Below are 54,704 nucleotides of genomic sequence, written 5' to 3'. Positions count from 1 at the left end.
CTCGCCGCGCGCCTGGTCAACGAACTGGTCGAGGCCGCGGACGACAAGCAGCTGACCAGGACCATCGCCCGCTACGGCCGCGTCGATCTCCTCTGCATCGACGAACACGGCTACCTCGACCTGGACCGCCGCGGGGCCGAGATGCGCTTCCAGGTTCTGACCGAGCGCGAGGAAAAGAACAGTGTCGCCATTGCCTCAAACGAATCGTTTGGAGGCTGGACCAAGACCTTCACCGGCCCCCGGCTCTGCGCGGCCGTCGTCGACCGCCTCACCTTCAACGGCACCGTCATCGAGACCGGCGCTGAGTCCTACCGCCTCGCCCAGACCAAAGCCAGGCAGCAGGCCAACCGCTGACCGAGCGACCACGGAAACTCACTGACCTGGAAGATTTCTGATCACTGCATCTCGCGGAGCTCCGGCATCGGCAGCCGCCAATCGCCCACGAGCACCACGAGAGCTCGGCGGGCCAAATCTCTTGCCTCGGACCATCTCGGGTCGGACGCCACAGCCTTCCCGGTCCAGCAGTCCGCATGATCCTGGCCGCTCATGCCATCGAAGATCGCATCGATCGCTTTCAGATCAGCAAGGACTTCCCGATCAAGTTCAGCGTCGGCAGCGCCGGACGCGACTCGGAAAGCGTGCTCGAAGTCCAACGCGATCTCGTCGGTCGACATCCAGTATCGGTCGACCCACGCCAACTGTTCCGATGCATCGGCGGCCACAACCGTGAGCGATACAACGAGCAGGGAGCGACGAGCGCCAGAAGCAAGGCCATCCACCCGAGGATCGTCGCACAGGTCGAACATCCGGCGGAGCCACTCCTGACCGGAAGCCGGGACCACTCCAGACCGGAACCCGGCTTGGCCCGAAACCCAGATAGGGCCACTCCAGACCGGAAAAGTGCGGCCAACCAAAACCGTTAACGCCAGCCGCGCACCGCCCAGTCAGGCGGTGTCGTCTGGTTGGGGCGCAACGAGACCGGCGACGTACCCGCGATCGTCGTCACCAGTGGTATGGCCGGTGCCGAAGCGTGACGGGATGGACGCGCCCGGGCCTGTGGCGGTCTCGGCACCCCCCCGGGTTCCCGAACTCCAGGGGCCGCCCGGCCTCAGGCCGGTGACGCCGGGACCTTCTGGCCAGCTCCGCGCCACGTCATCAGCCCGCGGCATCCCCGGCTTCCCAGCGCAGCAGGTCACCCGGCTGGCATTCGAGTACCTCACACAGCGCGGCGAGCGTCGCAAAGCGCACCGCCTTGGCCCGGCCGTTCTTGAGTACCGCCAGGTTGGCGGGTGTGATCCCTACGCGGTCCGCGAGGTCCCCCACGGACATCTTCCGCTTGGCCAGCATCACGTCGATGTCGACGACGATCGCCATCAGATCACCGTGTCCAACTCGGCCTGCATCTGCGCGGCTTCGACATCGCGCGCGACGGCCTGCGCGAGCAGCATCCGCAGCACGTACACGATGAGCGCGACCCCGAGGATAGCCAGGCCGACCCCGCCCATGATGACGGTGACGCCCGGGTCTTCCCGCTGGCCCGGCGCGTTGAGGGCCGTGACAGCGAACCACAGCAGGGAGGCCGCCACGATCGCACCGATCACGGTGTCCACGTGACGGAAGGCGGCACGGGAGAACACAGTTCCGCGTCGCACCATCGTCACCAGCCGCCACACACTGACCAGGACGACCTGCCCCGACACCATGCCCAGAATCACGATCACCCGCAGCGGGGTCAGCGGGAGCGACCCGTCCTCCGGATCGCTCCCGCTGACCAACACCCACACCATCCCCGCCTGCACGAAAACAGTGCCGGCGAGCACCATCACGAGCACCGTGCGAAGCACACGCACTGCCAACTGCCCCATGATCCACCTTCCATCGACCTACGATGGAAATCTATCGATTCTCGATAGAAGAAGCAAGGTGCTCAGCCCTTTCACTGCAGCACTCAGCGTTCGGCGACGCGCAAAAGGAGCCTGCGGAGGAAGCGGCGCAGTCAGAGGTGATCTGGCATCCACCTTCCGTCGCGGCACCCGAGGCGCTGCAGTCCCCTGCTCAGCCAAGACCGCGCTTCTCGCGTTCGGCTTCGATCAACTCCTCCATCAGTTCCTCCGGGTCAACCGTGTACTCGGTGTCATCGAGGGCGGTGTACTCCCGGGTGCTGGGTGGCAGCCCAAGCTCGGCGAGCGCGGCGGCCAGTTGCGTGAACGCGATCCGCTCGTCGGGCTCGTCCTGGTAGCTTGCCTGCGCGGCGGCGGCCCCCTCGGTCAGGGTGAGTCCGGCCAGACCCCAGAAACTGAACTCCGTGTCCACCTCTATGAGATGCCAGGCACGGTCCGCGGGTTCGTCGGGGTGCAGCCAGTAGCCCATCCACCCCTTTCCGCCCTTCGCCACGAGCTTGACGTACCTGGCCATCTCCGCTACTCCGGCGTCGACGGCCTGCGACTCCAAGTCAGCGAGTTCCTTTTCGCTCCGATAGCTGGTGTCCAGGAGCGGATGGACCTCCCCCGTCGCGAAGAACTCGAGGTCGAGAAGGTGGGTGAAGTCGGTGCGGCCTTCCCACTGCGCAACCAACAGCACGCGCAGATCGTCGGGTATCGGACGGCCGTCCAGTCGCTCGCGGGAGAACTCGGCGAGCCGTTCGTCGCACATGCGCCCTATCCAGACGTCGAAGCAAGATCCACGCGCCAACGTAACAGCGGTGACTGACAAGAGGTTGAGTCACCTCGCCGGTCCTCGGCGACGGCGCGTTCACGGCGGCCGACGACGTCCTCCGCCAGTTCGTCCGGGCGGCGCAGCGTCTTCGGGTTGATGTTCAGCATTGGACAACGGATGCAGGCTTCTCTGAACCTGGCCCTGACCAGGCCCTGTTCGGCTGCCTCGGGACTTGGAGCGTCTCAGATCCGCTCGTGGATCAGACGGCAGCGTGGGCCGAGGCGATCGCCGAGCGCGAGGATGAAGGCGTCGCTGAGCGGTGGCCAGTTATGGAACCGCACAGCGAGGTTGGCGACGTGAATGGCCCATGGGCCGGTCCAGTCGCCCAGGAGCGCGGCGGTCGCGCAGTTCTCGCAGGGCACGAGGGGCTCGGTCCGGTCGAGCCAGGACTTGATCAGCGTGAGGTGGGCGTCCTCGTTGAGCGCGGCGATGCAGTTCGGGCAGGTCGGCGGGGTGTAGTTGCCGCCGGCGTCGTGGACTTGACGGTGGTGGAGGATGTCGATGCCGTCGCCGACGGGGCTGGTGCCGGGACGCAGGTCGCGAACCGCTGCCGCGGCAGCGGGGCCGGGGATGTACCGACTTGGCCGCCAGAGCGGGTCAGGCAAGTCATTGGGTTGAATGATCCGCTGGTCGGCAAGCCAGTCGGCGACGGCCGCTGCCCGCGCGGGAGCTTCCTCGGCCGAGGCGCTCAGCTCCGCGACGATGATCGCACTGCCGCTCATGGCCGTGATCGTACCGACGGGATGCCCGGGTCAGTCGTCGGGTGGGGCTGCGACCGCCGGTCGATTCGAGCGAATTTCTCCGCGGCACCACCAGCGAGGCTGGCCTTGAGTCCTTCGACGTCGCCGAGCCGGCCTTCCCGCTCGGCTTCGGCGATGCAGGCGACGGCTCGTAGTAGAGGTGGTACCGCTTGGTATAGCCCTGGGCCGGGCCGCTGCGGATGGTGACCCCGGTGCAAGATCGTGCACGGTCCGCGCCTGCTTGGCGATGTTCTTGGAGCAGCCGCTGCTGTCCACGGCCGACGCCGTGGGCGCGGTCGCGAGAGTCGTGCCGAGTACGGCAACCACAACTGCCGCCGACGTGGCGGCAGTACGGCCCAGTGCGGGGTCGACGCTGTGCCGTGCCCTGGCAATACCGCCGGCACCGGCAGCGTGTTCCTCCCGCCCTGACCCGCGTAACCTCGAAACGAGATCACCGAGCCGCCGTCGATACACCATTCCAGCGGACGTGACCCGGATCCTTCTGCGGGGTCCTCGTCGTGGGGCCCCAGGGCGGCTGTGTCACCCTGGGCCGGGAGGCATTGTTGCTGTCCCGGGAGTCGCACATCGCTGGTGTAGCGACCACTTGTGTCCGCCCAGAGTCCCGCGGCACCCGTGTCGCCGCCCCAGTTCGGAGTTCCGGCAGTGCTTTTCGACGTTACCCGCGGCGCCCTCGTCGACATCTTCGGCGAAAACCGGCTCGTGACCCTGCCCGCCGCCGCCTTTCCGGCCTCAGCAGCAAAGACGGAGGGCGCCCGTCTCCTGCAAACCGTCGGCATGCCCGCCGGCACGTTCTACCTGCGTAATCCCGACGAAGTCACCGGTCTGCTGCCCCTCGTCGACGACGTCCTGGAGGTTCAGGACTTCGAGGACGTTTCCAGCGACGCGGGCGGATGGCCCGTCATCGGCTGGCTGCTCAACGCCCACATAGCTTTCGACCCGGGATCGGGCAAGGTGCATGCCTTCGACATCGACGAGGAGACCGCGCGGGGACTCCACACGGACGTCTCCTCCCTCATCCATGTCACCCTCCGCTTCCAGCGCCTGCTGGACGAGTTCACCGTCGGAGACGACGAGGAAGCCGCCTTCGAACACCTGGACCACGCGGTCCAGAGCGCCCGTCGGGAGACGGCCAGCATCGACCCGCTGCCCTTCCAGGACGACGAGACCATCTGGTCACTGGTCGGCGATGAGATCGCCACAGGCCTGCGCTTCTAGCGCAACAGCCCAAGAACCCTGCTCGCTCCACGGGTGAACGACGGCCGACGTCACCCACACGCCGCGGACCCGCGCCGTGCGCGGGCAGAGGACTGTTTCGTCCCGGCAGCTCCTGTCTTCTCCCAACTGGGCCCGGCCCACTGCTCTTTGTCTGCTGGCCAGGCCGCCCGCCGCGCGGTGCATCCAACACATGACCCCGCACACCGGGTATCCCAGCGGCCCGTCCGACGAACGCTGGGAGCTGACTGAACCCGTACTCGCCGCCTGGCGGGCCTGGCGCCGCCGCGACGCCCTGGATATTGGCCGGGCGCCCGGGCACGACCTGCGACAGAGCATGAGTGCTTGGGGCATCAGCGGACGCTACGCCTACGGCATGTGCGGCTGGGCCGACCCGTGGGGCGAGGGGACAGCAAGAGCTGCTGGCCGCTGACGAGGACCCGGGCTGGCCCGGACCCGGGCCCGGTACCTGGACGAACCCTCTCCGGCCCTGTCACTCGGTGACGGCCGGTCAGCCGCCCGTGTGCAGCTGTCCTCATCGAGTCGGCGGGGCGTGCATCGGGGCGCCTGCCCCGGGCTGGAGGTGAGCGAGGAGGTCGGCGAGGCCACCGGGGGCCCGGCCGTGCAGCCGGGCTGAGGTGTGCACGGGGTGCTGGTCGGTGCGGGCGATGCGATGGCCCGTCGCAAAGAGCCGGGCCGCGAGGTCGCGGTCTTCACCGGCGGGCAGAGGGGCGAAGCCGCCTATGCGGCAGTAGGCCGCAGCCGACACCCCCAGGTTCGCACCATGCACGTGCGGGTGCTCCCAGCCTCGGCCCGCCCGGCCGTGCCGGCGGGTGCGGAAGTACTCGGCGTCGTGCCGGGCCACGAGCGAGGCGTTGGCTGTGTCGGGGGCGAGGCGGATGGTGCCCAGGACGGCGTCGTACTTTTGCCGTGCCCAGGCGGCCTGGTGGGTGAGCCAGTCGGCCGGCACGGTGGTGTCGGCGTCGGTCATGGCCAGCCATGCCTCAGGGCCTGCATCTGCCAGCAGTTCCAGTGCGCGGTTGATGCCGGCCGCCCGCGCGGCGCCGACATTGCGGCCGTGGGTCTCCACCACGTGGGCTCCTGCGCGGGCGGCCAGGATCGCCGTGGCGTCCGTGCACGCGTCCGCCGCCACCACCAACACCACGCGCAGCGGCGCCGCCTGCGCCGCGGCCACGCGCAGGCTGCGCAGGCAGGCGGTGATACGGCGTGCCTCGTCGTGCGCGGGGACGATGACGGCCAGGGCTGAAGGCGTCATATGAGCCCTTCCGCGCGGGCCGGAGAAAGCGCCGGGCCCCGGTCCGGACGGCGTTCGTGGACGGTGAGGGTGAAGTCGGGGTCGTCGTAGCGGGCCAGGCCGCTGAGTCCGTCCAGGGCGTCCAGGTGGGCGGCGATGTCGCGGCCCGTGCAGGTGTGCTCCGCCACCGGGTGGTTCCAGTGCACCGTGACCAGATGGCCGCCCGTGTTCAGGCCCTCCACGGCCCGGTGCAGGAGCGCCGTGCGGGTGGCGGTGTCGAAGTAGTAGAGGAGCTCCGAGAGCACCACGAGATCGAAGGGGTCGCGGGGCCACTGCTCGGGGACCGTCATCTGCCGCACGGTGACGTGTTGCAGGCCTGCGGTTCGCCGGGCGGCGGTTTCGGCGGCCGACGCGATGCGGTCGGTGGACAGCAGACGCTCGCAGCGGCCGGCCAGGAACTCGGTCAGTACGCCCACCGAGCAGCCGGGTTCGAAGGCGCGGGCGTAGCGGGAGCGGGGCAGGGCCGCCACCGTCAGGGCGTACTTGCGGCGGTCGTACCACCGCTCGCCGAGATGCCAGGGGTCGCCGGCGTGCGCGTACTGGCCCTCGAAGTAGGCCGCGGGGGTGTTCACCGCAGCACCGTCTCGAAGGGGCGGGTGTGGTGGGCGATCTCCTGCGGCGGCAGTACCGGTTCCTGACGGCTGCCGCGCGGTTCCAGTTGGCTGGTGAACCGGGCCAGGGCAGCCTTCTTGCGGTCGACCGCTGCCGGGGCCAGCGGGAGGACAGAGGCCCGGTGCCACGGAACGCGCGGGTCGTGCGGGCGGGCCCAGTGCCACATCCACACCGGGTAGGACCACACCGGCGTGGCGGTGGCACGGCCGGCGCGGCGCGCGGCTCGGCCTGCGGCCTCGTGGTCGCTGTGCAGGTCGCTCTCCCAGGGCGCCACGCACAGGGCGGCCCCGGTGGCGTCCAAAAGCTCGCCGATCACGGCTTGGGCCTGTTCCTCGTGCTCGTCGAGGGCGGTGTCGGGCAGACCGGCATGCACGGGGGCGGGCAGCGTGCCGAGTTCGCCCAGCGCCGCGGCCAGTTCGCCTCGCCGCCGGGCGGCCAGCTCGCTTCGCGCGGCCGGTGTCGCGGGGCCGTGGGAGGCTTCCCCGTCGGTCAGGCACAGGGTGTGTACGAGGTTTCCGGCCGCGAGCAGGGTGGCGATGGCGCCACCGAAGCCCAGGACTTCGTCATCGGGATGCGCGGCCACCACGACCACGGCGCCCGCGGGAAGGTCCAGGCGGGGCAGGTGCTCCGGCAGTCGTGCCGCCCGCCATTCGGCCTCGTCGGTGCCCCGCGCGTCGATCGCCGCGGCGGCGGCCTGCCTGGCCGCGGTGCGGACCCCGGGCGTGCTCATGGTGCCGCCTGCGCGCGGGCGGTGGCGGCCTGGCGGCCGAGTTCGGCCTGGGCCGCCTCGGCGTGGTGCTGGCGCACGTAGACCGTCAGATCCGCCACCGCGCGGGCGTGCCGTGCGTCCTGGCACAACGGCCCCGCCCCGGTGGCGCGCCCGACGTGGTCCATCACCTCGGTGCACACCTTCTCGACCAGGGAGCGCACCCGCAGACTCCGCACCCGCGCTTGCGCGCGTTCGTCGAGCGGGTCGGCGTCGATGTCCTCACCCGCCTGCCGCACCACGGTGTCGGCCGCGTACAACAGCGCGTCGACAGCTCCGAGGTGCGCGGCGGCGTGGTCGTTCAACGTCCCCGCTGCGGCTCTCTCGTACAGCGGCGCGGCGACCGCGTGCGCGCCGCCGAGCCAGCAGGCGGCCACGCCGATCCCGCCGTGCTGGAAACCGGGGCGCGCCAGATATGCCTCTGGGCCTCCGACGGCCCGGGCCGGGACGCCCGAGAAGGACATGTCCAGGCTGTCGCTGCCCGCCATGCCGATCGCGGGCCAGGTCCCGGTCACCGGCTGGGCGCCGGGGTGGGCCAGCGCGACGGCGAAGAGCCGGTAGCCGTCGTCGGCGTCCGCGGTGACCAGGGCGTGGGTGCAGCTGCGGGCGCCGGAACAGTAGGGTTTGACGCCGCTGATCGTCCACTCCTGGCCGGCGGGTGCGGCACGTACGCCGGGGCCCGGCGGGCGCGCTGCCCATACTCCCCAGCGCTCCCCCGCGGCGGGCGGGGGCTGGTCCAGTTCGTCCAGGATCGCCGCGGCGTCCAGATGGCCCTCTGCGAGCCGGGCCAGCGACAGATCCCGCCGCCCCAGAGCGGCGAGGGCGGCAAAACGGCGTGCCGTCGCCCTGCCCGGCAGCGGCACGTCAGAGGCCTCCCGCTCGACGAAGTCGGCGAACAGAAGCGCCGTATGCCGCTCCGGGGTGCGGAGGTGGCCGGACAGCTCGGGGGAGGTGAGGGTCACGCGGGCCTCCTGCGTACGCGGCCGAGAGCGCCAGCCGACGTCTCAGGACCGCTGTGATCAGGCACGGGCAGACGATCTGCACAGCCCAGCATCCGGCAGCACTCGGGCCACCGCCACTTCACGAACGCCGCCCCCGGAACTGACCGACCTGTAACTGAGCGCGGATTCCTGCAGCGCGGATTCCTGGAGCACGGCACGGAGCTGGACCTCGCTTCGGCAGACGGGCAAGCACCGAACAACCCCGCAGCGTGCGCACGCTCATGTCGGCAAGGCCGGCCACGCGTCCCACGGTCCAGTGGTCTTCAACGGCGCCGGCCATGCGGCCTCACGCCCCGGCAGGGTCAACAGCCACTCCCCCGGCAACAGGCGCCGAGCACCGCCCGGCACACCCTCGACACCCACCCGGACCTGCTGCGGTACTGGACCGGCAGCTGCACCACCTGCGGTCGGCCGCTCTCCGCCAGCAGACCCACAACCCAACGAAGCACTACTGGGGGTGAGCGTTCTGCTGGTCCGGCTCACCGGTCGTGGTGTTCGGCCGGGTGACGACACCCTCGCTGTATGGTTTGTGACGGTTTAGCCCCTCTGGGCGCCATGGCTCGTGCGCGAGGCGGGAGCGGGTGGCGCCGCCCCGTCAGCCGTGGGCCCTGCTCGGTTGTATCCGTTGACCCGCCTGGGCAGCGCGGCGGCGGTAGGTGCATCCGTCGGGCGGGTTCGGCGGGAAAAGGCATCGACCCGCACCGATCGCGCGCCACGAGAGGAAACGCGATGCGCCGCATCCAGCCGGAGGCACCGCACGTCACCGGCGGCCAGACTCAGCCCGGAGCGCAGCAGGCCGATGCCTCTTCACCCGGCGGGCGGCGGCCCACCAGGCCCGCTGCCCGGCCAGGCCATGGCTGCTGGGACCCATCCGCGGTCGACGCCGATGTGGGCGCCGCGGTAGGCCGCATCCTCGACGATGTTCTGCAGGAGCGCCTGGGTGCAGCGGTCTTGCTCGACCCCGCCTTCGCCCGGGGTGTGGCGGAACGGGTGGCCCGCTTCACCCTGGGCGGCGGCAAGCGCATGCGCTCGCGTTTCCTGTGGTGGGGGCTGCGGGCATGCGGGGGCCCGGGCGTTGACGGCGGTGTCCGGGCGGCCCTGCACCTGGCGGCGGGGCTCGAACTGATCCAGACGTGCGCGCTGGTCCACGACGATGTGATGGACGGTTCACCGGTGCGCCGCGGCCGGGTCGCCGTGCATGTGGACCTTGCGGCCCAGCACGGTGCGCCCGCCGCCGGGTCGGGTGCATCATTCGGCACGGCCGCCGCCATCCTCGTCGGCGATCTGGCCCTGGCCTGGGCCGATGATGTCGTGACGGCCACCGAGCTGCCTGCGGACACGGCCAGGGACGTGCGCGCCTTGTGGCAGGCGATGCGGTCGGAGATGGTGGCCGGGCAATACCTCGACCTCTACGGCCAGGCGGCGGGGTCCCGCTCGGTGCCCCTGGCCATCAAGACGGCGTCCCTCAAGAGCGGCCTGTACTCGGTGGAACGGCCGCTGGCCTTCGGCGCGGCGCTTGCCAGGGCGGATCCGCGTACGACGCAGGCGTTGTGCGCGGCCGGCCGCTGCGCGGGCATCGCCTTCCAGCTGCGGGACGATCTGCTGGGGGTGTTCGGCGACTCCCAGCACACCGGAAAGCCCTGCGGCGACGACATCCGGGAAGGCAAGGCCACGTATCTCCTGGCCGTGGCCAGGGCACGCGCCGAAGCCACCGGCAACCGTGGCCTGCTCCACGTCCTGGACACCCGCGTGGGAGGCGGCAGCGCACTCACGGAAGAGGACCTGGAGCGCGTGCGCGGCGCCCTGGTGGAATGCGGCGCCCGCGACCTGGTCGAGACCAGGATTCGTCGGCTGCTGGCCCAGAGCGTGCGCCACCTGGACCGCGTAGCCCTGGTGCATGCGGGGGCCGCACAGTTGCGGGAGATGTTCTGCACGGCTGCGGGTGTCTTCTCCGCCACCGCCCCGCGGGCCGCGGCGAACTCACCGGGTGCGCTCGAGGCCAGGGAGCCCTTGGCCGAAGCGAGGCATCGATGAGGACGCTGCAGGGGCCGACCGATCATGTCGTGGTGGTCGGAGCGGGTCTGTCCGGGCTGTCGGCCGCCTTGCACCTGCTGGGGGCCGGACGGCGGGTGACGGTCGTCGAGCGCGCCGCGGTGCCCGGCGGACGTGCGGGTCTGCGGGAGCAGGGCGGGTATCGGTTCGACACCGGGCCGACCGTGCTGACCATGCCGGACATCGCGGAGGAAGCCTTCGCCGCGGTCGGCGAACGCCTGGCCGACCGCGTGGACTTGGTCGAACTGCATCCGGCCTACCGCGCCTGTTTCGCAGACGGCAGCATGCTGGACGTACACACCGGCGCGCAGGCGATGGAAGCCGAGATCGCCCGCTTCGCCGGAGCACGCGACGCGCTGGGCTACCGGCGGCTGCGGCGGTGGCTCGAGCGCCTCTACCGGGTGCAGATGCGCCGGTTCATCGACACCAACTTCGACTCTCCCCTGAGTCTGCTGACCCCCGACCTCGCCCGCCTTGCGGTATTGGGTGGCTTCGGCCGCCTGGACGCCCGCGTGGGGCGATTTCTCGCCGACGAGCGGCTGCGGCGCGTGTTCACCTTCCAGGCGCTGTACGCGGGAGTCCCGCCGGCCCGCGCCCTGGCCGCCTATGCCGTCATCGCCTACATGGATACCGTCGCCGGGGTCTACTTCCCCCGGGGCGGCATGCACGCCCTGCCCCGGGCCATGGCGCAGGCGGCCGCCGACGCGGGCGGCGACCTGCGCTTCGAGCACGACGTAACCCGCCTGGAACGCTCCGGCGAGCGGATCACCGCGGTCATCACGGACCGCGGACGGATCCCCTGTGACGCGGTAGTACTCACCCCGGATCTGCCGGTCGCCTACCGGCTGCTCGCCCACCGCCCGCGGCGCCCCCTCGCCCTGCGGCACGCCCCGTCCGCAGTGGTCCTGCACGCGGGAACCGACCGCACCTGGCCCCAACTGTCCCATCACACGCTGTCCTTCGGCGCCGCGTGGAAAGACACCTTCACGGAGCTGACCCGCACCGGGCGTCTGATGAGCGATCCCTCACTGCTCATCACCCGGCCCACGGCCAGTGACCCCAGCCTGGCACCGCCCGGCCGCCATCTGCACTACGTCCTTGCGCCCTGCCCCAACACGGACATCGGCGCGGGAGCGCGCGAGTGGCGTGACCTCGCGCCGCGCTATCGCGACAGCCTGCTGCGGCAGCTCGAGCGGCGCGGTCTGGAGGGATTCGGCGCCGCCGTCCAGGAAGAGTGCCTGGTGACGCCCGCCGACTGGACCGCGCAGGGACACGCCGCCGGTTCGCCGTTCTCCGCCGCCCACACGTTCGCGCAGACCGGCCCCTTCCGGCCCGCCAATCTGGTGCGCGGCACCGCCAATGCCGTCCTGGCCGGATGCGGCACCACGCCGGGCGTCGGCGTGCCGACCGTGCTGCTCTCGGGGAAGCTGGCCGCAGCCCGCGTGACCGGGGCGGGCCGCGCCTCGCGGGGACGCTCCCGGGCGGCGGGCCCGGCCACGGCCACGAAAGGACCCGTTGAATGACCAAGCGTGAGCTGGACGCCGCGGGCATCCACGACCCTGCCCTGCGCGCGGCCTATGCCCACTGCCGGAGCCTGAACGCACATCACGGCAAGACCTACTTCCTGGCCACCCGGCTGCTGCCGGTTGCCGACCGCTCGGCAGTGCATGCCCTCTACGGGTTCGCCCGCTGGGCCGATGACATCGTCGACGACCTGGATTCCACGGCCACCACCGCCGAGCGCACCGCGGCCCTCAACCGTCTCGAGGCGTATCTGGACACCTCGCTGCGGCGCGGGAGCAGTGCCGAGCCGGTGGTGGCGGCGCTGGCCGACACCGCCGCCCGCTACGCGATCGAGGCGCGCCACTTCACCGACTTCATGACCTCCATGCGCAGCGACCTGGAGGTGAGCGAATACGCCAGCTACGCGGCGCTGCGCGGCTACATGCACGGATCCGCCGCGGTGATCGGACTGCAGATGCTGCCCGTGCTGGGCACGGTGGTCCCGCGCGCGGAGGCCGAACCGCACGCCGCCGCCCTCGGGGTGGCCTTCCAGTTGACCAACTTCCTCAGGGATGTCGGCGAGGATCTCGACCGCGGCCGCCTCTACCTGCCGCTGGACCTGCTGGCCGCCCACGGCGTGGACCGCGGCCGGTTGCAGTGGAGCCGCGACACCGGAGGCCGCGACCGGCGCATCACCTCCCTGCTCGAGACCGCCGCACACCTGACGCGTGACGTCTACCGCCAGGCGGCACCGGGCATCGCCATGCTCGCCCCTGTCTCCCGGCCCTGCATCCGCACCGCCTTCGTGCTGTACGGCGGCATCCTGGACGCCATCGCCGCCGACGGGTACGCGGTGCTGCACCGCCGGGTCGCCGTTTCCCGCCGGCGCCGAGCAGCGGTGGCCTGCGACGGTCTGGTGCGCCTCGCGGCAGCACGCACCCGCGCCGCGTGGGCAGCGAGCGCCGGGTCGCCGTCGCCCGGCGCGCTCGCCCGGCAGCACGCGAACCGTCGGCGGATTTCGTGCAAGGAGACCGTGTGAAAGACGGCCGTGGCCCGGGCGCCGGACGTATCCCCCTGCGGCTGCGCCGCCGTCCCACGCCCTGGGAGCGCCAGCAGCCCACCTGGAGTGAGGCAAAACCGGGTCTCATCGCCGCGGCGCTGCAACGGGCGCACGCCCGGCCATCGGGCAACTGGTATGTCCTGGGCGGCTCGGCGGCCGTGACTGCGCACCGGCCGCTGGGCCGGAGTATCGGCGGTGTCGAGGTCGTGGCCTGGCGCGACGCGCAGGGAGTGCTGCGGGCGGGACCGGGCAGCTGCCCCCACCTGGGGGCTCCGCTCAAGGACAGCCCGGTGCACTGCGGCACGCTGATCTGCCACTGGCACGGCATGGCCTTCGACGGACGGGCCACCGCGGGCTGGCAGCCCTACCCGGCGTACGACGACGGCACCCTGCTGTGGGTCAGGCTCGATCAGCTCGGGGGCGAACAACCCTTGGAGCGGCCGGTAGTGCCGGCCCGTCCGGACCCGGCACGGGCCGTCGCGGCCGTCTATGAGGCGACCGGGATCTGCGAACCCGAGGACATCATCGCCAACCGCATCGATCCCTGGCACGGCGCGTGGTTCCACCCCTATTCGTTCGTCGACCTCACCGTGGTGGGCCGGCCCGGCGAGCCGGGCAGCGCAGGCGAGCAGGCCCGGGACGCGTTCGCCGTCGACGTCTCCTTCAAGGTGGCCGGCCGGGCGGTCGTCCCGGTGCGTGCGGTGTTCACCGCGCCCGAACCGCGCACCGTGGTCATGCACATCACCGAAGGGGAAGGGCACGGTTCGGTCGTCGAGACACATGCCACGCCGTTGGCCCCCGACGCCCGGGGCAGACCGCGCACCGCCGTCATCGAGGCGGTTGTCGCCGCCTCGCACCGCCGCGGCTTCGCCCTGGCCCGGGCGGCGGCGCCCGCGCTGCGTCCCCTGATGCGGGCCGCCGCGGCACGTCTGTGGCGCGACGACCTCGCCTACGCCGAGCGGCGCTGGACCCTGCGCAGCACCGGCCGGTTTCCGGGCTGAGCACGCCCGGCCGCCGCCGCGTGCGGCTGCACCGGCCGGTTGGTCGTCAGCCAAGCAGGCGGTTGAGGGCGCGCAGCAGGCCCGTTCGGCCCTTGTCCGGCACCGTCCACAGCGTCTGGCCGCGCAGGCCCCACTGCGCAAGGAGCGCGTTGGCGGCGAGGAAGCCCGTGGTGGCCGCCCGTTCCATCAGCGCGACCGGCAAGTCGGTGCGCACCAGGTCGCCCGCCATGGTGACGGTCGGATCCGGGGTGCGCACGCCGGGCCTGTCGGCGTACCCGCCGACGGGAAACAGCGGGCAGTCGGCGTTCCATTCGTGGCGCGCATCGAGGATCTTCGCCTCGCGTGTCTCGGGGTAGACACGGTGCAACTCGGCCAGCAGGTGCTCCTGTTGGGCCGGGCGCTCCGTCCGCGGGTCGGTGGCGTAGGCGTGCAGTTCGACGACGGATCCGCCGCTGCGGGCGGACCAGCGTGCGGCCTCGCCCTCCCAGCGTTCCAGCACGCTCACGTTGTCCAGGGGGCCATATCCGCTGGTCCCCAGGAAGCCGGGCCGGTCGGCGGAGACCGGGCGATCGAGCCAGAGCCGGGAGACCAAGAACGCGGGCGCGGTGCGCAGTTGCCCGACCTTGTCCCGCCACTCCTGGTCGCCGAGGTGCGGGGATCGGGTGACCAGGTGTTGCAGACCGGGGGTGTCGAGCGCCAGGACCACGGCGTCGTAATGGCTCTCGGTGTCGCGGGTCGTGACGTGTGAACCGCCCTGGCGGCCCGGTCGGATGCTCTCGACGCTCTCGCCGGTGCGCACGTCGGCCCCGTGTCCGGCCAGGTAGCGGGCCAGCGGTTCCCACAGCGCGGCAGGGAAGGGCTCGTTGGGGACGTCGAACAGCAGGCCTTCGCTGGAGCCGAGGAAGTAGATGTGGAACATCAGGGCCAGTTCGGCCGCGGAGAGTTCTCCGGGGTCGGCGAAGAAGCTGCGGGAGAAGACCTCGAAGGCCAAGTGGTGGGCGGCCTGCGGGAAACGGATGCGCTCCAGCAGGTCACGGGCGCTGATTCCGTCAAAGCGCTCATAGACGTCGGGCACCCGGATGTCCAGGAGGGGCAGGGCCGCCCGCGCGTTCATCCGGGCGAGGTCGCGCAGGCCGAAGGTGGGGCTCTGGGCGACGAAGCCCAGCGCGCTCCACGGGGGTGTGCGCGGGACATGGGCGAAGCTGTCCCTGAGCCCGGCGCTGTGTTGCAGGGGGTAGTCGGGCAGAGCCGTGAGCATGCCCAGTCCCGGGTCCGCGCGCCGCAGCAGGCCACGGAGATTGTAGTACTGCCGGAAGAAGGCATGAAAGCCGCGGCTCATCGTCGCGCCGGAGCCGTCGGCGAGTTCCACCGGCCAGCCCGCCAGGCGGCCGCCGAGCTGGGGCCGTCGTTCGTACAGGGTCACCTTGACTCCCCGTTCCGCCAGCGCCGTTGCCGCGGCAAGCCCGGCGATCCCGCCGCCGATGACCGCGGCCCGGGGCGCCTGTCCCCGCACCCGCGCGAGCCCGGCGGGCCCGATCACGGTACGGGCGTGCCGATCACGTCCCCGCCGCACCGCGTCGTGCGGGCGGCTCCGGAGCGGGGTGCGGCGTGTGGGGGGATCGTGTTGCGGCACAGGCATATCTGCCTTCTCTCTGTGCTGGCCGGCCGCCGGCCGGGGGTGCGCTTGGGGTCAGCCGGGCTGCCGCAGGGTACTCCCGGGCACGCTGCGGGGCAGCCAGGGCAGTTCGGCCGCGGTGCGGAGCATGGGGCCCATCGGGGTGTGCAGTCCGATGCGCATGTCCTCGTCCCAGCGGGTGGCGCCGTCCAGGAAGCGCAGCAGCCGCTCCATCGGCACGTGGTCGAACAGGCCGGTGAAGAAGGCGGCTCCGTCGACTCTGCCCGTGTCCAGGGCACGCAGCAGGACGGCGTCCATGGCCAGCGAGCGGCGCGAGTGGACGGGCGGCGGCAGCGGGTGGCCGCGCGCGTGCCAGGCGGCGGCCACCGCCCGCGTCTGGCGCTGGATGCCGGCGAAGGTGTAGCCGGTGGACGGGCGGGTCGCGCCGCCGGCCGTGCCGATGCGGAACACCGACCGTCCGGGCCGCTGCCGGAACCGTGCGTCGGTCATGGGGATGACGCCCTGCTCCGTGCGGCGGATGTCGAAGTGGCCTGCTTCCACACCCAGTTGGTTCGCCAGGTACATCCCCAGCGCCCGGTCGTAGGCCCGCTCGTCGAGGACGGAGGCCGAGAACTGGGTGTATTCCACCAGGGCCTCGTAGGGGCTGGTGGGCAGGACGTAGCCGAAGGCGAGACCGTGATCGGGCTGCGGCGTGCGGAAGTCCATGAGGTCGGCCACCCCCGGCTCGAAGACCGGCCGGTCGGCGCGCAGGAACCAGCCCCGGAAGTGTTGCAGCAGGGTGGTCCTGGCCGGCGGCAGCCGGGGCAGCGGGCGGGAGTCGAAAACCCACCGGGCGCGCAGCGACAGCGCCTGGCCGTGGCGGCCGGTGCCCCGTACCTCGGCGCCCTGCGCCAGGTCGCGCACGTCATCGACCACTGCCGTCCGGCGCGTGAGGTGTGGGATGGCATCCAGCCGTGCGGCCACGAACTCCTCGAAGGAGCGCGAGCGCAGCATCTTGTAGCGCAGCGGGGCGGGCGAGCGGGTCACGGGGGTGCCGTCCGGCCCGTGCACCCGCAGCGTGTCCCAGCTTGCCGCGGTGACGGCGTCGAATGGTCCATCGCCCTCCTCCCAGAAGCACCAGGTGCGCTCGGCCGGCCGCAGAGGCCCCTGCGGCGCGTCGATCAGCACGAGGGAGGGCGGGGGGCGGGACGCGGTGGCTGCGCTCAGGTGGTAGGCCAGGGACAGGCCGGCCGCGCCGGCGCCGATGATGGCGATCTGCGTGTCGTGCATGCCTCCCCTGTTCACGGTCGTGGCCGGCTCGCCGGTGTACCGCCCGCAGGCGGGGTGCCGGCTTGCCGTCCGTGCCCGCGCGGCGTGCGGCGGGCTCTCAGGATTCCGTATGAAGGTGCCGGTTGGATGCACGGCCGGATGATTGAGCGGAGTGTGTCGCGGCCGCGGGCCCGTCAGGCGGTACCAACGCCGGCCGTGCGAAGAAGCGGGGCTCTGGGCGGGGAAGATGGCCAGGGTGATGCAGCAGCATCCCGGGGAGGGATCTCAGGTACGGCCTTGGCGCGTGAGACGGGCCTGACGCCACGCCATCTGAGCTCGGGGCCGGCCGCGTGGCAGGGCGAGTCACAGGTCCGGCCGACGGACGCCCGGCAGCGCGGCAGCGCGGCAGCGCGGCAGCGCGGCAGCGCGGCAGCCAATTCGCGCGCCGCGTGGATTTCTGCCGGTGCCGGACCGTGCGGCGCGGGGTCCTGGAATGCCGACGGGGCCCGGTGCCACGGTCGGCTCGGGCAGGATCGCTGCAAGGATCATTTGTCTGCCCCTCCCCGGCGCGGCGGTGACGGACAGGCGGTGTGGTCGGCGTGCCCCCGGGTACGGCGGGCCTCCTTCAATTCCGCCTCGTACAGATGTGACCGTCCCCCGGCGAGCTCGCGGCACACCCGCTTTTCGACGTCGGTGAAGGGCCGGTAGTACGTGGCGTCGTAGGCCTCGATGATCTGGAACGTCCAGTGGCCGGGAATGACGTTGCGCCCCACGATCTCCCGCTCCACCAGGTCCGCCTGCATCGCGTGGCCGGCAGCCCGTAGCTCCTCGACTGCCGCGCCCAGCGTCAGGTCCGCGCCCCCGGTCAGCTGGTGGAAAGCAAACAGATGTCCGCGGGCCCGCTCGACGGTCTCCAATGCCTGCGACAGCGTCCCCAGAGCCTTGACCGTCGCGTCGCTGACGCCCTCGGGCCGCGTGTGGGCGGCATCAGGCAAGTTCTCATCTCTCATGGCATCGCTCACGGCGACCACTCTGCCCGGTGGTCCGCGGCCGCGGCGGTCGGCACGACCAAACAGAGTCGGCGGATCAACACACTTCGCACAGGCGGCCGCGGGGGAATCCCTCCCCCGGCTACGAGCGGGCGGGCCCTGTCGGGTAGCGGGGCGCCAGGCGGCATAGGATGCGCCGAATGGCGCACTCCAACTACCTCCTGCGAGGACCCCGCGTGGCCATACGCCGCATCGCGCGGCACGACTACGCCGAGATCACCACGCTGGCCGCAGCCAGCGCGGAGACACACCGCCGCTGGCTCGGCACGCACGAGCACACGCCGGAAGCCTTCGAAAGACGCCTCCAGCGCTTCGAACAACCCACCCATGACGGCTTCGTCATCTGCCTGCACAGCACCGGCGAGATCGTCGGCGGCGTCAACATCAACAACATCGTCCGAGGCGCCCTCCAGAGCGGGACCCTGGGCTATACCGCCTACGCCTCGACCACCGGCCGCGGCTATATGACCGAAGGACTGGGCCTCGTTGTCCGGCTCGCCTTCGACCAGCTGGAACTGCACCGGCTGGAAGCGAACATCCAACCGGCCAACACGTCCTCGCTGAACCTCGTCAAACGCCTGGGCTTCCGACAGGAGGGCTACTCAACCGCCTTCCAGCTCATCAACGGCGAGTGGCGGGATCACGAACGCTGGGCCATCACAGCTGAGACCGCCTGAGCACGAAGGTGCACCTTGTCAGCGATAGCCGTGCACGGCCGCTGGCCCTTGTCATCACCCCCGGGCAAGCGGGCGACGCACCGGCCTTCGGGGCCATGATGGCAGGCACCCGTGTCCCGCGAGGCGGGCCGGGAAGGCCACGGACTCGGCCCGATGCTGTTCCGGGCTGACCGCGCGTATTCATCCCACGCGATCCGGAATCATCTCCGCCAGCGTGGGATCCGCGCCGTCATCCCTCAGCCCTCCGATCAGGTTGGCCACCGGCCGCGGCGAGGCCGCGCTGGCGGCCGCCCGCCGGCCTTCAACACCGAGGCATACAAGCAGCGCAACGCAGTCGAGCGATGCATTGACCGGCTCAAGCAGTGGTGCGGGCTCGCCATGCGTACCGACAAACTCGCCATTGCCTGCCAGGCCGCACTCCACCTTGCCTCCATCCTCATCTGGGCACGGTGCTAACAACCGCCGGACCAATTTCTGGTACGCCCGGATATCGTGCACCAGCGCGAAACGGCAGGAGGACAGGTGGCGGGACGAACCGGCGTAGAGGCTTTGCAGCAGACTCTGCCCAGCGATTGGGGTGCGGACGAGCAGGTGGATTGGGCCGCCGCTGAAGCCCAATTGGGCGCTTCGCTTCCCAGCGACTACCGCGACTTCATGGCTATCTACGGTGGTGGCTGCATCGACGACCTGATCGTCCTCCCGCCCCTGCCCACCGGGAACGGCTGGGGCGCATCGATCGCCGGTCACGCTGTGGGATTCCACGAGCTGTGGGCCACGGAGGGCGGGGCACCGGGGGTTGAACTGGGGGCGGACCGGGTCCTGCCTTGGGGCAGTGGAGGCAACGCGAACGAACTGGGCTGGCTAATGGCTGGCCCGAACCCGGACCAATGGCCTGTGATCGTCTGGAGGAGGCATGACGATCCTCGTTGGGCGCTGATCGACTGCGGTATGGCCGAGTTCCTCCGGCGACTCATGGCTGCTGAATTCGACGAATGTCCCCTCAGCGACCTCTCGTTGTGGGGACGAGTGGGCACCTTCGTTCACCACGAGGAGCAGGAACGACGGTTCCACGCGGGCCTGGATCCGATGGCTGGCGAACCAAACCCCTACGCGGACATGTTCGACTGACGGACAGCGACATCTGCACTCAAAGAGGCAGGCCCTAGTTGACCATGTGGCTTCGTTAACTTGTAAGGACAGCGTTTGTCGACGAGTTTCAACGGCGATCAGTGGCCAGGGAGCCCGCGAGTGTTCACGGGAAATGACGGCACTTCGGGAGATCTAGTGCGGTCCCTGTCGGGACACTGACGGCGCGGTTCGGTTCAACGGGAGGAGGCAACCGCTTGTGTCTCCAGTAGGGGGAGACAGCAGGGTGGAGCACATGAACGGCGACGCGCTCTACGCGATTGGTGACCTTGCCCGGCGAACCGGGCTGACGGTGAAGACCATTCGGTTTTACTCCGACGCGGGGATCGTGCCGCCGACCGACCGAAGCCCGGCCGGTTACCGCCTCTACGACATTGACGCCGTCACACGTCTCGACCTCGTGCGCACCCTGCGCGAACTCGGGCTGGACCTTCCCGCGATCAGGAAGGTGCTCGACCGGGAAGCCTCGGTATCCGAGGTGACGGCGGCACACGCCGACGCCCTGGATGTGCAGATCCGCACGCTCCTGCTGCGTCGGTCAGTCCTGAGGGCGGTGGCCAAGCGGGGCCCTACACCTGAGGAACTGGATCTCATGCACAGACTCGCCAAGCTCTCCGACGAAGAGCGACAGCGGCTGGTGACCGACTTCATCGACGACACCTTCGGCGGCCTCGACGCCAACCCCGAGTTCGTGGCGATGATGCGTTCGGCCATGCCACAACTCCCGGACGATCCGGCTCCCGAGCAGGTCGAGGCGTGGATCGAACTCGCCGAACTCTGCCAGGACACGGACTTCCGGGCCTCGGTCCGGAAGATGGCCGAACACCAGGCGGCGGAGCGCGCGCAGGGCGACACGACCGGCCTGCACCACGACCTCACCACGGCGGTACGTGAACAGGTCGGCGAAGCTCTCGCGGCGGGAATCGAGCCGACGTCCGCGGAGGCGGCGCCGGCCGTCGACTCCCTCTCCGCGCTCTACGCCGAGTCGTTCGAGCGTGCCGACGACGCGGAGCTGCGACGTTGGCTCGTCCGCCGTCTGGAGGCCGGTGCAGACCCGCGGGCGGAGCGCTACTGGCAGCTTTTGTCGACCGTCAACGGCTGGCCGGTACCGCCTACTCTCGCGCCGGTCTTCAGTTGGTTCATCACCGCTCTGCGCGCGCAGCTGAGCCGATAGCACGCCGCGCAGCCCGGGCATATCTGCCGCAGGGATGGCGGACCGCAGAGCAAGTGGAGAGGGTGTCAGTTGGCCCTTGCCTGCTCTTCGGCGCGGGCGCGGGTGGTGGCGAGGCGATAGGAGTCCGTGCCGGTCTCGATGATCGCGCCGTTGAAGGTGAGTCGGTCGACGATGGCCGCGCAGAGGCGGGGATCGGTGAAGGTCTTGGTCCAGCCGGAAAGAAGGCAGCCGTAGCAGGCGGCAGGCGCTGTCGATAGCGGCGTCGGCGGCCTGCTCGGTCAAGCCTCGCTGGCGGGGCAGGGTCACGGTGCTTCTCCCTCAGGGTGGCCGCCGCCGGTGCGGCGGCGTCGGAGCAGTTGGTCATAGGGGGTCACCGACGGCAGCGGCCTGGTGTCCGGGGGAAGGTGAGCGAGTCGCCATTCGTGCAGGGACGTCACCGTCGCCGACTGATTGCCGGAAGCCAGCCGGTCGGCCGCTGGGGTGGGTTCGGTCTCGGCGTGGGCGGCTTTGCGGGCCTCCAGCGCGACCGCGTCCGCAGTCATGGCCCCAGCCCGCAGGGCTGCGGCCAGGCCGGCGACGCCATGCTCGTGAGGCAAGTGACGCCCCAACAGGGGGTCTGGTCCACTTGGTGTGGCCGCGTACGCAGTGTGACTGTCGATCTTCTCGTGAGGGTGGCTGAGATAGCCCGAAAGTCGCCCGCCTGGTGGGCGGCGTGGTCGACTGTGCTGCACCGTGAAGGCAGTATGGCCGCAACTCAAGGAGTTGCTGTTCTCCTCGTTGGAGAACGTGTTGGTGGAGTCGGTCAGGACGACCGGCATGGTTGTCCGGGTGGAGGCTCGGAGCGCTGCCCGGCAGGCGAACTGCCCGGGCTGCGGGCGCCTGTCGGGGCGAATACATGGTTCCTATCTGAGATTTCCGCACGATCTGCCGACGGCGGGCAAGTCCGTCGTGGTGGCACTGCGGGTGCGCCGGTTCGTCTGCGCGGAGAGCTCTTGCCCACGCAAGACTTTCGTCGAGCAGGTGCCAGGGCTCACCCGCCGGTTCGGCGGGCGAACGGAACGGCTGCGATCCACGCTCATCTCGGTCGGCCTCGCGCTCGCGGGCCGGGCCGGGGCTCGCATGACGGATGCCTTCGGGACTCCGGTCAGCCGCAACACCCTGCTGAGACTGGTCACGTCGCTCCCGGATCCGCCTATCGCCGCGCTCCGTGCGGTCGGCGTGGACGAATACGCCCAGCGCAGGGGACAGATCTACGGAACGGTGCTCGTCGACGTCGAGACACGTCGACCGATCGATCTCCTGCCCGACCCGGGAGGCCGACACGCTGGCGGCCTGGCTCGCCGAGCGACCCGGTATCGAAATCATCTGTCGCGACCGCGCTCCCTTCTTCGCCGACGGCGCTACCCGTGGTGCCCCGCAGGCTCTCCAAGTCGCCGACCGGTGGCACCTTTGGCACAACCTAGGCGGAGCCGCCGAGAAATGCGTCTACCGGCATGGCGGCTGCCTACGGCCCATGCCAGAACTACTGGAGGAGCCCCAGGAGGAGCCGGAGCCGGCAGCGTCATCGCGCTGGCCGACAGGGCACCGCTTCGCTGAACGCACCCGCGCCAAGCACGCCACCATCCACGCTCTCCTCGCTGCCGGTCACAGCAAGCGGTCCGTCGCCCGGCAACTCGGCATGACACTCAACACGATCCTGCGCTTCTCCCGCGCCACCACTCCGGAGGAGATGTTCACCGGCCAGTGGCAGAACCGCCCGACCAGGCTCGACGCCTACAAGCCCTACCTCGATCAGCGTTGGCAACAAGGCTGCACCAACGCCTGGAAACTATGGGAAGAGATCAAGGAACAGGGCTATCCCCGTGGCTACGCCGGCGTCCGCGCCTACGTCAGCAGGAACCTGCGCGGCAAGCCCCAGCCGGTCGGACCCCGCCCGCCATCGGTCCGCGCCGTCACGCGCTGGATCCTCACCCACCCCGACGCCTTGCCCGAAGGCGACCGGATCCAGCTCAAGGCCGTCCTGGCCCACTGCCCCGAACTGACAGCACTCGCCGAGCACGTGCGCTCCTTCGGTGACATGGTCGCTCGTCTCCAGGGCGACCAGTTGCCGACCTGGATCGAAGTGGCCTCTTCCGCTGCCGACTTGCCCAGCCTCCGGCACTTTGCCCAGCACCTGGAACGCGACCTCGACGCAGTCATCGCGGGCCTCACACTGCCCTGGAACTCCGGCGTCGTCGAAGGCCACGTCAACCGGATCACGATGCTCAAACGCCAGATGTTCGGCCGGGCCGGCTTCGCTCTCCTGAGGAAGAGGGTTCTTCTGGCCAGCTGACCACAGCCACCCATAGTGTGACGGGGACGAGAGAAGATGCACCATGGATCCCCGCATACCCCGCCTGCGTCGCAAGCTGGCCGCGATCCCGTTCCAACCACTGCGCAGCCACTCCTTCGGAGAAGAGCAACACAAGTTCCGCCTCGGTCCGAAGCTGGCAGAAGCACGCCTCGCTGCGTTCGAGGCCGAGCACGACATCGCCCTGCCCGACGCCTACCGGCACTTCCTCACACACATCGGCGGCTCAGGCGCGGCACCGTTCTACGGCCTCATGCCGCTGAAGCGGTGTTCCCTGCTCGTCATGAACCCGCGCGCGGAACCGGGGACACCCCGTGGATTCGATGACGCAGAACCCGGGGGGGGCACGGACGCGACCTCTTCCTCCACGTCATCGAAATGGGCTGCTCCGACGTATGCGTCATCGCGGTGACCGGTCCCCTCACCGGCCGCGTTCTCATTGGCAACAGCGACGGGTTCTGGGGCCCAAACGTCTCCTCCGCCACCGACTTCCTCGACTGGTACGAACGCTGGCTCAACCACATGAGCGCCGGACGCGACAACCGGGCCCTGGAACTCACCTCACCCCAGCTTCGTGCCCATCCTGACAGGCATCGCCTGGCACCGAAGATTTGACTCTACGTAACCACTCCACGGAGACCAGACCCACCACTGCTCGATAAAGCCAACCATGCCTATTCCAGCATCAACAGGAAACGCAGCGTCGAGATATCCCACCGGCTCTGAACAGCCGGGAATCGATCGCCCCTACAACGGGCAACGACCTCCACACCCCACCCTCAGGTACTGATCAAAGCCACTCAAGGTGCGGCGGGGCGTCTCTTCCAGCGGCGCCCCATTACCGAGATCGCACCATCTACCGGCACCGCTTCGTGTCCTTCGCTCTGACAGACAAGAGCCCCGGCGAGGCCAGGAGCAAGTTCACGCACGAGACACAACCCAAGCAGACGTGTACACCTTGCTGAGAACAACAGCGCCCGTGGCAGGAATGCTGACCACCTGTGCCCGTAGCACGCGTCTGATGATTTCCCGGGTGGTGCCGGTCTGTCGGCGAGCGGAGGACACACGTGTCGGTGGATGAGTCGAGGCGAGATCGCGCTCTGCACGCCTCCCTGCCCTGGCGCGACCAGAACGCCGGCACCCAAACGTCCTGGCCGCGCAACGCCGCGAACGCACCCGCGTTCGGAGGCAGAAAGGCATCCGCGAGGGAGGCCGCACCGCCGCTGCAGCGGCCTGAGCAGCACCGGATCGTTAGGAGGGCTCCTTGTGGACGGCTTCGATGTTGTTGCCGTCCGGGTCACTTACGAACGCACAGTAGGCGCGGTACTCGCTCCACGCGCGGGGCCCGTGCCGGGCGGCGCCCCCGGCCGCTACAGCAGCCGCGTGACAGGCGTCCACCGCATCACGGCTGGCCGCTGTGAACGCGATGTGCACCCCCCTGGTGACGGCGCCCTCCCCGCGTTCTAGGGACAACGACGGCGTGTCCCGCTCCGGACTCCAGTACTCGGCGATGCCGTCGGCCCGGTAGCCGACTCCGATCCCCAGAGCTTCCAGCGCAGAGGTATAAAATCGTTCGCTGGCCTCGAAATCCGAGGCGAACACCCCGAGGTGATGAACGAAGGACGTCGTTGTTCCCATGGGGAGCGAGCCTACGGAACAACAAACGAGCGGCATGCTCCGACGCTCGACCTTTGCCGCTGCCAGAGGTCGCCCCGGGCCAGCTCCGGCGCGCCCGGTCCGTCTGCCCGTTCACCACGGTGCTGCTACCTGGGTCAGAGCTTGTAGCCGCCGCTTGCTTCGATGACCTGGGCGGTCACCCAGCGGCTTTCGTCGGAGGCAAGGAAGGCCACGACTGAGGCGATGTCGGCGACTTCACCGAAACGTCCCAGGGCAGTGTCGGCCTCGATCGCCGCCGTCACCTCGGTGTTCTCGCGGACGGCCGCGTTCATGTCGGTACGCACCCAGCCCGGGGCGACGGCGTTCACCGTGATGCCGCGGGGCCCCAGCTCCATCGCGAGGGCATGGGTCAGGTTGTTGATGCTGGCTTTGGCCATGGAGTAGACGGGGACCGCCTGCATCGGCCGCGAGGCGGCGCCGGAGGAGACGTTGATGATCCGTCCTCCGTCCGCGAGGCGGCTCAGCGCTGACTGGACTATGAAGAAGGGCGCGCGAGCGTGGACTGCGAACATCGTGTCCCAGCTGTCGGGCGTGGTGTCCGCGAGGCCGCCCCAGCCCGAGTTTCCTGCGTTGTTGATCAGCAGGTCGAGCGTTCGGGTCCCCGTACGCTGTAGGAATTCGTCGTCGAGTCGCGTGAACAGGTGCGGAATGGACTCTGCGTCGACGAGGTCCGCGTGGAGGGCGAAAGCGCTCCCGCCTGCCTTCTCGATCGTTGCGACCGTCTCTTCGGCGCCCTGCTTGCTGGCGTTGTAGGTGAGTGCGACGAGGGCGCCTTCCTGCGCGAGGCGCTCGGCTATCGAGCGCCCGATACCGCGCGAACCTCCGGTGACGAGGGCGGTCTTTCCGGCGAGCGACTTTGACACGGGTAATTCCTTACTGAGAAGAGGATTTGTCTGATGGTGGAGCGTTACTGCGCCCTGCTTCGGCCGATCTGGGCGGCGAGCACTGCAGGCAGGCGGGCTTTTGTTGATGTCCGTCGGGTCGGTTCATGCCGTCCGGGCGGCCCGTGTGCCTCACTGTGAGGGATATGGCTGAACGCATTCCTTAACGTGAAGTCCGAGAGACGTTACTGATCGTCCAGGAAGGGGAGCGGCGGCAAGAGCCGCTCCCCTGCGGGCAACCGCTGCGTGGACAGGGCGGACTTGCGGGGCAGGTCGTCCGGGGCCCGGTCTCGCGAACGGGCTCAGGACGTGTCGGTCGGCGTCAGTTGCCGCGACGCTCGCTCTGGCGGTCGCCGAGCCATTTGATGACCTCGCGGTTGAACACATCGGGGGCGTTGCGGGCGATGAAGTGCCCGGCGCCTCCAATGCGCTTGAGGGTGAAGGGGCCCTTGATGAACTCGCGGCCGGTGATCAGCTGCTCGGGGCCGATGTAGGGGTCGTTCATCGAGTAGAGCTGCAGGACGGGCACCGTCACGTCGGGCAGGGGCTCGGCCTTGGGAGCGGCGTCGGGGTTGACCGTGGCGTGGTACCAGTTGAGCCAGCTGGCCTGCAGGCCGTTGGGCCGTTCCCAGTCGGCGATGATGTGCTCCATGTCCGGGTGCCAGTCGAAGAACTCCCTCGCCAGAGCCCAGTCGTCCGCGCGGAGCGCCTCTTCCGCGGCCTCGAACTGGAAGTAGGACATGTACCAGGACCGCTTGCGCTGATCGAGGGCGGGATCGATGAAGAAGCCGTTGAGGTGGCTGACGTTCTCCGAGATGAGCCCGAGGACTCGCTCGGGATTCAGGGCGGCGAGCATCCACAGCGGGAGGCTCCCGCGGTCGCCGCCCTCGACATAGAACTTGTCGATTCCCAGGGCGTCCACGACCGCCAGGGCACGCGCGTAGTCGTGGTGGCCCGCGTAGAGTTCCGTGTTCTCTGGACGGTCGGATCCACCGGCACCCAGGTGCTCCGGGATGACCACGCGGTATCCGGCCCGGACGAGCGCGGGGACGTTGAACCGGAATTCGAGCGAGTTGTGCGGGGCGCCGTGGAACATGACCAGGGTCGGCGCGTCGGCCGGTCCCTCGTCGTACACCCGCAGCTGATGGCCGAGGGCATCGATCATCTTGTAGTTCTTGCTGGACAGTCCGTCTGGGGGGTGGGTGCCGGTTGCGGGCACCGTCTGTGCGTTGCTCATGGGCTTAACCGTAGGAGCGCACGAACGTATGATGAATAACGTGGCTTCCAAGAAACTTTACGCATCGTCCAGACGGGACGGGGCTGTCGGATCAGGCGACCCGATCGTCGACGTGCTGCGCCTGCTGCGCACGCAGGCGGTCGTCCCGGCACGGGTGCACGCCGCCTCGCCCTGGGCCGTGCGCTTCGATCCCTATACGCATGTGAAGCTGGGCGTCGTCCTCGAGGGCGAGAGCTGGATGGCCCTCGACGGCTGCGAGCCGGTACTGCTGCGCAAGGGCGACTTCTTCCTGCTCAACAACCCGCCCTCTTACACACTGGCCAGCACCCTCGATGCGGAGCCAGGCCGGATCACTGCTTTTCACGAGAGCGAGAACGACGGCGAGGTGCGCATCGGCGCCCGGGCCGATGAGGACACCTACGTCTGCTGCATCGACTTCGTCTTCGAGCAGGCCAACGCCTCCGTGCTCTTCGACGTGCTGCCGCCCATCGTTCTCGTCCGGGCCGGCGACCCCCGCGGAGCACTCCTGGCCAATCTCTCCGCCCTCACGGTCGCGGAGATGGAATCCGCCGGCGTCGGCCGATCCCTGGTCCTGGAGCACCTCGCATAACTCATTCTCGTCCACATGCTGCGCGTCCACGCCGATCAGACCGATCATCCCGTCGGCTGGCTCGGGGCACTGGTCGAGGACGGCATCGGGGCAGCCCTGCGCGCCATGCATGCGGACGTGGGCCGGCGCTGGACGCTCGACGAGCTCGCCGCGATCAGCCACATGTCACGTTCCGCGTTCGCCGCGGCGTTCAAAGCCAAGGTCGGCACAGCTCCCCTGACCTACCTCATCGAATGGCGCATGAGCCTGGCCCGTGACGCGCTGCGCAGTGACACCCGCTCCATCTCCGAGCTTGCCGCCGCAACGGGCTACGAATCCGAGAGCGCCTTCAGTACGGCATTCCGGCGCGTAGTCGGGGCTTCTCCCCGATACTTCCGCGACGAGGCACGCCAACAGGCAGGGGCGGTGGGATAGCCGGCACTCGGCTCGCACCGCAGCCCTGTACATCGAGGTGTGGTGTCGTGCGGCCGGCGAGCGCGGGTAGTCCTCCGCGGTGAGTCCCTGTCCGAGGGGCAGGGACTCACCGCATGCCGATCCGGCGTTGGTGGGAAGGACTGCGGAATCAGCGCAGGAGTGCCGCAGGACGGCACTCGGCGCGCCCGGATCTTACTTGTTTACGGTGTTGGCGCTCGCCTGGTCCATGAAGATGGCGACGTGGGCGGGAGGCATCCCTGCCAGCGTGCCACCGACGGGTGACGGTCGTTCCGCGCCGGCGATCATCGTGCGGGCGGCTTCGGGCGAGACGGGCGGGACCGGGTGCTCGAGGTAGAAGCGCTTCTCCTCATCCCCGGTGATCCCGTCGGGGATGGCAGGGGCGTAGGGCCAGAAGTAGATGGGTGTCTCGGGCTCGATCCGCCAGCTCTCCGCGAGCGAGCCGGCATCGACCACGTCGTAGCCGACCGCTTCCAAGAACCGCGTCACCGCCTTCTTGGCAGCAGGATCGTCGCCCGCGATCGGCAGGGTCGTCCGTTCGGCGTCGCCCTTCGGACGGGCGTTGGAGTACATGTGGTTCCAGTCGAGATTGTGCAGGCCCTTCACGACCAGGGAGTCCTGGAGATGCCGCTGCACGAGCTCACTTGAGGTGAGCTTCCCGGCATCGAGCTCGGCGTGACGCCAGAACTGCGGGTAGTAGTTCGTCTGGTCCAGGACGACCTTCCCGGCCAGCTTGTCGGCCGGCAGCGCCTCGAAACTCGCGAGCGGGACAGGAAGGGCAATGATGTCGCCGGCCTCGATCGCTTCATCGACCGTTGCGGCGCGCGCCAGCGGACCGAGCTCCCGCACGAGTTCCGCGATCGACTCCGGGCCGCGTGAGTTGCTGAGCACAACGCTGTGGCCAGCGGCGACAGCCAGCCGGGCGACGGAGCCGCCGACCAGACCAGAGCCGATGATTCCGATGGTGGGTGTCATCCCTGGTATCTCCTTGTTCAAAAGGCGCCGTCAGCGGGTGGCAAGGTGCCGCCGTGCGTCTGGCGCGCTTGGACTGACACGTTGATACTCGGGCTGGCCACAGGGGTGCACCAGGCGCTGTCGTCCCTGGTAGCGCCGGTACCACCCAGCTCCTCACCAGCAGGCTCATACTGGATTCATGACCACCCACACCGAACTCGGCCCAGCTCTGCGGGCGTGGAGAGAGCGCATCGGCCCGGCCGTGGTCGGTCTGCCGATTGCAGGCAGCCGACGAGTTCCGGGCCTGCGCCGTGAGGAGCTGGCGGTCTTGGCCGGCATCTCCGTCGACTACCTCGTACAGCTCGAACAGGGTCGCGCGAAAAATCCCTCGCCCCAGATCCTGGCGGCCTTCGCGCAGACGCTGCGGCTCAACGCCGTGGAACGCGAACTGCTCTACCGGCTGGCAGGAGCGGTCGTCCCGCCGTCCGGGACAGTGCCACGTGAGGTGCCGCCCGGGGTTCAGCGCATGATCGACCGGATGAGCGACACCCCGCTGGCCGTCTTCACCGCCTCCTGGGACATCGTGCAGAGCAACCCGCTCTGGGGCGAGCTGTTCGGCAGCCCCGCCGTAGCCGATGCCCGGTCGAGCAATCTGATCTGGGGGCACTTCGCCGCCCTGCCTGCACCTGGCGCTTCCCGCATCGAACGCGGCGCCGCACACGCCGACGCCTTTGAACGCATGATGGTGTCCGACCTGCGACGGGCCGCCGACCGCTACCCCGACGACCGCGCCGTCACCGAGCTGATCAACGGACTCCGAGAGACCAACCCGCGCTTCGCCGATCTCTGGACCCGCTACGAAACCCTGCCGATCGGGCGTTCACACAAGACGGTTGTCCATCCCGACCTCGGCGAGATCGTCCTCGACTGCGACATCATGACCATCGAACGAGCCGACCTGCACATCGTGTTGAACTGGGCCGCTCCGGACACCGGCGCGGCCGAGAAGCTCGCCCTGCTCCGCGAGCGCGCAGCCACAGCAGCACGCTGAACACCGGCACCACACCGGGTGCGGCCATTGAGCTCAACACACCGGGCTCGACAGGGAATTCTGGTGATCGGGCTGGGGGTCTACCAGGGCGGGCGGGTGTCGCGGAGTGCTGGCGGGGTCTGGTCGGGCAGGGCTGTGCCCTGGTCGGTGCGCAGCAGCATGCCCGGGTCGGGTTCGAACTCTTCGTCGGGCGGTGCCGGCTCGTGGAAACGTTCGGTGCGCGGGATCGTGACTTCCACCAGCCGGCCTTCCTGGAACATCCACAGTCCGAAGCAGTCGTCGTCCTGGTCGCGAAGCAGCACTTGCACCGTGGGCGGATGCGGCCACGGCAGCGACTCCAGGTGCTTGAGCAGGCCCTTGCGGGCGCGCATCTTGTCGAACTCCAGAGCCCATCCGAACTCATAGCCCCAGTGCCCCGCGATCGGCACGAAGCGGCCTCGCCACGTGCGTTCCGGGTCGTCCCGGGTCAGCGGTTCCATGACCTCGTCCGACCAACGGGCAAGCACGATGACCTCTGCATCTCTACTCATGACGGAGTATCACCGCATCCGCACAATCTTGCGCAACCAAATTCCTCGGCCGGCCGGGCATGGCGGCCGTCGGCGCTGGCTACTTGTGGCCCACCGGCGCAGATCGCAACACGGCGCATGCGCCGCACTCCTTCGTCCCTCAACTCGGCTCGGCAGGCACCGACCGACGTTGGTCGTCATCACCACGGGAAGTGGCGTAGCGGACCACAGCTGGCTGCAAGACCGCGAGCAGCAGACATGCGAGTGCCATCGCACTCCATGGCCCGGCCGGCCCGGCCTGTTCAAGCATTTGCGTCCCCAAGAAGGTGCTGCGATTCCCGCGATACCTCAACTGGTGCCGCACACGGCCAAGTAGCGCCCTCGCCAGGCAGCCGATCAGTTCCCGGGCGAGGGCGCTTCCGCTGGCCAGGTGCGGCGAACGCGGGTGTGTGGTGGTCGGCGGGCAGGACCAGGTGCACTCGGCGGAGGGCTCTCCCCGGGGCTGACGCTGGACTGAGCAGTCACAGCGTGCGCAGGCCATGCGGTGCTGGCACTGCTCGAAGCCCCCTCCCCCGTGAGACGTGCGAACCCGCCCGCATATCGTGAACGCGTTCGGTCGATCATGGGGTGGGGATGCGGATGCGCACGTCATCAAGACGTTTGGTGGCTCTGGCTGCCGTGGTGGCCTGGGCCTGTGTGGGCTGCGCCAGCCCGGGGGGTGCACCGGCCCGCGTGCATCAGTCGGCTCTTGCCGGCACGTGGAGCAACCCGGCCGGCGCCGGCCTCCACTTGACTGCTGGCCACGTCATGAGCGGGGAGAAACTCGACAGCACACTGGAGGAAGGTACCGACTGCCCCGACACAGCAGCTGGGCACTGGAGCTTTTTCACCACACCCGACGACAATGGCAGCTCGTTCGCTGACGAGGATCTCACCAGCGGCTACGACATCTCACTGGACGTTGACGACGCACCCGAGTTCTGCTTCCTGTCGGCCATGATCCGGCGTGACGAGCAGGGACTCAACCTGTGCCTGACCGATACCCCCGACTACGTCTGCTCCGCCGAAGATCTCCTACGCCCCCAACCGGCAGCGCCGCCCTCGCCCCAGACAAGCACGCCGCCCCACTGATCCCTCCGCCCTTGTCCGCGCCCGGTCCGGGGCCCGACGCAGCTTGGCCACCGTCGATAAACGGGGTCGGCCGGACCACGGGGCGACCAGGCGGCCTGGCCCGCTGACAGCGGTCTCGCCGGCGGCGCCTCGGTCGCACGATGGTGGGGCCGGGGAGACAAGGTTCCGCCCGCGCGACGATCGGGCTCGGCCCTACCCACCTCGAGAACCGTGAGTGCCGCTCGCTCAGAGGTTGAAGCCGCCGGAGACGTCGATGTTCTGCGCGGTGATCCAGCGGCTCTCTTCGGCCAGGAGCGTGGCGATGACCATGCCGATGTCGTCGGGCTCCCCGACCCTGCCCAGGGCGGTCTTCGCGGCAAGTGCGGGAATGACCTCGGGAAACCTGGTGAAAGCGTCGTCGCCGAGCCGGGTGCGGGTCGCTCCGGGCGAGATGGCGTTGACGCGGATACCGCGCGGGCTGAACTCCTTGGCCATGTACCGGGTCAGCACGTCCAGGCCGCCCTTCATCGAGGCGTAGACCGAATACCCGGGCTCCATGCCGACCGTGGTGGAGTTGCTGCTGGTGTTGACGATGGCCCCGCCGTCCGCGAGGAGCGGGAGCAGGGTCTGCGTCAGGAAGAAGGGCCCCTTAAGCAGCACCCTCATCAACTCGTCGAAGAGCTCTTCGCTGGTGTCTGCGATCAGTGACGTGCCGGCGCGCCCGGCATTGTTGACCAGATAGTCGAACGTGCTGCGGGCGAAGGTGTCGTGCAGGACCCCGGCCACTGCGGACCGGAAGGCCGTGAACGAACCGCTGTCCCCCGTGTCCAGGGACAGCGCGACAGCTGTGCCGCCGGCCTTCTCGATGGTGGCGACGGTGTCGAGCGCGCCCTGGAGGTTCTTGCCGTAGGTCAGGATGACGCCCGCCCCGCGTTCGGCGATCCGGACGGCGGCGCTCTGGCCGATCCCCGAGCTGGCTCCGGTGACGATGGCGATCTTCATGCCGTTCCTCCTGCGGAAAGGGTGTGCGGACCGGCCCCGGCGGCACGGCGTGCGGCAGGCTTGGACCCGCGGCGCGAAGGCGCATGTGACGGTGGCGACCCTGCGGTCCGCGGGGGTGTCCCGCGGCCCTTCCAGACAACCAACGCGCCGCCGGAGCCGATACAACAAACCTCGCCCCTCCTTGCACAATCCTCTCGCGCCAAGGAACTGCGGCCCTGGGTGGTGCTGGAATGAGGACATGCACCTCGACGAGCTCCGGACCCTCTTGGCGCGCCATGCACGACCTGACTGGAGCACGGCCATCGACGGCGTGCTCATCTCGAGAATCGACCGTTCCGATCCGCCGGCTCCCTCGATGACCGGCATGATCCTTGCGGTGATCGCCCAGGGCGCCAAGCGCCTCGCACTGGGCGAGCGCGTCTACGACTACGGGCCGGGCCAGTACCTGGTCGCCTCCGTCGACCTTCCCGTCACCGGGCACTTCCTGCGGGCCGATCCACAGGAGCCCGCCCTGGGCTTCGGCCTGGTCCTTGAACCGTCCGAGGTCGCTCAGCTGCTGCTCGCAGCAGGACCTGCACCCACGCCCCGTGCCGGCGCCGGGGCGCCCGCCGGCATCACCGTGAGCACGGCTCCCGACGCACTGCTGGATGCGGTGGTACGCATGCTGCGCCTGCTGGATGAGCCGCGCGACCGCCCGGTGCTGGCGCCGTTGGTCAAGCGGGAGATCCTGTGGCGGCTGATCACCGGCGAACAGGGGGCGAGCGTGCGCCAACTGGGCCTGGCCGACAGCAGCCTCACCCATATCTCCCGGGCTGTGCGCTGGATCCGCGAACACTATGCCCAGCCGTTCCGGGTCGAGGACGTGGCCCGCCGCGCCGGCATGAGCGCATCCGCGTTCTACCGCAACTTCCAGGCCGTCACGGCCATGAGCCCCATCCAATTCCAAAAACAGATCCGCCTCCAGGAGGCCCGCCTGCTGCTGGCCCAGCGCCGGGGCGACATCACCGGGGTCGCACAGCGTGTCGGATACGACAACGCATCCCAGTTCAGCAGGGAGTACCGCCGCCAGTTCGGTGTCCCTCCGAGCCAGGACGCCCTCCGACTGCGACAGGGCTTGCGGATACCGGCCGGAGTGCTGGGCTGAGCTTGCGTCCGACGGGGGTTCAGAAACCTGCGCACGAAAGCCGGCTCTTCAGCCAGCGCACCAAAAACCCTCAACGTCCGGGCCAGGAAGGCCACTTGGTTCGAAGAGCCGCCGTCCGGCCGCCCGTCACCACACGGGCCGCGTCCTCGCGACCGGCGAGGCATACAGCCGCCCCGCCCATCACAAAGCCGGCACGAAACCACGGAGATGCGACACCGATCGTTGAATTGAATGGCAAGCCGATTCGGGATGAAGCACCAGAAGAAGACGGCCTCTCAGGCGTTGGGCAGACGGCGGAAGCGGTCGTCGTCCTGGTAGCCGACGGCCGGGATGCCCAGCAGGTCGTCCACCCCGGGAAAGCCCTCGCCCGCCTGGAACTGTGCCCCGTGCACCGACGCGTTCTGCGGCGGGCCCGCGTACATGCCGGTGTGCGCGCTGCCCAGCTCCATGAGGTAGCCGCCCGTCGCTGAGGGGCGGCGCCGGTCATTGGCGACGTTCTGGGCGGCGTAGGTGTTCATGGCGGCGACGCGCTGGTAGAGGGCGGTCGCCGACATCGTGGGGCGGCGGGCCGGGCGGCCGTCCAGGCCCTTGACCCGGATGTGGTGCGTCCGGGCGGCCTCCAGCACCGCTGCCAGCCCGGTCGTGCCCAGGTTCAGTCCGGTGTCGTAGCGGGTGACGAACGCCTGCAACTCGGGGCTCATGGTCCCGCCGGCGAGGTAGGCGTCGACGTGTGACTGATAGCCGTCGTCCCGGATGCTCTCCAGGTAGAGGGTGCGCACCCCGGCGGCCTTGATCTGCTCCATGTGCGAGCGCAGGAACTGCCAGATCGGTGCCCCGGAGTGGGCGCCGCCGATGGCCACGCCCTCGAACTGCTCAAGCAGTGCGCGCAGGTCGCCCATCGCGTCCTGGGAGCCGGCGTCGGCCAGTGTGTCCTCCACGGCCTGATGGCGCTGCTGCCGGTCCTCGGACGTCTGCGTGTACGCGTCGCGCGTGGCTCGCGCGTCGCGGCCCAGCTGTGTGTCGCGTGCGTCCTGGCGGTTCCAGTGGCCGAGCGTTCGCGGGTCGGCGCGGCCGATGCCCTCCAGTACCTCGTTGCGCCCGGCCGCGGGGGAAATGCCCGGCGCCAGCCGGCGGATGCCGCCCAGGGTGTAGTGGAGCAGCGGATCGGTCTCCTGGAGCGTCTGCGGGTCCGCGTCGACGTCCACGCGCTGCTTGTGTCCGGCGTCCCGGGTGGCCTGCGGCAGGCTGTGCCATTCGTCCGCTGTCAGCGCGTTCGGTGTGCGGTCGCTCGCACGGGAGTTGCGCGGACCCCGTACCCGCAGCGCGGGGCCCTGTGGATGCTGGTGCAGTTCGTCCTGCTGCATGCGCTGGACCACAGGCGCGGGACCCGACGGCGCCGCCGTGCGCTGGACGGGGGGTGTGTGCCCGCAGTCCGCGGTGGGCGCGTGCCGCTGTTCCGCGATGATGCGCGACACTGCCGAGTTCCCGGCAAGACCCTGGAATCGCAGCGCCGACTCCGCGGCCGTTCCGCCGCCGGGCCCGGACTGCCGTACGGCCTTCGCCGATCCCGGGCGCTGCGAACCTTCCCGCTGCTCGTCGCCGGTCTGCTGTGCCCGCATGCGTGCGCCCTCCCCTGTGAAGCACGGACTGGAAACGTTCAGTGTCATCGCTCTGCCCTGCTCGGCGGTATGTCCGGGCGGGCAGGTACGGGTGCAGACGCCCTGCCCCTCCACGCGGTGCGCAGAAACGGATCCAGATGACCGTCCCGGCCAAGATCCCATGGCCGACGAATACCTTTGACGTCGTCGTCGATCTGGCGGTACTCACCCGCTTCCTCTGTGCGCGTCCCCGCAGCCGGTGGTCCGCCTGCTGCGCAGTTCCGTCACCTGCGACCTTTGATCAGGTCGCATGGTCCACGGACGGGAAGCACCCCTGGCCCCGGATGTCTGCCCGGACCGCGTGGTCGTCAACAACCGCGCGGCCCGGGCCCGCCGGGCCGCGTGCCCTACCGATACACGTGCTCCGGTGGTGCGACCGTGTCGCACGTCAGCTTCTCGTTCGTCGGCACCAGGCGCTCCACGGATCCGGGATTACCGTGTACCGAGGCCAGTTGGGCGGCGTTGAGGTAGCCGATGAACAGCTGGGTATTCCGCGGCATGTTCTCCGGCTTGAAGACGAAGCTGACCCGCCCGTTGTCCTCCCGCTCGCCGGTCCTGACGCGTTCGACGCCGGGGCCCTCGCCCGAAGGGCTCAGCTTCCCGTTGTCGTCGGGTCCTTTGCAGAAGACGCCGACCTTCATCAGGACGGGGAACCCCGCGCTGCGCAGTGCCCGCTGCAGGCCTTGGTGGTCCTTGAAGTAGCGCTCCTTGTCGAAGGTGACGTGCACCGTGCCGTCCTGCTGGCTGTCCACGCTGTAGGCGGCGGTGTGGACGTGCACCCCGGCGCCGGACGTGGCGTAGGAGGGCGGTGCCGTCGAGGGATTGGTGAGGGTGGTGAGCCCTACCGCGAGGCCGGCGGTCAGGGCGGCGGCGGCCGCGCCGGCGGCCTTGCGCCGACGCCTGCGGGACCGGCCCTCGGCGACGATCTCCTCGAGGGAGACGGGCAGATGGACGTCGTCCAGCGATCGCTTGAGTGTGTCCAGTAGCCGGGTGGTGTCGGCGTCACTCATCCTGGTCCTCCTGCTGGGGTGTGGATACGAGTTCGCCGCGCAGCGTCGCAACGGCCCGTGCCAGATGGGCTGTTACCGTGCCCGGCGCGATTCCCAAAGTCCTGGCGGTGGTCGCGGTGTCCAGATCGAGGAAGACCCGGAATGCGATCACTTCCCGTTGCCGTTGCGGCAGTCGGCGCAGCACGGCCAGCAGGGAGGGGTCAAGGGCGGCATCGGTTGGCGCAGGCTGACAGACCTCGTGCCGCTCGGGCATGGCGACCTCTCGGCGCCGGCGTCGCCACCAGCTGATACGGGTATTGAGCGCGGTCCGTACGATCCATGCTCTCGGTGACGGGTGCCGGCTTACTTTCGACCACCGCGTCCATGCGCGGGTGAAAGCTTCGGCCACCAGATCCTCGGCCAGCTGCCGATCACCCACACTTGCCAGGACCGCCCGCAGGCACACGTCCCGGTCGGCCCGGTAGAACTCCCTGAACTCCAGCTGCTTCACACCCCTACTACGCTGCGGGCCCGCAATCCGCTTACACGCCCGATGCCCGTGGCGGGCCGCACGCCCAACCACGCCCTCGCCCGCTACCCACGTGCCCACTGTCGCCGGCATCCTTACGCCAGGGCCGGGACCCCGGGCCGCAGGGACGAGGACGTACACCGTGGTGACCACGGACCCCCTTGTTCTCCAGGTCCAGGATGGCGCGCCCGGCCGACAACTCTGCCCGGACGAACCTGCACGCCGAGTCCCAGACGGTCACGCAGAGCGCACCGTCATCGCCCGTCACCTGCCTCGTACAGCCCGACACGGTGAGAGCAACCGACTGCCTCAGTTGGCATTATGTGGCGTCGGGGTTGGCCCGCAGGGTGGCGCATGGGCATGTGACCAGAGATGCCCCGTGAGAATCGCCAACGCCGGTCAGCGAGGCGGGCGGCCAGGATCCGGACCGGGGCCGGGAATTCTCCGCCAGCCGTGCTGGCCGGGGTGCGGGGGTAGGGCACAGCGGCGGCCGGCCCCAGGTCGAGGCGCTTGTTCATTCACCCAACGGCTTCGTCCGGAAGCGCCGGGACGGTGGCTGTCTCCGCCACGGCGCTGTGCCACCCGAACCTGCCCGTTCAGTACGGCGCGCTACGACATCGCATCAGCCCGTGGGCTGGGGCTGGCGCAGTTCTGCCTGTCCGAAGAGGAGGGCGTAGCCGCCGGGGAGTTGGCCGAGGATCCGGGCGATGAGATCGGGGCCGGCGAGGCGTGCGACGACGGTGAGTACGGCGCCGGTGTCCCAGCGCGCGAGGGCGGGGGTGACGCCGGTACGCGAGGCCAGGTCCTTGACGAAGCCCCAGCCGGTGGGGTGTTCAGCATCGGGGATCTGTGCGGTGAGGCTCAGGGCGGCTTCGAGAGGCAGGCTCTGGGCGAGGTCGACGCGTTCGTCGCCGGTGACCTGGCGGCCGAGGGCGGCCAGCACGGTATGCACGGCTTCCGCGGCGCGTTCGCGGGTGGGGTAGGCGCCTTCGTAGCGCACCCTTTCCAGCATCTGGTCGAACGTCATGGCCGCACGGGACGGGTGCGCTCGAAGCTGGTCGTACATCGTGGAACGGTTGCCTTTCTCGTCGAAGGTGTGGGCGGTCGGTGGCCGCGGGCCGGGTCGCCCGGAGAAACCGGAGAAAAGGGCCCATCCGGGCGGGATTTGGGACAGGTGACGTGAGTGAGGGTGCCGTGCGGCCTGTGCCGGGCTGAACCGGTGCGCGCCCGGCAGGCTGCGGCGGCGCGGGAGGACGGGAGCGACGGGGGCACCGGCTCGCCCGTCCTCCCCCGCCCTCCGCCGACGTGGCCGGGCGTGTTCAGTCGGCGATCTGCTTGGGCTCGGCGTCGCCGCTGATGGTGATCTTCCGGGGCTTGGCGCGCTCGGCGATCGGGATGCGCAGGGTCAGGACGCCCGCATCGCAGTGCGCTTCGATGCGCTCGGTGTCGAGGGTGTCGGCCAGCACGACCTGGCGGGAGAAGACACCGAGGGGCCGCTCGGAGAGCTCCATCTGCACGGTTTCGCCCTTGGCGGCCGGCCGGCGCTCCGCCTTGACGGTCAGCATGTTCCGCTCGACGTCGATGTCGATCGCCTCGGGCCCGATGCCGGGGAGGTCGAAGGCCAGGACGTACGTGTCGCCGTCGCGGTAGGCGTCCATCGGCATGACCGACGGCTTCGACCACGTGCCGGTCGTACCCGAGAGCTGCTGAAAGATCCGGTCCATCTCGCGGAACGGGTCAGTGCGCATCAACATCGCGAAACACCTCCACTTGGTTCAGGCAGAAACTGCCAATGCGCTTCAACGTGCTTACGTTGTAGCATGTCATCAGAACGATGACAACTGAAGTGTCATCGAAAGGACGACAGAGTGACGGAGAGTGCCATGCACGAAGCCTCCGAACCAGGTGCGCGGGTTCCCTTCCCTGCCGCCGCCGCGGCACTGGAGACCATCGACCTGGTCGTAAAAGACGCACAGCGATCACCGGCCGACCTGCCGACCGCCGCGAGCGGCCCAACGGCGGACTCGGGCCCGCACCCCGCACTGGCCGCGCTCCTGATGCTGCGCGAGGTCCGCGACCAGCTCGCCGGCTGGGAAAGCGGCCTGATCGAAACCGCCCGCCGCCAGGGCGCGAGCTGGGCCGACCTCGCGGGCCCTCTCGGCGTCGCAAGCCGCCAGGCCGCCGAACGCCGCTACCTGCGCCTGCGCCCCGGCTCCGCGGGCAGCACCGGCGAACAGCGCGTCCAGGCCACCCGCGACTCACGCGCCGCCGACCGCAGCGTCACCACATGGGCCCGCGACAACGCAGCCGACCTGCGCCGCCTCGCCGGCCAGGTCACCTCGCTCACCGACCTCCCCGCCAGCGCCCAGCCGGCCGTCGGCGAGCTGAACGAGGCCCTGGCCGGCAACGACGCGGCCGGCCTTGTCCGCCCCCTGACCGACACCCGCGCCCACCTGCGCCCCCAGGACTCCGAACTCGCCGAACGCATCGACGCGATGACCCGCAGGACCGACCGGATCCGCCGGGACGCCCACGACCAGCGCAGCACGTGACCGCTGCTGGTCGTCGCGGCCGTTTCGGGTCATAGCGCAAGGCCGAGCATTTCCTCGCCTTCGCGGGCCCGCCGCGTTACTCATCTGCTCTCGCCGCGTGCCACCGGCAACCTGACAGATCATCAAGGTCAGCGCCTGCTCGGCGGAGTGTTGGACAATTGCTGCCGCAGCTCCCCGTCTGCTGGTCGGGCCTTGGGCCCGGACCACACGGGGCCAGCATCGAGCCAACGGGCACTACGGTGGCGAGCTTGAGCCACGGTGACGTCTCCGACGCCTGATGCAATCCCACAGCACTCACAGATGACGAACAGAGCCAAGCCACGGGCACCCGGCGCCGCGCATGCCCCAACGCTCGCGCCGCCTGCGGCCTACCCCCACCAGGGGGGCGCGCTTCCTGGAGCTGGAGGCCTACAGCGGACCGCAGGGCACCGCGCGCATCGCCTTCGACATGCGGCCGTGGGGCGAGAACACGCTGGTCATTTCAGGACGAGCACCCGCTGCGCGACATCGGCGGCGCCCTGCACACCGGTGCACGGGACACCCTGCTGCAGCTGCGCCACCGCCGCCTGCTGCGACGACTGGCCCGCGCTCTAGAAGAGTCGACACCCAGCCGCGGCAGGGAGACGCCGATATGCCTGACGCTACGACGTGGTTATCCACGGCGTCGCACAGCGAACCGAGCCCACCGACAGCCTCGGCACGACGGACATCGCAGCCCTGGCCGTCTGGATACGTCTCTCCGCACGCACACCGTGGGTGACAGACCTCATGTCCCTGCCGGACACCCAGGTCCGAGCAGTCACCCACCGAGCAGACACCGCCGCCCGCAACACTGCCCGGACCCGCGGCAAAGCGGCAAAGCAACCCGCACTGGGCGCGGCCCCATCTGGGAACTGCCCGGCTTCCGCACCGGCGTCACCCTCGCCTCAGCCATCCTCACCGCAGCGGCAAGCCGCCCTGCCCGGCATCAGCCCCGGCGACCTGCTCTTGACCGGAGAAGGAAAGCACTGCCGGGCGACGCCGAGCCCGCAGAATGCACGTGGAGTGCGTCGGCCACGAGGGTGGCGGCCCTGGCCACCAGCGGGTTGTCCGTCGGGCCCTGGGGCTCGTACTTCGTCGAGAGGATGGACAGCACCAGCGGCGAGGCGCCGGGCGGCTGGACGACGCCCACGTCGTTGGCGACGCCGTACTGTGCGCCGCCGCCCGTCTTGTCCGCCAGGATCCAGTCCGCGGGCAGGCCCTTGCGGAAGCGCTCGGTGTTGGTGGTGTTGGCCACCAGCCAGCCCAGCAACCGCTTCCGGTCCCCGGGTGAGAGAGCGCGGCTGAGAAGGAGACGGCCGTACGTCATGCCGATGGCCCGCGGGCTCGTGGTGTCCTCGGTCCGCCAGGGTTCGGCGCTGTTCAGTTCCGGCTCCCAGCGGTCGAGGCGAGTCGTGCCGTCCCCGAGGCTGCGGCAGAACCGGGTGATGGCGGTGGGGCCGCCCAGCTCGCGCAGCAGGAGGTTCGCGGCGCCGTTGTCGCTCTCGCTGACGGCCGCGGCGCACAACTGCGCGCCGGTCAAGCCGTGGGCGATGTTCTCCGGCTTCCCGGTGACCGGAATGTAGCCTGCGGCCCCGACGAATTCCGCCGTGTAGCGGATCCGCCGGGCGAGGAACTCGCCGTGCCGGTCCACGTCCCGCAGGACAGCCGCCGCGGCGAGGCCCTTGAACACCGAGCACATCGGGAAGCGCTCGTCGGCTCGGTGGGACACCGTCGCCCCCGAAGCGGTGTCGAGCGCGAAGACACCCAGCCGGGCGGCGTATTCCTCCTCCAGCGCGCGGAGTTGATCCGTGAGCCGCCCCCCACCGGGTGTGGCGGCGTACGTCTTGGTGCCCGCGGCGGACACCAAGGTGGCCAGGGCGGTACCGGCGCCGAGGGCCAGCAGCCTGCGACGGGTGGGCGGAGCTGCGCCGGTGTCGGTGAGACTCATGTGCGTTCTCCTTCTTCGTGAGTTGTGGGCTTTGAGAGTTGTTGGCTCTGGGAGTTGTGGGCCCTCGGAAATCGAGGTGCTTCAGGAATCCAGGAGCGTCAGGAATCGAGGTTCTTCAGGAATCTGGCCGCCACGGGCCCGGCGTCCGAGCCGCCGGATCCGCCGTCCTCCAGGAGCACGGCCCAGGCCAGGTCGGCGTCGCCCTGGTAGCCGATCATCCAGGCGTGGGTACGCGGTGGCTGTGCGGTGCCGAACTCGGCTGTGCCGCTCTTGGCGTGCGGATTGCCCGGCAGATCCTTCAGCGCCCGGCCCGATCCCGATGTCACCGTCGAGCGCATCAGCGAGCGCAGTCGGCTGACCACTTCAGGGCTGAGGTCCTCGGGGGCCAGGTACGTGTTGCGGACCTCGTCCGGAACGAGCACCGGCTGGGTGAACGTGCCCTTCTTGACGGTGGCCGCGACGGAGGCCATCACCAGCGGGGAAGCCTGTACGCGGGCCTGGCCGATGACGGCGGCGGCCTTGTCGTTGTCGCTGGTGTTGACCGGGGCCTTGCCGTCGTAGGTGGTGATGCCCGCGTCCCAGTGACCACCGATGCCGAACGCCCGGGCGGTGTCGCGCAGTGTGGAGTCGGAGAGCTTTTCGCGGGCGTCGACGAAGTAGGTGTTGCAGGACTGCGCGAACGCCTCCCGGAACGTGGAGCCCGCGGGGAGTACGAACTGGTCCTGGTTTTCGAAGCGCTGGCCGTTGACACGGGTGAACTTCGGGCAGGGGGCGGGGGCGTCGGGGCTCAGCCCCTGCTTGAGCAGGGCTGCGGTGGTGACGACCTTGAAGGTGGAGCCGGGCGGATAGCGTCCGGCAAGGGCCCGGTTCATGCCGCCGGGCTTGTTGGCCGCGGCCAGGATGTGCCCGTTGCGGGGATCGAGCGCGACGATCGCCGCCGTCTTGTCCACCTCTGACAGGGCATCCGCCGCGGCCCGCTGCACTTTGGGGTCGATGGTCGTGCGCACCGCGCGGCCTTGACGGGTCTTCGCTCCGGCAAGTGTCCGTACGGCCTGTCCGCTCTGCCGGTCTGCGATCACCACGGCCTTGCGCGGCCCCTTGCCCCCGGCGAGGCGGTCGTCGTAGCGGGCCTGGAGCCCGGAGAGGCCCTTGCCGCTCTTCTCGTCGACGGTGCCGGTGAGGGAGGCGGCTTCCAGCTCGCCGCCGTCACCGTCGAGGATCTTCGCCCTGTCGCCCCGACTGCTGAGCGCGAGTGTCTGGCCCTGCCGCAATTGTGGATGGACCATCGGTGCCGAGAACAGCACGGTCCACTTCCCGGATCGCTCGCGCAGCCGCGCCCGGGAGTCCCACGTGTACTCGCCGATGCCGGGTATGCGCATGGCGACAGTGAAGGGCACCTGCACCTCGTCCTCGCCCTGCGGCGCACCGTCCTCGAAGCTCATCTTTGTCCGGGTCGGCGCGAGATTGGTCATCACCGAGGCCAGGAGCGATTCGGCGGCCTTCGGGCTGTCGGTGTACGTGCCCGCCTGCTCGGTCTGTCCCCTCTGCCAGGCAGTGAGGAAGGGCTTGAGACGGTCCATGGCCGCGGCGACTTTGGGATCGGTGCCTCCCGGGCCGCCGGCGAGGAACTGGTGGCCCGCGTAGCCGCCGCCGGTGAGGAGCAGGACGAGGGCGATGATCCCGTATGTCCGTCGGCGGCGTCCGCCTCTGGGTGTCTCACGTGCGGGTGATGCAGGATGCGGCGGATCTGCCGGATACGGGTGCGAGTGCGGGTGCGACATCGTTCTCTCCTCGGTGAGCCGGTCGCCAGGACGTGCGGGACCCGGGCCGCCGAAGCGGCCGGTCACCGGCCGGCGCAGCGGTCACAGTCAAGGCCGCGGCGAGTCGCCATGTCGAATACACTCTCGACGTCACATCGATTTGTCATTCATATCTGTGCACGTCAGGGGCGCATATTGCTCACCGAACGCCATCTGGAAATCTTCATCGCGCTGGCGGACGAGGAGCACTTCGGCGCGGCCGCGCGGCGCGTGGGCATCACCCAGCCGCCGCTGTCCCAGGGACTTCGCCGACTCGAAGCACTGGTGGGCGTGCGCCTCTTCGAACGCAGCCGGGGTGTCACGCTCACCCATGAGGGCGCCCTGTTGCTGCCGCACGCCCGTCGGGCTCTCGCCGCGCTCACGGAGCTTCGGGAGACGGGCGCGCGGGAGCGGGCCGACGGCCGCCGGCTGCGCCTCGGACTCACGCCCGAGGTGCCGGCTCACCTCGCGGCCGCCGTGGCCGCCGCACCGGGCCGCGCCGGGGTACCCACCCGGCTCACCGTCGCGACGGCCCCGACCGCCACGCTGCTGTCCGAAATCACCGCGGGCCGGCTGGACCTCGCGGTGATCCGGCACCCTGCGGTGCTTCCGGGACTCGCCTCCGGCGCAGTGGTACTCCTTCCGACCTGGCGTCTGACCCCCGACCGGACCGCTGTCGAGGCGGCCGGCCGCGGCGGGCGCCTGCCGTTCGCGGTGCGGCCGCGCGAGGAAGCACCGGCGGCCTACGACCTGTTCATCGACACCCTGGCCAGTCGCGGGCGCCGGGTGGAGACGGTCGTGGTCCCCGACGAGCGCGCCGGACTCGCCCTGGTAGCGGCGGGCCAGGCCGTGCTGATCACAGCTGACGCGGGGCTCTCGGCCGAGGGCGTGGAGCGCACCCCGGCCACCGACCCGCAACTCCCGCTGCGGCTACGTGTGGTGTGGGACGCCCGCCGCCCGGACTCCGAGGAAACGGCATCCACGGCGCGGCTGCTGACGGACACTCTGACCCGGCGGGCGGGGCGGTGAGCGCGGCGAGGCGGGAGAATGACACCGAGCGCGCCATTCGTGGCATGTTCGCGGACGCCGGGGTGCGCGGCTGGCTGCACGTGGCGGAACTGCACCGGCCGGCGGCCTGCGTGACAATCGACCCGGACGAACCGGTGCCGGTGGGCTCGGTCTACAAGGTCCCCCTCATGACAGCCTTCTGCCGGCTGGCGGAGACCGGCGCTCTCGACCCCCGCCAGCGGGTGACGCTCGGCCCCGACGAACGCATGCCGGGCCCAACCGGCCTCTCCATCCTCCGGGACCCGGTCACCATCTCGCTGCGCGACCTGGTCGTCCTCATGATGAGCATCTCCGACAACACGTCGGCGAACGCGGTGCTGCGCTGTGTGGGGCCCGCAGCCGTCGAGGAACTGTGCCAGGAACTCGGCCTGCCGGACACCCGCATCCTGGGCGGGGTGGCCACGACGTTCGAGCAGATGGTCCTGGAGACCGGCACGGAGTCGCTCAGTGCCGCGATGGAACGCCTCGCCGACAACGACGCCACGGTGCCCGCCACGGTCTACAACCCCTTGTCGAAGGCATCCTCGACGCCATCGGACCTGGCCCGGCTGCTGCGAGCGATCTGGACGGACGGCGCGGCCTCCGCCGAGAGCTGCGCCTGGATGCGCGAGACCATGGGCCGCCAGCCGTGGTCCCACCGCCTCGCCTCCGGATTCCCCTACGACGACGTGACGGTATCGGGCAAGACAGGAACGTTCGGCACGATGCGACACGAGGCGGGCGTGGTGGAGTTGCCCGACGGCGCTGCCTACACCGCCGTCGTCTTCACCCAGGCAGCCCGTGCGGACAAGAGACTCCCGCGCGCGGACGCCGTCATCGGCGCGGCGGCCCGCGCCGCCGTGGAGGAACTGCGGGGCAATGAGGGCACCTGAGCCCTGACAGGCCGACAGGCCAGCACCGTCATGCCGGATCATGAGATTCAAGGAGGTGCTCTGTCGGTGCGGTGTTCAACTGCGCGGGTCAGGCTGCTCTTTGCGCCGCGTTATGCAGGTGCGCAACCATCCAGAACTCCTCGACGTGTGCTCCGTCCCCGGTCATCGCCGTGACCAGTGAGCCGAGGATGTCCGGGAGGCCGTCGGTTGGGGTGGGCAGATGGGCGGCGACGCACGGGGCGAGGACATCGAAGAGGATGGCCCGGCGGAAGACGAGGTGGGAGGGGCGTTCCCACTCGGGTTCGAACTCTTCCGGCTCGCCGATCAGAAGTGCCCGAGCCTGGAGCACGCGCAGCCTCGGTGGCCGGAGCGCGAGTGCTCCGGGCACCGCCGGGTTGATGGAGCGTGGCCCTGCGGTCATGGTTGGTGCGTCACCATCGGGACTGCCAGTACAGCGAGTTGAAGGTGGCGCGGATCGGTGCCGCCCCCTTGCTGAAGCTGGTCCAGCTCTCTCCGCTGTCCTGGGAGTAGCGCATGAGCCAGCGGCCCTTGTTGACGGTGCGCAGATCGCTGTGCCCGATGTTGGTGGAGTCGGCGTAGCGCACCAGTTGCTGTGCCGCGTCGACGACCGGGGTCGTGCTGCCGATGGACACATCGCTGTCGGCTTCGGAGCCGATGAGCGTCCAGTCGGTTCCTTGCGCGGAGGCCGGCAGGTTCGTGGCGTGCAGCCACCGCATGAAGACGGACTCGGTATCCATGTCCTCGCACTGGCGATTGATTGCGATCACCGTGCAGATCGTTGACGCCGGTGCGCCGTAGTGAGGGGTGCCGAGGGTGACGATGTCCTCGGTGTAGATGAAGGGCGGCCATCCCTCCATCTGACGCTCGGTGCCTGTCAGGGCGGCCCGGATGATGAGGCCGCCCATGGAGTGGCCGACGAGGTCCACACTCTGTCCGTACCGGGAGTCGTTGTTGTAGATCTTCCACGCCAAGCGGCGTCCCTTTAGCACCGCAAGCCCCTCCTTCGGGGGCAGTGGTCGAGGCGGTGCCCGCCCCCCGTACGGGCACCGCCTCGACCACTGTTTCCGGCCGACTGTGGTCAAACCTTGGACAGACCTTGAACAGGCAGGTCAGGGTGGTGAGCGGGCTCGGCAGGACGCCGTCCGGTTCGGCTCGACGACGGGACGGGGCCGGAAGAGGGCCGTGAAAGTTGGAGGTTCGGTACGTGACGGTGCGGTTCGCGGTGCTGGGTGACATCGAGGTCCAGGTCGGCGACCAGCCGCTCGACATCGGGCACATGAGGCAGCGCGGCGTACTGGCGGCGTTACTGGCCGACGCCAACCGCACCGTCTCGGTGGATCAACTGGCCGACCGCATCTGGGCGGACCGGCCCCCGCAGCGGTTCCGTTCCACCCTGTACAGCTACCTGTCCCGATTGCGGCAGGCGCTGAGCTGCCTCGAGGGCGCCGGGGTACGGATCGTGAAGGAGCCGGGCGGTTACCAGCTCACCGTCGACGCCTCAGCGGTGGACCTGCACCGGTTCCGGGACCTGGTTGCGCGGGCCAGGACCACGGAGGACGGCGAGCATGCCGTAGCCCTGTTCGAGGAAGCGCTCGGCCTGTGGCGGGCCGAGCCGTTCGCCACCCTGGACACGCCCTGGTTCAGCACGCTGCGCCAGACGCTGGCCCGTGAGCGGCTCGCGGCCGAACTGGACCGAACTGACCTCGCGCTGCTCCAGGGCCGTCACGGCGAGCTGCTGGCCGACCTGACGCCGCGGGCCGAGGCGCACCCCCTGGACGAGCGGCTGGCCGGTCAGCTGATGCTCGCCCTGTATCAGTCCGGGCGGGCGGCCGATGCGTTGAGCCATTACCGGTGCACCCGGGAACGGCTCGCCGAGGAGCTCGGCGTGGACCCCGGGGCGCCGTTGCGGGACCTGCACCAGCGGATCCTCGAGGCCGACCCCGCACTGGCCTCGTCGCACCTCTTGCCGACGGCCGCCTCGCTGCGGCCCGTGCCCCGTCAACTTCCGGCACCGCCTGCGGCCTTTGCCGGTCGCGTCAAGGAACTGCACCAGCTGACGGCGGCGTTGGAGGCTTCGGCGGACGCCGAGGGCGGTCCGGGCGAGACCGTGGTGATCTCGGCGATCGGTGGCATCGGTGGCATCGGCAAGAGCTGGCTGGCGCTGCGCTGGGCGCACGAGAACGCGCACCGGTTCCCGGACGGACAGCTGTACGCGAACCTGCGCGGTTTCGACCCGGCCGAGCAGCCGATGCCCGCCGCCCTCGTGGTACGCGCCTTCCTCGATGCGCTGCACGCTGCCCCGGACAGCATCCCGGCGGACCCGGACGCGCAGGCGGCGCAGTACCGGAGCCTGCTCACCGGACGGCGCATGCTGATCGTCCTGGACGATGCCCGCGACGCCGACCAGGTCCGGCCGCTGCTGCCGGGCAGCCCTTCGTGCACCGTGCTGATCACCAGCCGCAACCGTCTGACCGCGCTGGTGGCGACGAACGGGGCCCAGCTGCTGCCGCTCGACGTCCTTGGCCGGGACGAGGCGCATCACCTGTTGGTCAGCCATCTCGGCACACGCCGGGCCGCCGCCGAGCCGGAGTCCGTGGCCGCGCTGGTGGAGCACTGCGCGGGGCTCCCGCTGGCCCTGGGGGTCGTGGCCGCTCGCGCCGCCACCCACCCGGACTTCCCGCTCGCCGTTCTGGCCGGGGAACTGAACCAGGCCACCGACCGCCTCGACGCGCTGGATGGAGGTGATCTCACCGTCAGCCTGCGGGCGGCCTTCGCCGCCTCGCACCGCGCGCTCACCTCGTCGGCCGGCACCCTGTTCGTCCTCCTGGGCCTGGCTCCCGGGCCGGACATCAGCCTGGCCGCGGTGGCGAGTCTCGCCGCGTCTTCCCCGGCCCGGGTCAGAGCTCTGCTGACGGAACTGGAGTCCGCCCACCTGGTGCGGCAGGACCGCCCCGGACGCTACGGGATGCACGACCTGGTGCGCCTGTACGCCGCCGAACTCGCCCATCGACTGCCCGGCCAGGACAGGGAGGCCGCCCTGACCCGGTTCGTCGACTTCTACGCGCACACCGCTTACGCGGCCAACGAACTCCTGGACGGCCCGCACACGCCGTTCGCGAGCCGGGTCGAGACGCCGGCGCCCGGGTGCGGCCCGTTGAGCCCGGCGGACACCACGGCCGCGCTCCAGTGGTTGGACGAGGAACATGTCTGCCTCCTGGCCGTCCAGTCCCTGGCCCTGGCCACCGGCCGTCACCCCCGGGTGTGGCAACTGGCCTGGTCCCTCATCTCGTACCACCAGTCCGGTTACCACCTGACGGAATACTTCACGGTCTGGCGGGCCGCCTTGACCGCGGCCGAACGCCACGGCGACGCTCCTGCCCCCAGAGCCCTGGCCCACTGGCGGTACGGACACGCCCACTCGCTGACGGGCGACCACAGCAAGGCCCTGCACCATCTCGGTGCCGCCCTCACCCTGTCCGAACGCACCGACGACATCGCGGGCCAGGCGCACATCTGCCGCACCCTCGGCCGGGTCTGGGAGCAGTATGGCGACGACGAGCGCGCGCTGGAGCATGCGTTGCGCGCCCTCGCCCTCTACCAGCAACTGGACAATCCGGTCTGGCAGGCCAACCAGCTCAACGCCGTGGGCTGGATGCACGCCCAGCTCGGCCGCTATCCGCAGGCGCGTACTCATTGCGAGCAGGCGCTGCGCCTGTACGACGAACACGGACGTCCCGGCGACGCCGCCTCCACCCTCGACAGTCTCGGCTACATCGCCCATCGCACCGGCCGGCACGCGCAGGCGGTCGAGTACTACGAGCGGGCCCTGCCTCTCTTCCGCGAGTACGCGGACTTTTCCAACGAGGCGGACACCCTCGCCAATCTTGCCGAAACCCATCAGGTCATGGGCAGCCTCGCTGCCGCCCGCGCAGCCTGGGAGCAGGCCCTGGCGCTGTACCAGGAACAGAAACGCACCGCACAGGCGGAACAGATACTGGCCCGGCTGCGGGACTGATGACCGTTCAACTGCCGCTCACCACCGGTGCGGAGTGCAGGGCGGCGCGGCGGGCCGCCAGAGCTGTGCCGCCTCGAGCCGGCCAGGCGGCTCAAGACCGGAACGCGGTGTGCGGCAAGTCGCCTGCATGTGCTGTGCGGATGGCGCTGGCTCTGATCGGCTGATCCAAGGTTCCTCCAAGATTCGGGCAAGGCCGCGTGAGCAAGGTGATGGCCGTCGAACAGGTGCGAAGGCCGGGGCTGTCCCGCCAGGGCCTTCGCCGGAGGAAGGAATCGAGATGGACATCCGCAAGATGATCGCAGGGCTCGCTCTCGGAGCCACCGTGGGACTGGGTCTCATGGCCGCACCAGCCCAGGCGGCTACCGCCGCCTCGCCCGCAGCTCCTGCCGGTACGAAGAGTGTCCTTGACGGCCGCAGCGCGCAGGAGAGCCGGCACTTCTACAGCAGCCACCGCACCCGTGGGGAGTGCGAGACCCGGGGGTGGTACTGGGTGAATCGGAACCCCTCGTGGACCTGGGAGTGCGACCCCGGCCTCGGCACTGACGGGAAGTTCAAGTACCACCTGTACCTCTGGTACTGAGGGGCGTGGCAAGAGCCCGCGCGCAGAGCATCTCCCGCACGCTGCCCTGGAGTTGCGCACCGAGCGGTCGCTGACGGGCGCGTCCGCTGGGCTGCGGATGACGCCACCCGTGGCGGCTTCCACCGACTGACCGGATGCTGCCGGTAGCCGGGTGCTGCCGCGCACGACGGGGCCGGTAACCCCGCTGTTCAGCGGCTCGGTCCGCTGCTCACGCAGGAGTCGGCCGAGCGGCTGTGGACCGTGGACGGCACGCCAGCCGCGGTCCGCAGCCGCCAGGTCTTTCGAAGGGCGCCGCTGCGGCGGCAAACCGACGACTCGGTGAACGAGGGAGGGTGCAGCGCTCCTTGGGGGGCGGGTTGAGCGGGGGGAACGCCCTTGCGGGTGTTGGTGGGGTGGCCGGGCCTTTACCGTGTTGGGCAGGTCAGCTCGTTGACGCGGCGCTCCTGCAGTACGCAGAAGATCACGAGGCTTGTGCCGACCGGCACCAGGGCGATGATCTGTGCCTCGTGGTCGGCCCGCAGCCACCAGTCCCACCGCCCGGGGCCCGCCGAACGACGGTGTGATCGCCGGCGCAGCGACGAGCAGCGGCCCCAGATGAATGTCGGGCGGCGCAAGAACGTGGATCACGGACACCGCAACGATCCACGCGACCGGGATGGCGGCAAGCGACCGGCGCTGGTGTCGTCGGCCGGGGGCGGGTGCCGCCCGGGACCGGCGACAGCACCCACCGACCACCAGGTGCCACGAGCCATGTCGGCCCCGAAGGCACGAGCCCAAACCGGGCTCCACGACGAAGGCGACGGGCGAGGCGGACCGGGCGGGCGGCGCGGCTGTGCCGGTCGGTCCGGTGGTGTCAGAGGATCCGGCAGAGTGCTGTGTAGCGTCCTGTACGCGTTGCTACGATGGGAGGTATGGCGAAGAAGCAGATCAACGTGAGAGTCGACGAAGCCGTGTACTCCGCCATCGAGGAACGCGCGGCGGCCGCCGGGATGGAAGTCAACGAGTACGCCCGCCAGCTGCTCGCCGACGAGGCCAACGATCTGCGCCACCGTTTCCTCGTCGCGGGCGATCACTTCGCGGGCGCGTGGGCCGACCACTTCGAGGAGCGTTTCGGCGCCGACAGCCAAGGCGCTGCCCCTGCCCGCAAGGCGGACCACGCCGCGTGATCGTGCACATCGACCGGGCCTGGCTCCTGGACCTGGCCCACCGCAGTCTGCCTGCGGACCCGCAAGTGACCGACTTCGGCAGCCTGCAGGCTGCCGTCGCCCGCCACACCGACAGGGTGATGGACGTCTACGTCTACGCCGAGCCGCACCACCGGGCCGCGGCCCTCATGCACCAGCTGGTGCGCGTCCCCGCGCTGGAGGCACGCAACAAGCTGTTCGCCGCCGTCGTTGCCGCCTCCTACCTGAGCGCGTCGGGACTGTTTGTCACCGTCGCCGCCAAGACGGCCGCCGACCTGGCCGAACGCATCGACCGCGATGCCCTGGACGTACGCAGCACGGCCGCCGAAATCCGCTCCTGGACGCAGAACTGAGCGGCAGCGGCCCCGCAAGGCGCTTTGGTGCACACGGCCTCCCGGAACGCTGCCCTGGGGTAGAGCAGATCCGCTCTACAGCTCCGGGCACCTGATGCCGAACCGATACGGCGTGGCCATGAATTCCATGTGCACTCCTCCCGGACGACGGAGGCTTCTCGCGGGTCACTTCGACGTGCGCGGGCTCGAGTCCGGCAGTCGGCTGCCCTCCGCGTCACCCTGCCCTGGAACCCGGGGATCGTCGAAGACCATGCCGACCGGACCAAAATGATCAAGCGTCAGATGTGCGGCCGGGCCGGCTGCGCATTCCTGCGCAAGCGGGTCCTCCTGGCGTGAAGGAAGTCCGGCCAAGGGAAGATCCGGAGCCGCAACGGGCCGGCCGTGTCCCTCGCTCCCGTTCAGGCCCAGTTCGCCAAATCGGTGCCCCAGCGGGTCGGTGGACGGTTCCAGTTCGCGGGTGCGCCGTCGTAGTGGATCGGGGGCAGGGCGTGACGCAGCAGTCCGTAGGGCGAGGGGGTCTCGGTGAGCCAGGATCCGGGGTCGCACAGGCCCGCTTCGCCCGGGGCAGGGGCGGCGGGGATGTCGTGCAGCAGCCAGGATGCCGTGCCGGCCAGGGAGAGGCGAAGATGCCGCCCGCCGCCGGTGGCCTGCCTCTCGCTCAGTGCGCGCAGGACGCCGGCGGCGAGCAGATACCCGCTTCCGTGGTCCAGCGCCTGTGCCGGCAGCACACCGGGGCGGCCGTCGGCCGTAGCCTCGATGGCGGCGATACCGGTAGCGGCCTGGACCAGGCTGTCGAAGCCGCGGCGCTGGGCCCAGGGGCCGGAGAAGCCCCAGGCGCACAGTTGGGCGACGATCAGTCCGGGGTGCCGGGCCAGGAGCGCCTCGGGGGCCAGTTGGTGCCGGTCCAGGGCGCCGGGGCGGTAGCCGGTCACCACCACGTCCGCCTGGCCGAGCAGGCCCTCGAAGGTGTGCCGGTCGCCCGGGTCGGCGAGATCCAGCAGCGTGGAGCGTTTGCCCATGCCGGTGTCGGCGTGGGCATCGGCGTCCTCGGGGAGTTGCGGAGCGTCCACGCGCAGCACGTCGGCGCCCAACAGCGCCAGGGTGCGGGTGGCGACAGGGCCGGCGATGACGCGAGTCAGGTCCAAGACCCGCACTCCCAGGGCCGGCAGGCCTGCGGGCGCCAGCAGCCGGGGGCTGCTCTGCCCCACACGCCGCGCCTCGACCAGAGCAGGTCCGGCTTCAGCGGGTGCGGAAGCCACAGCCACGGCCAGGCCGCCTGCCGCATAGACGCTCTCCTGGACATCCCGCGCCGGACGCGATGCCACTTCCTTCGAGAGCACGCCCGCCAGCGCCCGGTCATCTCCCGTGTCCGCGATACCCAGGGCGCCGAGCAACCGGGCACGGTGGTGCGGGTAGTTGGCGTGCGTGCGCACCCATCCGTCGGCCGCCTGCCAGAACCCGGACAGCGGAGCAAAGGACACCGGAGTCCGGCCGTCGATCCGCAGGTGGCGCTCGCTGACGAACGCGGTGGCCACCGCCGCCTCGTTCACCCGCACCGCGGGCACCGGCACGCCGTTGCGCATTGCCAGCAGTTCCGCCGCGGCCAGTGAGCACACGCCCACGCAGGCCCGCGCCAGTTCCCTCACCGGCAACCGCGACGGCAGGACAGCGCCCGCCCCCTCGAAGGACACGCCCTGGGCCAGGTCGCGCCGGCCCTCCAGGGCCGCCCAGGCGTGCGTGGTGGCCGCATCCTCGGTGTACGTCATCCGCTCATTGTGCGGGGCAACCCGGGGACGACGCAGCCAGCAGGCCGTTACGGCTCTGCCTCACCTTGGCCGGCGCCCGGAAGGATCACGCCACGCAATCGACCACCAGTAATCGATCCGGAACCCGAGTTTCGACAGCCCCCTGAGCACGCGCCGAAGAACCGTCCAAGACCGGCGGAGTCCTAGCCAGGTTTGCTCGAAGGTGAGCGAGGGAGAGATCTCCATGAGTTCACGGATCCGCTCGGCCCGCGGTCGGGCCATTACGACCGACGACTTCTGTTCCATGTCACGCCTCCATCCGTGCAGGCCGGCGGTAATCCGTCACTTCACTGCGAGTCGCAAGGGATCGCCTGTGCAAGGTCGATAGGTGTGGCCGCGGGCTGCTCGCGGCCACACCCTGTCAAGCGTTGCGACGAAGCATCGTGCGCAGGGTTCGCCGCTCAGGCACTTTGCCGAACCGAGGGCCCGGGTCGAGAGAACGGTCTTGGATGACGCTGTCCCGCCGGGGAGGGGCTTCATCGCTTCGGCGGGCGTAGCACCGTGGGACCTCGTCAGCCTCCGGCGAAACGACCGTTCACCGATCGCCCGGCCGACGTTCTGATGTCCAACGGCCTGCCCTCGATGCGTGTTCGGCCCAGGTCACCCGCTAGTCGCCGTGGTCGCCCTGCAGCACACGACGGCGGTCCTGTTCGCGCTTGGAGTAGGCGGCCGCCCGGATCGCCTCATCGCTTTCCAGGCCCGATCCCAGCGCACCGCCCACAGTGGCGACCGATGCAACGAACCAGGCCAGCGTCATGTAATCCGCCGCGTCCAGCGGGGATCGCGTCATGGACGCGAAGACGCGGTCGTTCAGGATGAACAGCGCCCACACGAAGTTGATGACCATCAGGCCGACGTAGCAGACGAGTACTCCGATCCCGACGGTCACGATCGTCGAGGCGTTGTAGAGCCTCGCCCGCTGTCTCTCCTCCGGCGAGCTTTTCGACGGGCGATGCCACAGCTCCGCGTCCACGATCAGCCATCCGATCATGGTCGCGATAGATCCCGCCGTGGCAATGACAAGACGGGGCGTGCTCAGGGCGTCGGCCAGACTCCAGACGGTCGAGTTCACGGTGGCGACGGCCCCGGTCGCCAACGCGGCCGCCAGCGCCTTCGACAGACCCGGCACCAGCCGCCAGGGCCGGTTGGCGCGGACCATCCCCCCGAGCACCCGTAGGCGGCCCCGTCGGTCGCTGACGACGTAACGAAGATCAGCCGCGTCCTGGCCGCCAGCCGGGTCCGGGTTGGCAGGCACGACGCGTCCGGCGAGCGGCCCCGCCAGCGGTTCACTGTGCCGGTTCTCCTCGTCCCCTCCGGCCTTCGGGCCCACCAGGCCAAGCACGGCTTCTTCCACGGCCTGCCGGGCTCTTGTCTGCAGCCGCCAGCCGCCCAGCGAGGGCAGAGACAACAGTGCCAGGCCGTGCC

The 54,704-nt window shown here is 69.9% G+C and carries 53 protein-coding genes and 6 pseudogenes (2 of these 59 cut by a window edge); 27 read left to right on the top strand and 32 right to left on the bottom strand.

Going from position 1 to position 54,704, the window contains the following annotated elements; genetic code table 11:
• Nucleotides 1–354: the 3' end of an IS21-like element helper ATPase IstB gene (gene istB, locus ACWFR3_RS07060; RefSeq protein ID WP_453733526.1), read on the top strand. The gene continues 432 nt to the left of window position 1, outside the view; the window shows 354 of its 786 coding nt (coding positions 433–786); its start codon lies beyond the left edge, outside the window; its stop codon occupies nt 352–354.
• Nucleotides 355–395: 41 nt separating this feature from the next.
• Here istB and ACWFR3_RS07055 read toward each other — a convergent pair whose 3' ends face one another.
• The 5 genes from ACWFR3_RS07055 to ACWFR3_RS07035 form a co-directional block, all read right to left on the bottom strand.
• Nucleotides 396–806: a hypothetical protein gene (locus ACWFR3_RS07055; protein WP_453733525.1), complete on the bottom strand. Its 411-nt coding sequence runs from the start codon at nt 804–806 to the stop codon at nt 396–398.
• 349 nt (nt 807–1,155) lie between these two features.
• A complete protein-coding gene (locus tag ACWFR3_RS07050; RefSeq protein WP_453733524.1) occupies nt 1,156–1,374 on the bottom strand; it encodes a helix-turn-helix domain-containing protein in 219 nt (72 codons plus the stop codon).
• On the bottom strand, nt 1,374–1,865 hold the full coding sequence (locus ACWFR3_RS07045) for a DUF2975 domain-containing protein (protein ID WP_453733523.1): 492 nt from the start codon (nt 1,863–1,865) through the stop codon (nt 1,374–1,376). The genes ACWFR3_RS07050 and ACWFR3_RS07045 overlap by 1 nt, the downstream gene beginning before the upstream one ends.
• A 190-nt stretch (nt 1,866–2,055) precedes the next feature.
• Nucleotides 2,056–2,652: a hypothetical protein gene (locus tag ACWFR3_RS07040; RefSeq protein ID WP_453733522.1), complete on the bottom strand. Its 597-nt coding sequence runs from the start codon at nt 2,650–2,652 to the stop codon at nt 2,056–2,058.
• Nucleotides 2,653–2,897: 245 nt separating this feature from the next.
• Nucleotides 2,898–3,437: a hypothetical protein gene (locus ACWFR3_RS07035; protein ID WP_453733521.1), complete on the bottom strand. Its 540-nt coding sequence runs from the start codon at nt 3,435–3,437 to the stop codon at nt 2,898–2,900.
• 681 nt (nt 3,438–4,118) lie between these two features.
• On the opposite strand from ACWFR3_RS07035, the gene ACWFR3_RS07030 reads away from it, so the two are divergent.
• Nucleotides 4,119–4,691: an SUKH-4 family immunity protein gene (locus ACWFR3_RS07030; protein WP_453733520.1), complete on the top strand. Its 573-nt coding sequence runs from the start codon at nt 4,119–4,121 to the stop codon at nt 4,689–4,691.
• Nucleotides 4,692–4,881: 190 nt separating this feature from the next.
• On the top strand, nt 4,882–5,121 hold the full coding sequence (locus ACWFR3_RS07025) for a hypothetical protein (protein WP_453733519.1): 240 nt from the start codon (nt 4,882–4,884) through the stop codon (nt 5,119–5,121).
• 102 nt (nt 5,122–5,223) lie between these two features.
• Here ACWFR3_RS07025 and ACWFR3_RS07020 read toward each other — a convergent pair whose 3' ends face one another.
• The 4 genes from ACWFR3_RS07020 to ACWFR3_RS07005 are packed head-to-tail and all read right to left on the bottom strand — an operon-like array spanning nt 5,224 to nt 8,343.
• Nucleotides 5,224–5,964, bottom strand: a complete 741-nt coding sequence (locus ACWFR3_RS07020; protein ID WP_453733518.1) for a glycosyltransferase — start codon at nt 5,962–5,964, stop codon at nt 5,224–5,226.
• Nucleotides 5,961–6,575, bottom strand: a complete 615-nt coding sequence (locus ACWFR3_RS07015; RefSeq protein ID WP_453733517.1) for an SAM-dependent methyltransferase — start codon at nt 6,573–6,575, stop codon at nt 5,961–5,963. The genes ACWFR3_RS07020 and ACWFR3_RS07015 overlap by 4 nt, the downstream gene beginning before the upstream one ends.
• On the bottom strand, nt 6,572–7,345 hold the full coding sequence (locus ACWFR3_RS07010) for a PIG-L deacetylase family protein (RefSeq protein WP_453733516.1): 774 nt from the start codon (nt 7,343–7,345) through the stop codon (nt 6,572–6,574). The genes ACWFR3_RS07015 and ACWFR3_RS07010 overlap by 4 nt, the downstream gene beginning before the upstream one ends.
• Nucleotides 7,342–8,343, bottom strand: coding sequence for an acyl-CoA dehydrogenase (locus ACWFR3_RS07005; protein WP_453733515.1), 1,002 nt, complete (start codon nt 8,341–8,343; stop codon nt 7,342–7,344). Before ACWFR3_RS07005 ends, ACWFR3_RS07010 begins: the two co-directional genes overlap by 4 nt.
• A gap of 768 nt (nt 8,344–9,111) precedes the next feature.
• Between ACWFR3_RS07005 and ACWFR3_RS07000 the strand changes: the two genes are divergently transcribed.
• The 4 genes from ACWFR3_RS07000 to ACWFR3_RS06985 are packed head-to-tail and all read left to right on the top strand — an operon-like array spanning nt 9,112 to nt 13,998.
• Nucleotides 9,112–10,416, top strand: a complete 1,305-nt coding sequence (locus ACWFR3_RS07000) for a polyprenyl synthetase family protein (RefSeq protein WP_453733514.1) — start codon at nt 9,112–9,114, stop codon at nt 10,414–10,416.
• A complete protein-coding gene (gene crtI / locus ACWFR3_RS06995) occupies nt 10,413–11,957 on the top strand; it encodes a phytoene desaturase family protein (RefSeq protein ID WP_453733513.1) in 1,545 nt (514 codons plus the stop codon). Before ACWFR3_RS07000 ends, crtI begins: the two co-directional genes overlap by 4 nt.
• Nucleotides 11,954–12,976: a phytoene/squalene synthase family protein gene (locus tag ACWFR3_RS06990; RefSeq protein ID WP_453733512.1), complete on the top strand. Its 1,023-nt coding sequence runs from the start codon at nt 11,954–11,956 to the stop codon at nt 12,974–12,976. The genes crtI and ACWFR3_RS06990 overlap by 4 nt, the downstream gene beginning before the upstream one ends.
• A complete protein-coding gene (locus ACWFR3_RS06985; protein WP_453733511.1) occupies nt 12,973–13,998 on the top strand; it encodes a DUF5914 domain-containing protein in 1,026 nt (341 codons plus the stop codon). Before ACWFR3_RS06990 ends, ACWFR3_RS06985 begins: the two co-directional genes overlap by 4 nt.
• 46 nt (nt 13,999–14,044) lie before the next feature.
• Here ACWFR3_RS06985 and ACWFR3_RS06980 read toward each other — a convergent pair whose 3' ends face one another.
• The 3 genes from ACWFR3_RS06980 to ACWFR3_RS06970 form a co-directional block, all read right to left on the bottom strand.
• The gene (locus ACWFR3_RS06980; RefSeq protein ID WP_453733510.1) at nt 14,045–15,637 is read right to left on the bottom strand and encodes an FAD-dependent oxidoreductase; all 1,593 of its coding nucleotides are present in this window, start codon (nt 15,635–15,637) and stop codon (nt 14,045–14,047) included.
• A 51-nt stretch (nt 15,638–15,688) separates the two neighbouring features.
• On the bottom strand, nt 15,689–16,903 hold the full coding sequence (locus ACWFR3_RS06975) for a lycopene cyclase family protein (RefSeq protein ID WP_453733509.1): 1,215 nt from the start codon (nt 16,901–16,903) through the stop codon (nt 15,689–15,691).
• A 524-nt stretch (nt 16,904–17,427) separates the two neighbouring features.
• Nucleotides 17,428–17,892, bottom strand: coding sequence for a hypothetical protein (locus tag ACWFR3_RS06970; RefSeq protein WP_453733508.1), 465 nt, complete (start codon nt 17,890–17,892; stop codon nt 17,428–17,430).
• Between the two features lie 179 nt (nt 17,893–18,071).
• Here ACWFR3_RS06970 and ACWFR3_RS06965 point away from each other — a divergent pair, with 179 nt between their 5' ends.
• The 4 genes and pseudogenes from ACWFR3_RS06965 to ACWFR3_RS06950 all read left to right on the top strand — a co-directional run bounded on the left by ACWFR3_RS06965 (nt 18,072) and on the right by ACWFR3_RS06950 (nt 20,928).
• The gene (locus ACWFR3_RS06965; protein WP_453733507.1) at nt 18,072–18,608 is read left to right on the top strand and encodes a GNAT family N-acetyltransferase; all 537 of its coding nucleotides are present in this window, start codon (nt 18,072–18,074) and stop codon (nt 18,606–18,608) included.
• Nucleotides 18,605–19,064: pseudogene (locus tag ACWFR3_RS06960) on the top strand (transposase); the annotation flags it as partial. The gene ACWFR3_RS06965 and the pseudogene ACWFR3_RS06960, both read left to right, overlap by 4 nt.
• Nucleotides 19,065–19,130: 66 nt before the next feature.
• Nucleotides 19,131–19,736, top strand: a complete 606-nt coding sequence (locus ACWFR3_RS06955) for an SMI1/KNR4 family protein (protein WP_453733506.1) — start codon at nt 19,131–19,133, stop codon at nt 19,734–19,736.
• 253 nt (nt 19,737–19,989) lie between these two features.
• Nucleotides 19,990–20,928 (top strand): MerR family transcriptional regulator, encoded by a 939-nt coding sequence (locus ACWFR3_RS06950; protein WP_453733505.1) that lies wholly within the window; start codon nt 19,990–19,992, stop codon nt 20,926–20,928.
• Nucleotides 20,929–20,993: 65 nt separating this feature from the next.
• Here ACWFR3_RS06950 and ACWFR3_RS06945 read toward each other — a convergent pair.
• Both ACWFR3_RS06945 and ACWFR3_RS06940 read right to left on the bottom strand, forming a co-directional pair.
• A pseudogene (locus ACWFR3_RS06945) lies at nt 20,994–21,146 on the bottom strand (ATP-binding protein); the annotation flags it as partial.
• 84 nt (nt 21,147–21,230) lie between these two features.
• Nucleotides 21,231–21,470 (bottom strand): hypothetical protein, encoded by a 240-nt coding sequence (locus tag ACWFR3_RS06940; RefSeq protein ID WP_453733504.1) that lies wholly within the window; start codon nt 21,468–21,470, stop codon nt 21,231–21,233.
• A 274-nt stretch (nt 21,471–21,744) separates the two neighbouring features.
• Between ACWFR3_RS06940 and ACWFR3_RS06935 the strand changes: the two are divergent.
• The 4 genes and pseudogenes from ACWFR3_RS06935 to ACWFR3_RS06920 all read left to right on the top strand — a co-directional run.
• Nucleotides 21,745–21,855: pseudogene (locus tag ACWFR3_RS06935) on the top strand (hypothetical protein); the annotation flags it as partial.
• 280 nt (nt 21,856–22,135) lie between these two features.
• Entirely contained in the window at nt 22,136–23,260 is a 1,125-nt protein-coding gene (locus ACWFR3_RS06930; protein ID WP_453733503.1) for a transposase, read from the top strand.
• Between the two features lie 43 nt (nt 23,261–23,303).
• A pseudogene (locus tag ACWFR3_RS06925) lies at nt 23,304–23,893 on the top strand (SMI1/KNR4 family protein).
• A gap of 479 nt (nt 23,894–24,372) precedes the next feature.
• Nucleotides 24,373–24,515: pseudogene (locus ACWFR3_RS06920) on the top strand (IS630 family transposase); the annotation flags it as partial.
• Between the two features lie 14 nt (nt 24,516–24,529).
• Here the strand turns inward: ACWFR3_RS06920 and ACWFR3_RS06915 are convergent.
• From ACWFR3_RS06915 to ACWFR3_RS06905, 3 genes are all read right to left on the bottom strand, one after another.
• Nucleotides 24,530–24,916, bottom strand: a complete 387-nt coding sequence (locus tag ACWFR3_RS06915; protein WP_453733502.1) for a VOC family protein — start codon at nt 24,914–24,916, stop codon at nt 24,530–24,532.
• 134 nt (nt 24,917–25,050) lie between these two features.
• Entirely contained in the window at nt 25,051–25,818 is a 768-nt protein-coding gene (locus ACWFR3_RS06910) for an SDR family NAD(P)-dependent oxidoreductase (RefSeq protein WP_453733501.1), read from the bottom strand.
• A gap of 340 nt (nt 25,819–26,158) precedes the next feature.
• Entirely contained in the window at nt 26,159–27,073 is a 915-nt protein-coding gene (locus ACWFR3_RS06905; protein ID WP_453733500.1) for an alpha/beta fold hydrolase, read from the bottom strand.
• 40 nt (nt 27,074–27,113) lie between these two features.
• Between ACWFR3_RS06905 and ACWFR3_RS06900 the strand changes: the two genes are divergently transcribed.
• Entirely contained in the window at nt 27,114–27,683 is a 570-nt protein-coding gene (locus tag ACWFR3_RS06900) for a cupin domain-containing protein (RefSeq protein WP_453733499.1), read from the top strand.
• Between the two features lie 15 nt (nt 27,684–27,698).
• Entirely contained in the window at nt 27,699–28,097 is a 399-nt protein-coding gene (locus tag ACWFR3_RS06895; protein WP_453733498.1) for a helix-turn-helix transcriptional regulator, read from the top strand.
• A gap of 192 nt (nt 28,098–28,289) precedes the next feature.
• Here ACWFR3_RS06895 and ACWFR3_RS06890 read toward each other — a convergent pair whose 3' ends face one another.
• A complete protein-coding gene (locus ACWFR3_RS06890) occupies nt 28,290–29,090 on the bottom strand; it encodes an NADPH-dependent F420 reductase (protein ID WP_453733497.1) in 801 nt (266 codons plus the stop codon).
• 178 nt (nt 29,091–29,268) lie between these two features.
• Here ACWFR3_RS06890 and ACWFR3_RS06885 point away from each other — a divergent pair, with 178 nt between their 5' ends.
• Entirely contained in the window at nt 29,269–30,120 is an 852-nt protein-coding gene (locus ACWFR3_RS06885) for a helix-turn-helix transcriptional regulator (RefSeq protein WP_453733496.1), read from the top strand.
• Between the two features lie 80 nt (nt 30,121–30,200).
• Here the strand turns inward: ACWFR3_RS06885 and ACWFR3_RS06880 are convergent, their stop codons facing one another.
• Nucleotides 30,201–30,650, bottom strand: a complete 450-nt coding sequence (locus tag ACWFR3_RS06880; RefSeq protein WP_453733495.1) for a hypothetical protein — start codon at nt 30,648–30,650, stop codon at nt 30,201–30,203.
• A gap of 786 nt (nt 30,651–31,436) precedes the next feature.
• On the opposite strand from ACWFR3_RS06880, the gene ACWFR3_RS06875 reads away from it, so the two are divergent.
• The gene (locus ACWFR3_RS06875; protein WP_453733494.1) at nt 31,437–31,760 is read left to right on the top strand and encodes a hypothetical protein; all 324 of its coding nucleotides are present in this window, start codon (nt 31,437–31,439) and stop codon (nt 31,758–31,760) included.
• 225 nt (nt 31,761–31,985) lie between these two features.
• Here the strand turns inward: ACWFR3_RS06875 and ACWFR3_RS06870 are convergent, their stop codons facing one another.
• Nucleotides 31,986–32,741: an SDR family NAD(P)-dependent oxidoreductase gene (locus ACWFR3_RS06870; RefSeq protein ID WP_453733493.1), complete on the bottom strand. Its 756-nt coding sequence runs from the start codon at nt 32,739–32,741 to the stop codon at nt 31,986–31,988.
• A gap of 238 nt (nt 32,742–32,979) precedes the next feature.
• Here ACWFR3_RS06870 and ACWFR3_RS06865 point away from each other — a divergent pair, with 238 nt between their 5' ends.
• Nucleotides 32,980–33,885, top strand: a complete 906-nt coding sequence (locus ACWFR3_RS06865) for an AraC family transcriptional regulator (RefSeq protein ID WP_453733492.1) — start codon at nt 32,980–32,982, stop codon at nt 33,883–33,885.
• Between the two features lie 275 nt (nt 33,886–34,160).
• Here the strand turns inward: ACWFR3_RS06865 and ACWFR3_RS06860 are convergent, their stop codons facing one another.
• From ACWFR3_RS06860 to ACWFR3_RS06840, 5 genes are all read right to left on the bottom strand, one after another.
• Entirely contained in the window at nt 34,161–35,504 is a 1,344-nt protein-coding gene (locus ACWFR3_RS06860; RefSeq protein ID WP_453733491.1) for a hypothetical protein, read from the bottom strand.
• Between the two features lie 386 nt (nt 35,505–35,890).
• Nucleotides 35,891–36,553, bottom strand: a complete 663-nt coding sequence (locus ACWFR3_RS06855; RefSeq protein WP_453733490.1) for a hypothetical protein — start codon at nt 36,551–36,553, stop codon at nt 35,891–35,893.
• Complete coding sequence (locus ACWFR3_RS06850; RefSeq protein ID WP_453733489.1) at nt 36,546–37,043, bottom strand: sigma-70 family RNA polymerase sigma factor; 498 nt, start codon at nt 37,041–37,043, stop codon at nt 36,546–36,548. The genes ACWFR3_RS06855 and ACWFR3_RS06850 overlap by 8 nt, the downstream gene beginning before the upstream one ends.
• Before the next feature lie 640 nt (nt 37,044–37,683).
• A complete protein-coding gene (locus tag ACWFR3_RS06845) occupies nt 37,684–38,127 on the bottom strand; it encodes a DUF2267 domain-containing protein (protein ID WP_453733488.1) in 444 nt (147 codons plus the stop codon).
• Nucleotides 38,128–38,380: 253 nt separating this feature from the next.
• Entirely contained in the window at nt 38,381–38,815 is a 435-nt protein-coding gene (locus ACWFR3_RS06840; RefSeq protein ID WP_453733487.1) for an Hsp20/alpha crystallin family protein, read from the bottom strand.
• Between the two features lie 129 nt (nt 38,816–38,944).
• Between ACWFR3_RS06840 and ACWFR3_RS06835 the strand changes: the two genes are divergently transcribed.
• Nucleotides 38,945–39,613: an HSP18 transcriptional regulator gene (locus ACWFR3_RS06835; RefSeq protein ID WP_453733486.1), complete on the top strand. Its 669-nt coding sequence runs from the start codon at nt 38,945–38,947 to the stop codon at nt 39,611–39,613.
• A 967-nt stretch (nt 39,614–40,580) separates the two neighbouring features.
• Here the strand turns inward: ACWFR3_RS06835 and bla are convergent.
• Together bla and ACWFR3_RS06825 are read right to left on the bottom strand one after the other, a co-directional pair.
• Nucleotides 40,581–41,582, bottom strand: coding sequence for a class A beta-lactamase (gene bla / locus ACWFR3_RS06830; protein WP_453733485.1), 1,002 nt, complete (start codon nt 41,580–41,582; stop codon nt 40,581–40,583).
• A 98-nt stretch (nt 41,583–41,680) separates the two neighbouring features.
• Nucleotides 41,681–43,363, bottom strand: coding sequence for a penicillin-binding transpeptidase domain-containing protein (locus tag ACWFR3_RS06825; RefSeq protein WP_453733484.1), 1,683 nt, complete (start codon nt 43,361–43,363; stop codon nt 41,681–41,683).
• A gap of 174 nt (nt 43,364–43,537) precedes the next feature.
• On the opposite strand from ACWFR3_RS06825, the gene ACWFR3_RS06820 reads away from it, so the two are divergent.
• Both ACWFR3_RS06820 and ACWFR3_RS06815 read left to right on the top strand, forming a co-directional pair.
• Nucleotides 43,538–44,410: a LysR family transcriptional regulator gene (locus tag ACWFR3_RS06820; RefSeq protein WP_453733483.1), complete on the top strand. Its 873-nt coding sequence runs from the start codon at nt 43,538–43,540 to the stop codon at nt 44,408–44,410.
• A gap of 44 nt (nt 44,411–44,454) precedes the next feature.
• The gene (locus ACWFR3_RS06815) at nt 44,455–45,321 is read left to right on the top strand and encodes a serine hydrolase (protein WP_453733482.1); all 867 of its coding nucleotides are present in this window, start codon (nt 44,455–44,457) and stop codon (nt 45,319–45,321) included.
• An 88-nt stretch (nt 45,322–45,409) separates the two neighbouring features.
• Here the strand turns inward: ACWFR3_RS06815 and ACWFR3_RS06810 are convergent, their stop codons facing one another.
• Nucleotides 45,410–45,742 carry a hypothetical protein gene (locus ACWFR3_RS06810; protein WP_453733481.1) on the bottom strand — a complete coding sequence of 111 codons (333 nt, stop codon included), beginning with the start codon at nt 45,740–45,742 and terminating at the stop codon, nt 45,410–45,412.
• Nucleotides 45,743–45,752: 10 nt separating this feature from the next.
• Nucleotides 45,753–46,313 carry an esterase/lipase family protein gene (locus tag ACWFR3_RS06805; RefSeq protein ID WP_453733480.1) on the bottom strand — a complete coding sequence of 187 codons (561 nt, stop codon included), beginning with the start codon at nt 46,311–46,313 and terminating at the stop codon, nt 45,753–45,755.
• A gap of 233 nt (nt 46,314–46,546) precedes the next feature.
• On the opposite strand from ACWFR3_RS06805, the gene ACWFR3_RS06800 reads away from it, so the two are divergent.
• Complete coding sequence (locus ACWFR3_RS06800; protein ID WP_453733479.1) at nt 46,547–49,357, top strand: BTAD domain-containing putative transcriptional regulator; 2,811 nt, start codon at nt 46,547–46,549, stop codon at nt 49,355–49,357.
• 277 nt (nt 49,358–49,634) lie between these two features.
• Nucleotides 49,635–49,937: a hypothetical protein gene (locus tag ACWFR3_RS06795; RefSeq protein ID WP_453733478.1), complete on the top strand. Its 303-nt coding sequence runs from the start codon at nt 49,635–49,637 to the stop codon at nt 49,935–49,937.
• 419 nt (nt 49,938–50,356) lie between these two features.
• On the opposite strand, the pseudogene ACWFR3_RS06790 reads toward ACWFR3_RS06795, so the two are convergent.
• A pseudogene (locus ACWFR3_RS06790) lies at nt 50,357–50,594 on the bottom strand (serine/threonine-protein phosphatase); the annotation flags it as partial.
• A 254-nt stretch (nt 50,595–50,848) separates the two neighbouring features.
• Here ACWFR3_RS06790 and ACWFR3_RS06785 point away from each other — a divergent pair.
• Entirely contained in the window at nt 50,849–51,103 is a 255-nt protein-coding gene (locus ACWFR3_RS06785; protein WP_453733477.1) for a plasmid mobilization protein, read from the top strand.
• Nucleotides 51,100–51,474: a fic family toxin-antitoxin system, toxin component gene (locus ACWFR3_RS06780; protein WP_453733476.1), complete on the top strand. Its 375-nt coding sequence runs from the start codon at nt 51,100–51,102 to the stop codon at nt 51,472–51,474. Before ACWFR3_RS06785 ends, ACWFR3_RS06780 begins: the two co-directional genes overlap by 4 nt.
• 398 nt (nt 51,475–51,872) lie before the next feature.
• Here ACWFR3_RS06780 and ACWFR3_RS06775 read toward each other — a convergent pair whose 3' ends face one another.
• Both ACWFR3_RS06775 and ACWFR3_RS06770 read right to left on the bottom strand, forming a co-directional pair.
• Nucleotides 51,873–53,090: a CoA transferase gene (locus tag ACWFR3_RS06775; RefSeq protein ID WP_453733571.1), complete on the bottom strand. Its 1,218-nt coding sequence runs from the start codon at nt 53,088–53,090 to the stop codon at nt 51,873–51,875.
• A 796-nt stretch (nt 53,091–53,886) separates the two neighbouring features.
• On the bottom strand, nt 53,887–54,704 hold the 3' portion of the coding sequence (locus ACWFR3_RS06770) for a hypothetical protein (RefSeq protein WP_453733475.1). The gene runs 304 nt beyond the window's last position; 818 of the gene's 1,122 nt are visible here — the last part of the coding sequence; the start codon falls outside the window, past its right edge; it ends in the stop codon at nt 53,887–53,889.

Source organism: Streptomyces sp. NPDC055189, from assembly GCF_053606765.1.
This window is presented reverse-complemented; position numbering and strand designations above follow the sequence as displayed.

Excerpts from the sequence above, each read along its gene's own strand:
- ACWFR3_RS07010 (WP_453733516.1), bottom strand. The coding sequence starts at position 7,345 with ATGAGCACGCCCGGGGTCCGCACCGCGGCCAGGCAGGCCGCCGCCGCG.
- ACWFR3_RS06870 (WP_453733493.1), bottom strand. The coding sequence starts at position 32,741 with ATGAAGATCGCCATCGTCACCGGAGCCAGCTCGGGGATCGGCCAGAGC.
- ACWFR3_RS06975 (WP_453733509.1), bottom strand. The coding sequence starts at position 16,903 with ATGCACGACACGCAGATCGCCATCATCGGCGCCGGCGCGGCCGGCCTG.
- ACWFR3_RS06835 (WP_453733486.1), top strand. The coding sequence starts at position 38,945 with ATGCACGAAGCCTCCGAACCAGGTGCGCGGGTTCCCTTCCCTGCCGCC.
- ACWFR3_RS06845 (WP_453733488.1), bottom strand. The coding sequence starts at position 38,127 with ATGTACGACCAGCTTCGAGCGCACCCGTCCCGTGCGGCCATGACGTTC.
- ACWFR3_RS06950 (WP_453733505.1), top strand. The coding sequence starts at position 19,990 with ATGAACGGCGACGCGCTCTACGCGATTGGTGACCTTGCCCGGCGAACC.
- ACWFR3_RS06810 (WP_453733481.1), bottom strand. The coding sequence starts at position 45,742 with ATGACCGCAGGGCCACGCTCCATCAACCCGGCGGTGCCCGGAGCACTC.
- ACWFR3_RS06825 (WP_453733484.1), bottom strand. The coding sequence starts at position 43,363 with ATGTCGCACCCGCACTCGCACCCGTATCCGGCAGATCCGCCGCATCCT.
- ACWFR3_RS06980 (WP_453733510.1), bottom strand. The coding sequence starts at position 15,637 with ATGCCTGTGCCGCAACACGATCCCCCCACACGCCGCACCCCGCTCCGG.
- ACWFR3_RS07045 (WP_453733523.1), bottom strand. The coding sequence starts at position 1,865 with ATGGGGCAGTTGGCAGTGCGTGTGCTTCGCACGGTGCTCGTGATGGTG.
- ACWFR3_RS06895 (WP_453733498.1), top strand. The coding sequence starts at position 27,699 with ATGCTGCGCGTCCACGCCGATCAGACCGATCATCCCGTCGGCTGGCTC.
- ACWFR3_RS06940 (WP_453733504.1), bottom strand. The coding sequence starts at position 21,470 with ATGACTGCGGACGCGGTCGCGCTGGAGGCCCGCAAAGCCGCCCACGCC.
- ACWFR3_RS06855 (WP_453733490.1), bottom strand. The coding sequence starts at position 36,553 with ATGAGTGACGCCGACACCACCCGGCTACTGGACACACTCAAGCGATCG.
- ACWFR3_RS06880 (WP_453733495.1), bottom strand. The coding sequence starts at position 30,650 with ATGAGTAGAGATGCAGAGGTCATCGTGCTTGCCCGTTGGTCGGACGAG.
- ACWFR3_RS06785 (WP_453733477.1), top strand. The coding sequence starts at position 50,849 with ATGGCGAAGAAGCAGATCAACGTGAGAGTCGACGAAGCCGTGTACTCC.
- ACWFR3_RS06860 (WP_453733491.1), bottom strand. The coding sequence starts at position 35,504 with ATGCGGGCACAGCAGACCGGCGACGAGCAGCGGGAAGGTTCGCAGCGC.
- ACWFR3_RS06905 (WP_453733500.1), bottom strand. The coding sequence starts at position 27,073 with ATGAGCAACGCACAGACGGTGCCCGCAACCGGCACCCACCCCCCAGAC.
- ACWFR3_RS06990 (WP_453733512.1), top strand. The coding sequence starts at position 11,954 with ATGACCAAGCGTGAGCTGGACGCCGCGGGCATCCACGACCCTGCCCTG.
- ACWFR3_RS07055 (WP_453733525.1), bottom strand. The coding sequence starts at position 806 with ATGTTCGACCTGTGCGACGATCCTCGGGTGGATGGCCTTGCTTCTGGC.
- crtI (WP_453733513.1), top strand. The coding sequence starts at position 10,413 with ATGAGGACGCTGCAGGGGCCGACCGATCATGTCGTGGTGGTCGGAGCG.
- ACWFR3_RS06865 (WP_453733492.1), top strand. The coding sequence starts at position 32,980 with ATGCACCTCGACGAGCTCCGGACCCTCTTGGCGCGCCATGCACGACCT.
- ACWFR3_RS06875 (WP_453733494.1), top strand. The coding sequence starts at position 31,437 with ATGAGCGGGGAGAAACTCGACAGCACACTGGAGGAAGGTACCGACTGC.
- ACWFR3_RS07035 (WP_453733521.1), bottom strand. The coding sequence starts at position 3,437 with ATGAGCGGCAGTGCGATCATCGTCGCGGAGCTGAGCGCCTCGGCCGAG.
- ACWFR3_RS07025 (WP_453733519.1), top strand. The coding sequence starts at position 4,882 with ATGACCCCGCACACCGGGTATCCCAGCGGCCCGTCCGACGAACGCTGG.
- ACWFR3_RS06885 (WP_453733496.1), top strand. The coding sequence starts at position 29,269 with ATGACCACCCACACCGAACTCGGCCCAGCTCTGCGGGCGTGGAGAGAG.
- ACWFR3_RS06970 (WP_453733508.1), bottom strand. The coding sequence starts at position 17,892 with ATGAGAGATGAGAACTTGCCTGATGCCGCCCACACGCGGCCCGAGGGC.
- ACWFR3_RS07050 (WP_453733524.1), bottom strand. The coding sequence starts at position 1,374 with ATGGCGATCGTCGTCGACATCGACGTGATGCTGGCCAAGCGGAAGATG.
- ACWFR3_RS07000 (WP_453733514.1), top strand. The coding sequence starts at position 9,112 with ATGCGCCGCATCCAGCCGGAGGCACCGCACGTCACCGGCGGCCAGACT.
- ACWFR3_RS06890 (WP_453733497.1), bottom strand. The coding sequence starts at position 29,090 with ATGACACCCACCATCGGAATCATCGGCTCTGGTCTGGTCGGCGGCTCC.
- ACWFR3_RS06815 (WP_453733482.1), top strand. The coding sequence starts at position 44,455 with ATGTTCGCGGACGCCGGGGTGCGCGGCTGGCTGCACGTGGCGGAACTG.
- ACWFR3_RS07020 (WP_453733518.1), bottom strand. The coding sequence starts at position 5,964 with ATGACGCCTTCAGCCCTGGCCGTCATCGTCCCCGCGCACGACGAGGCA.
- ACWFR3_RS06965 (WP_453733507.1), top strand. The coding sequence starts at position 18,072 with ATGGCGCACTCCAACTACCTCCTGCGAGGACCCCGCGTGGCCATACGC.
- bla (WP_453733485.1), bottom strand. The coding sequence starts at position 41,582 with ATGAGTCTCACCGACACCGGCGCAGCTCCGCCCACCCGTCGCAGGCTG.
- ACWFR3_RS06840 (WP_453733487.1), bottom strand. The coding sequence starts at position 38,815 with ATGTTGATGCGCACTGACCCGTTCCGCGAGATGGACCGGATCTTTCAG.
- ACWFR3_RS07040 (WP_453733522.1), bottom strand. The coding sequence starts at position 2,652 with ATGTGCGACGAACGGCTCGCCGAGTTCTCCCGCGAGCGACTGGACGGC.
- ACWFR3_RS06795 (WP_453733478.1), top strand. The coding sequence starts at position 49,635 with ATGGACATCCGCAAGATGATCGCAGGGCTCGCTCTCGGAGCCACCGTG.
- ACWFR3_RS06915 (WP_453733502.1), bottom strand. The coding sequence starts at position 24,916 with ATGGGAACAACGACGTCCTTCGTTCATCACCTCGGGGTGTTCGCCTCG.